Below are 50,694 nucleotides of genomic sequence, written 5' to 3' on the forward strand. Positions count from 1 at the left end.
CTGGCGGCGAATCCCAGCTCGTTGCCCTGCTCCGCAGGAGCTGTGTTTCCTCCCCGAGCTAAAGCACGGGGTATCCACACAGGAGGAAGAGATGAGTGATCTCCACATCCGCTGCGCCACCCTCTCCGACATCGACACCGTGCTGCAGTTCTGGAGCGACGCCGCGGAAGGAACGAGCATCAGCGACGACCACGACGGAGTGGCCCGCCTCATCACACGAGATCCCGAAGCCCTGCTCCTCGCAGAGAGCGACGACCTCCTCACGGGAACCGTCATAGCCGGCTTCGACGGATGGCGATGCTCCGCCTACCGTCTGGCCGTACACCCCGACCGCCGACGGCAAGGCATCGCCACCGCCCTGCTGGAAGCCGCCGAACAACGCTTCGCCGCCCTGGGCGGGCGACGCGTCGACGCCATGGTCCTGGAAGCCAACGAACAGGCCCACCACACATGGGCCGCGGGTGGCTACCATCGCGAGGACCACTGGCGACGCTGGGTCAAGCCACTGTAGATCCCGCACCGATGTTTGTGAGCAGCCAGGATTCGGCGGCTGGCGCTGCCACCTGTACCGCCTCGCGGTGCACCCGGACCACCGCAGGCAGGGCATCGCCTCAGCGCTGCCGGCTGCCGCCGAGGAGCGGTTCGCGGGCCTCGGCGGGCGCCGCGCGGACGCCATGGTGCCGCGGCGCAACGAGACCGTGCACCGCGCGTGGGACGCCGCCGGGTACGCGCCGGAGGAACACTGGCGGCGCCAGGTCAAGCCGCTGCCGGGCCACACTCCGGACGGCAGGCCCTGAGCCTGCGGGCGGACGGCGGACGACCTCGCCGGAGACCTTTGCTGGTCCTTTACTCTGGGAGGGTAACTCGGTCCTTCATGAAAGGTTGTGTGCGTCCGCCCATGGGCGAGCCCCCCAGTAGAACGCGGCATCGAAGTGCCCGACGTCGCCGCACATCACATCGCATACTCGTTCGCTTCCCGTTCGGCCGTGGGGCGGGGGTGGCCCGATGACCGAGGTGCTCCTTCTCCTGGTGGCGATCCTGCTCTCCTTCGCGTGCGGCGCGTTCGTCGCGGCCGAGTTCTCCCTCACCACGGTCGAGCGGTCCGACCTGGAACGGGCGGCGGAGCGCGGCGAGCGCGGCGCCCCCGGTGCGCTCAAGGCCGTACGGAACCTGACCTTCCAGCTCTCCGGTGCACAGCTCGGCATCACGGTCACCAACCTGGTGGTCGGCATGCTCTCCGAGCCGTCGATCGCCGCGCTGATCTCCGGTCCGCTGGAGAGCATCGGTGTCTCCGAGTCGGTGGCGAGTTCCCTGGCACTGGTACTCGGCACCGCACTGTCGACCGTCTTCCTGATGGTGGTCGGCGAACTGGTGCCCAAGAACTGGGCGATCTCGTCGCCGTTGGCCGTCGCCAAGAACGTGGGCAACGCGCAGCGCTGGTTCAGTGCCGCCTTCCGCCCCTTCATCTCGCACCTGAACAACACGGCCAACCGCATAGTGCGCCGCTTCGGTGTGGAGCCCGCGGAGGAGCTGGCCTCCGCGCGCGGCCCTCAGGAGCTGGCGGCGCTGGCCCGGCACTCCGCCAAGAAGGGCGCCCTGGAGGCGGACACGGCGGAGCTGTTCGTCCGTACCCTGAACCTCGCCGATCTCACCGCGGAGAACGTGATGACCCCGCGCGTCCAGGTCGTCGCGCTGGAGGTCCAGGCGACCTGCGAGGACGTGGCGAACGCGACCCGGGCGACGGGCCTGTCCCGGTTCCCGGTGTACCGCGGCACCTTCGACTCGGTGGTCGGCACCGCACACATCAAGGACGTACTGGCGGTACCCGCCGAGCGCCGCACCCGGGTCCCCGTGTCGGAGATGATGCGCGAGCCGCTGCTGGTCCCGGAATCACTCACCGTCGACCGGCTGCTGGACCGGCTCTCCGGCCGGCGCACCATGGCCGTGGTGATCGACGAGTACGGCGGTACGGCGGGCGTGGCCACGCTGGAGGACATCGTCGAGGAGGTCGTCGGAGAGGTCCGCGACGAGCACGACCCGCATGAGACCCCCGACCTGGCCCGGACGGGTTCGGACGAGGAGGGACACGACCTGTTCTCGGCCGACGGCTCCGCGCGCGTGGACCAGCTCGCGCGGGTCGGCCTGCGCGCGCCGGACGGGCCGTACGAGACCCTGGCCGGGCTCGTGGCCACCGAGCTGGGCCGGATCCCCGCCGTCGGCGACACCCTGGAGGTCGTCGGCTGGCGGATGGAGGTGCTGGACGCCACCGGCCGCCGCGCGGCACGCGTACGGCTGCACGCGCCACTCGCCGACGCGCACCCGCAGGACGCTGCTGACGAAAGCGTGGGCGCCAGGTCGAGCGCGGGGCCGGACGGCGGGACGGACGGCAGGAGACACGGCACGACGCGTGAGAAGAGGGCCCGGCGATGATTGCCGTACAACTGCTGATCGGTCTGGCGACGCTGGTCGTCAACGCCTTCTTCGTGGGTGCCGAGTTCGCGCTGATCTCGGTGCGCCGCAGCCAGATCGAGCCGTACGCCGAACAGGGCGACCGGCGCGCCAAGAACGTACTGTGGGGCCTCGAGCACGTGTCCGCCCTGATGGCGGCCGCGCAGCTCGGCATCACGCTGTGCACCCTGGTTCTCGGTGTGGTCGCGGAGCCGGCCATCGCGCATCTGCTGGAACCGGCGTTCCACTCGTTGGGCGTGCCGGCCGGCGCGGGGCACGCGGTGTCCTTCGTGATCGCCCTGTCGCTCGCGACGTATCTGCACATGCTGCTGGGCGAGATGGTGCCGAAGAACATCGCCCTCGCGGAACCCGTGCACAGCGCGCTGCTGCTCGGTCCGCCGCTGGTGGCGCTGTCCCGGGCGCTGCGCCCGGTGATCTTCACCATCAATGCCTTCGCCAACACGCTGCTGCGGCTGCTGCGGGTCGAGGTGCGCGACGAGATCGTGGCCACCTTCTCCGACGCGGAGCTGGCGCAGATGGTGAAGGACTCCGGCGAGGCGGGTCTGATCGACGACCGCGCGCAGGAACGCCTGAACGACGTGCTGGAACTCGGCCGCCGGCCGGTGCGGGACGTGGTGCTGCCGCTGGAGAGCGTGGTCTACGCGCGCGTGGGCGTCACTCCCGAGGGGCTGGAGCAGCTCTCGGCCGAGTCCGGGTACTCCCGCTTCCCGGTGGTGGACGAGGGCCGGCGGATCGTCGGCTACCTGCACGTGAAGGACGCCCTCAACGCCTCACCGCGCGACATGCCGTTCCTGCTGCGGGACATGCGCTCCATCGCACGGGTGCGGGAGAGCACGCCGATGGACGACGTCCTCACCGCGATGCGCGGCAGCCGTACGCACCTGGCGGCCGTGCTCGGGTCGGACGGGCGGCTGTCGGGGCTGGTGACGATGGAGGACGTGCTGCAGAAGCTGTTCGGCCAGCGGGCCTGAGCGGTCCCCGGCCGGGAGGACCGGCTGGCCCGGGCGGGGACGAAGGGACCCGGACGAAGACGGAGCGCGAGGGCCGACGTGCCTGGAGCAGGAAAGGAACCGACCGACCGACCAGCGGGTATGCGCACGGGATATCATCTCTGTCGCCATGCAGACGAACCCCACTCACACCAGCCTGGTCGCGGTCGGCGACTCCTTCACCGAGGGCATGTCGGACCTGCTGCCCGACGGTACGTACCGGGGGTGGGCCGACCTCCTCGCCTCGCGGATGGCGGCCGTCGCTCCCGGGTTCCGGTACGCCAATCTCGCGGTGCGCGGCAAGCTGATCCGCCAGATCGTCGACGAGCAGGTGGAGGTGGCGGCGGCCATGCGGGCCGACGTGGTCACCCTGGTCGGCGGGCTGAACGACACGCTGCGGCCCAAGTGCGACATGGTCATGGTGCGGGACCTGCTGACCGAGGCGGTGGAGCGGCTGGCCCCGCACTGCAAGCAACTGGTGCTGATGCGCAGCCCGGCCCGTCAGGGCCCCGTACAGGAGCGGTTCCGGCCGCGCATGGAGGCGCTGTTCACCTGTGTCGACGAGCTGGCCGAACGGCACGGCGCACTGGTCGTCGACCTGTACGGGGCGCCCTCGCTCGGCGATCAGCGGCTGTGGGACGTGGACCGGCTGCATCTGACGGCCGACGGGCACCGCAGGGTCGCGGAGGCGGTGTGGCAGTCGCTGGGCTACCCGCCCGAGGATCCCGAGTGGCAGCTGCCCCCGCCGGCCTCACTGCCGCCGGGCTGGACGACACGGCGCGCTGCGGACGCCCGGTTCGCCCGGCAGCACCTGCTGCCGTGGATCAGCCGCCGCCTCACCGGCCGCTCCTCGGGCGACGGTCGCCCGCCCAAGCGCCCCGAGCTGCTGCCGTACGACGTGCGGTGACGGCGGCAGACCGCCCCTCTCCTCATAGCTTCCTCCGAATCACCCGTGGCGCCGACCTGTATAAATCGCCAGTAAACTCCGTGCACTGAGGTAATTTCGGGATTCTTGAAGCGTTCTCATCTCGTCCGACCGAGCTGCGGTCCAGCCGAAGGCGAGGAGGCTCGAGTGGGAGCGGCACTTCTTCCTCGATGACGCGGACCGGGACGCCGCACACTCCTGCCCTGCCCCGGCCAGCCCGGCTGCACCAAGGTCCCGGTCACGGACCGTAATCCCCCTGTCAGCTCCTCCAGGCTGCCGCCGGGCGCCGGAGAGGGCAGAGTGGAGCCATGGCGCGGCCCTGGCCGTATCCCTGCGGCCATCGGGTCCTTCCCACCAGCCGACGCAGGTCAGGAGACCGCCCATGGCAGCAGGAGCGAGCAACACCACCGCGAATGCCAACTGGGGCAAAGCGAACTTCAACAACATCTACGACTGTCCCGACCCCCGCCCGTACTTCGCAACCCTGCGATCCCTCGAGTACCAGATACCCCACCATGGCCAGGCCGTCTTCCGGGCACTGGCCTATGCCCTGCGCCGGCTGCACCCCGACCGGACCCCGCTGAACGTGGTGGACCTGTGCTGTTCCTACGGGATAAACACAGCTCTCCTCAACTACCGTGTCACTCTGGCGGACCTGTCCACCCGGTACACCTCCCCCCACTTCTCCGCCCTGCCGGCCCGGCACCTCGCGGCCGAGGACCGGACCTTCTTCGCAGCGCGCCGCCACCCGGAAGCCGCAACGGCGACAGGCATCGACTCGGCAGCCCGGGCCGTCGGATACGCCCGCGCCGCCGGCCTGCTCGACCACGCTTTCGCGGAGAACCTCGAAGTCACCGAACCGAGCCCCGCCCTGCGCCGCACACTGGCGGGCACGGACCTCATCACCGTCACAGGCGGCGTCGGCTACGTCTTCACCCGGACCTTCACCAGGCTTCTCGACTGCATGCCGACCCCGCCGTGGGTCGCGGCGTTCGTGCTGCGCACCGTGCCCTACCGGCCGATCGCCGATCTGCTCGCCCGCTCGGGCCTGGTGACGGAGAAACTGCCCACCCGTACCTTCCGGCAGCGGCGCTTCGCCGACAGCGCCGAACGGTACGCGGCGTTCGACGCCCTGGCTGTGAACGGACTGCACACGGCAGACAAGGAAGCGGACGGCTACTACCACACCGACCTGTATGTCTCCCGGCCCGCTCCCGACATCGCGGCGCTGCCTCTCGCACGCCTGCTGTAACTCGAGGCGCGACGGCGAACCGTCGGTGCCTGGCTGGAACACCGGCACGGCGCTGGCCCGACACCCCCGACCCGCACCTGCTGATCAACAAGCAGACCGCGTTGGAGGCCGGCCCGATCAGCGGTGTCTCCGCCTCGGCGGCGCTTCGCGGCCAGAGCGTCACGCTGGATCGGCTCCACGTGACCGCCGGCTCGAAGAAGCACTCGTCCACGGCCCCGACCCGCTCCACCTCGCCGAGGTGTTCGGACTCGACGAGAAGACCGCGATCCGCTACGCGAACTCCGCACGCCGGCTCCTTGAGCGGTCCGCCGAAGCCGATACCGTGAGCGACGGCGGTGTCCGCCGGTACCGGCGGACACGCTCCTCTCATGCCGCGGCCGGGGGGCTGGGTGATGCGGCGACTCTGCGGTGTTCGGCGTTGATGCGCTGGGCTTCTTCGAGCTGGTCTTCAAGGATGACGATGCGGCAGGCGGCCTCGACGGGGGTCCCGTGGTCGACGAGTTCCCGGGCGCGGGCCGCGATGCGCAGCTGGTAACGGGAGTAGCGGCGGTGGCCGCCCTCGGAGCGGAGCGGGGTGATCAACCCGGCCTCACCGATGGCACGGAGGAAGCCCGGGGTGGTGCCGAGCATCTCGGCGGCCCGGCCCATGGTGTAGGCGGGGTAGTCGTCGTCGTCGAGACGGCCGAAGGAGTCGTCTGCTGTCATTGCACCTCTCTGTGGAACGCGTGGAGGGGCCCTGGTGCCAATGGCACCAGGGCCCCGAAGGAACTGCTACACCATCTGCCGGCCCTAGTGCTGCGCCGGCCTTCTGTGTCCGCAGACCCGACCGAGATGCTGTCGGGGGTGCGGGGATCGCGGTTGCTCGACCGGAGACCACCTCACTATCGATGTCCTGCGGTACCCGGGTCCAAGACGTTCGCCCGGGCGATCCTGATGGCGCTGAAGTCCTCCGTTCTTCCCTCTGAACCAATCACTTACCAAACGGGTACTGCGTACTGCTTGCACTGCTGATACTGCGAACTGCTGGTGGCCTCGCGAAGCGCCACTCTTCGACAGCCAGCCCCGTCGCCCGTCCTGCGCCTGCTCCGGCTTGGAACCCCACTGCCGAACCTCCCGGTGCGCGCGCCCGCAGCCGACGCCTTCACCGAGGTACTGCTCACTGACTTCACTGCGGGATACCGCGAACTGCACTTACCGGTACTGCCACCGCGTTGACCGCGGTCCTGCCGGCGGCGGCCCCTGATCACTGCGGGCCACCCGGTCCGGTCGTCAGCCCCGTCGCCGTCCTGCAACCGCTCTGGCTTCGGACCTCCACCACCGCACCGTCCTGCGCACTACGTACTGCAACTGCGTGTACCGCTGCCCGGCAGTTCATCTCTGCCGGGCCTTGCTCGATCTCGACTACGAGAGAAACCATAACCACACCACCGCCCAATGTCTACTCCGGCGGGCATAGGTTTCTGCGTGCTCGAACACGAGGTAACCCGCCTCGACCGGTCCCTTGATGGTCGGAGCAGCCCCGAAGCCCAGGTCCGGCGCTCGGAGTGACCCACAGCCGCGCAGCCTGCTCAGCCGGACGTTGCGAGCCGCTTCGTCCGGGAAGCCCCGGCGGTCGAAGCCGCCCAGCGCGACGCTTGTGCTCCAGGCAGGCCGCATCACGCCGAGCCCGCTGGTCCCACCGAATCGGGCAGCTCACCGAACAGATCCGGGGCTCGGAAGACCGTCTGGCCCGGCTCGTGGACCGCCACGCCCCGCAGCCGCTCACAGGGGTGGGCATCGGTCCGGACACGGCCGTCACCTTGCTGACCACGATGGGGGACAACCCGGAGCGTCCGGGCAGTGAGGCGTCCTTCGCCGCGCTGTACGGGGTCGGCCCCGTCGAGCGCTCCTCGGCAAACAGGCAGTACCGCCGCCTCAACCGCGGCGGCGGCCGGCAGGCCAACGCCGCCCTGCACCCGATCGTGCAGACCCGCCTGCGCTTCGACCCGCGCACCCAGGCGTACCACCAACGCCGCACCAAGGAGGGCAGGACCCGACGCGAAATCGTCCGATGCCTCGAACGCCACGCCACCCGGGAGGTCTTCCACCTGGTCAGACCCATACAGTCCGGGCCCGGCATAGGGGCTGTGTGTGAGACGACGAAGGCCCGCCGGAGTGCTCCGGCGGGCCTTCGTCGTCTCACACACATCTCACGGAACCGGTGGAGAGCCCAAGCCGGAAGGTGTCCGACCTGGTCTTTCCGGACTGCGTGGACGATTCGGAGTCTCCTTGGACGCCGGGTAAACTCCGTGCACGTGACTGCTGCGCCCGCCAAGCCCCGTATCCCGAACGTCCTCGCCGGACGTTACGCCTCCGCCGAGCTCGCCACGCTCTGGTCGCCCGAACAGAAGGTGAGGCTGGAGCGGCAGCTCTGGCTCGCCGTGCTGCGGGCGCAGAAGGACCTCGGTGTCGAGGTGCCGGACGCGGCGATCGCCGACTACGAGCGGGTCCTCGACCAGGTCGACCTGGCCTCCGTCGCGGAGCGCGAGAAGGTCACCCGGCACGATGTGAAGGCGCGGATCGAGGAGTTCAACGACCTCGCCGGGCACGAGCACGTGCACAAGGGGATGACCTCCCGCGACCTCACCGAGAATGTGGAGCAGTTGCAGGTCCGGCTGTCGCTGGAGCTGATGCGCGACCGTACGGTGGCGGTGCTGGCCCGGCTCGGCAGGCTGGCCGGTGAGTACGGCGAGCTGGTCGTGGCCGGCCGCTCGCACAATGTGGCGGCCCAGGCCACCACGCTCGGCAAGCGCTTCGCCACCACCGCCGACGAGCTTCTTGTCGCGTACGGCCGGCTGGAGGAGCTGCTGGGCCGTTATCCGCTGCGGGGCATCAAGGGCCCGGTCGGTACGGCGCAGGACATGCTGGACCTGCTGGGCGGCGACGCGGACCGGCTCGCGGAGCTGGAGCGGCGGATCGCCGGGCACCTGGGGTTCGCCGAGGCGTTCACCTCGGTCGGCCAGGTCTACCCGCGGTCGCTGGACTACGAGGTGGTGACCGCGCTGGTGCAGCTGGCGGCGGCGCCGTCGTCGCTGGCGAAGACGGTCCGGCTGATGGCCGGGCACGAGCTGGTCACCGAGGGCTTCAAGCCGGGCCAGGTCGGCTCGTCCGCGATGCCGCACAAGATGAACACCCGCTCCTGCGAGCGCGTCAACGGTCTGATGGTGATCCTGCGCGGCTACGCCTCGATGACCGGGGAGCTGGCGGGCGACCAGTGGAACGAGGGCGACGTGTCCTGCTCGGTGGTGCGCCGGGTGGCGCTTCCCGACGCGTTCTTCGCGCTCGACGGTCTACTGGAGACGTTCCTGACGGTACTCGACGAGTTCGGCGCGTTCCCGGCGGTCGTCGCCCGGGAGCTGGACCGCTATCTGCCGTTCCTGGCCACCACCAAGGTGCTGATGGGCGCGGTGCGCGCGGGCGTCGGCCGTGAGGTCGCGCACGAGGCGATCAAGGAGAACGCCGTCGCCGCGGCCCTCGCGATGCGTGAGCAGGGCGCCGAGCGCAACGACCTGCTCGACAAGCTCGCGGCCGACGAGCGGATCCCCCTCGACAGGTCCGCGCTGGACGCGCTGATGGCGGACAAGCTGTCGTTCACGGGTGCCGCGAGCGCCCAGGTCGCCGCCGTCGTGGGCCGTGTCGACGAGATCGTCAAGCAGCACCCGGAGGCCGCCGCTTACACCCCCGGGGCGATTCTCTGACCCGCTCGCCCGGGTCCTGTCGTCAGCTCGTCCCGTCCGTCGCGAGACGGACGGGAGCGTGACGACAGGACCAGGGCGGGGCTGAAGGCCGGATGCGCGCGGCCCGGGTCAGATCATGTCCTCGCCGTTGCGGCGGGCGTCGAGCCACTCGCGGAAGAACCCACGGCTGATCACGAACAGGACGACGGCCACGACGACGGGCCACATCAGGACGTAGATACTCAGGGCAACGGTCACGGTGCCTCCTCTTGTCTCACTTGGTGTGGGTGACGGGCTCGAGCTCGTCCGCGTCCGCGTCCGGGGAGCCGCCGGTGCCCTTCCCCCGGCTCGGGATGCCGGGCGCTTCGCCGGCGGTCGCCTCGGCTGCGTCGCCGTCGTCGAAGTCGCCGGTGCGCTGCGCGATGACGGCGAAGTCGAATCCCTCCCGATTGCGTACGGACATGGCCCAGCAGATGACGGTGCTCACCGAGTAGGCGACGAGCGAACCGCACAGCGTCGCGTACTCGTGCAGGGATCCGATGGCGAACGGCGCGGAGGCCAACACGGCCAGCACACCGACGATCTTGGCCGCCTTGGCGCCCAGGAAGCCGAAGACCATCAGGCCGAGGACGACACCGATGCCGATGACCGCCAGCACGTCCACGACGATGCCGAAGGCACCGTCCACGGGGATCCAGCTGAAGCGCACGGGCAGGAACACCGCGAGCGCCGCGAGCACCGAGGTGGTGAACGCCTTGCTGGTGACCTTCTCCCAGTAGAAGCTGGCCAGCACTGGGAAGACGAGCGCGCCCCACAGCGCGCCGACGAAGACCAGTAGGTCGAGGATGCTCAGCTGGAGGCTGGCGAAGGTGACGGCCAGCGCGGTGGCCACCACCATGGTGATCCGGCCGACCAGCAGCATCGTCTTCGGGTTGGCCTTCTCCTTGCCGACACCCTGGCCGTAGACGTCGGCCATCGTGATCGACGCGAGGGCGGCGAGGTCCGCGTCGGCGGTGGAGGACAGCGCGCCGACGATCATGATGAAGAACAGGGCCAGCAGCGCGGGCGGCAGGTACTCGGCGGCCATCTCGGGGATGAGGTTGTTGAGGTCGCCACCGGACGGCTCGAAGCCCAGGTAGAGGGCCAGCACACCGAGCATGCCGATGCCGATCACCATGGCGCCGTAACCGATGGTCGCGGTGATGAAGGTCGGCTTGATCAGGCTCTCCTTCACCGCGAAAAGACGCTGGGCGATGGTCTGGTTGCCGATCGCGTAGGCCAGCACCGCGGCGATGTAGGGGGCGCCCTGCCCCATGAAAGCCTCGCTGGAGAAGAAGTTCCCCTGCTGCGGGGTCAGGTTGTCCGCGCCGGTCTCGAACGCCGCGGGGAAGCCGGCCGCGAAGAAGATGAACGGGACGATCACGGCCACGGCGCCGAGCATCGCGACGACCTGCACGAAGTCGGTCATGACGGAGGCGCGGAACCCGGACCACAACGTGTAGAGCAGAACACCCGCGGCGACGCAGATGACGCCCTGGATGAAGTTGAACGGCGACAGGAGCGAGATCAGCACGCCGCCGGCGATGAAGTTGGACATCAGGCTGATGAGGCTGCCGACGACGTTGGAGCCCGCGAGCATCAACTGACTGGAGCGGCCGTGGCGGGCGTACATGACTTCCGCCAGGGTGTGCGCCTTGGGGGCGACCTTACGGATGCGTCTGCCGAAGGGATAGATAAAAAGGATCATCAGGGCGCCCCAGAGCCCGTAGTGGATGGGGCCCGAGATGCCGTAGGTGTAACCCGACGTGGCGGACGCGTACATCGAGGCCGCCCAGATCCATGTCGCCGTCATGCTGGCGGCCGAGATGCCGAATCCGATGTTGTTGCCGGCCGTCATGTACCCGTCGGCGTTCTCCTCCTTCTTGCCGATACGGGTCGAGATCAGAAAGGTCCCCCCATAGAAGAGGACCAGCAAGCCAACAACAACCACGGCGCTGAACTGGGCTGTATCCGTTCCGCCCGACACACGCCACCTCCTTCGACTCATCGAGCCCGGCGTCAGCGACCGCACCGAGGACTCGCCCAGGGCATGCCAAACGCACCCACGCGCCGGAGGCGCAGGGATGTACTCCATCCCGCCACCCGGCGCGTCGTCGCTGAAGCCGGGGGCGCTCACAAAACAGCGGGCCCTTTGGGCCCGCAAATCAGTCACAGGACGTCAGCTTCTGCCGACGATGGCGACCTTCGGTCCTACCGGAGATCCACGGAGAGCTGCCCCGCAGTTACGCGAGGCAGCCACCTGATGTTTACACTTCAACACTGATTCTGTCCAGCTTCGTTATCCCCGCATCAGGCTCTTTGCAGCTCTTGCTTTACAAGTCACAACTGCGATGGACCGGACGATTTGACCCGAGACGATCCCCTGGCAACGTGAGGGTGTACGCAGGTGACCGGGTGACGTTGAGCGCCACTGAAGGGCCCTGAGGGACCGACGGCCGGGCCGCCGCTGGGCGGTCCGGGCCGGACGCCGGTACGGCGACACGGTGGCCCGGTCCCACGAAGCCGCCGCCCGACGGGCCGTGCTCCATCGGGAAAAGGCGGAAGCGCAGCCCGTCGATGAGGACGATGCATTGTGCGATGCTCATGGATTCGGTGAACCCGCCCGCACTGACACTTGACGTTTCATCAGGTTCCTGCCCGTCAGGCGTCCTGGCGGCGCAGCCTCCAGACCCCCGCCAGCAGCGCGGCGGCGGTCCACAGCGCGGTCACCCCGAGCCCCGACCAGGGGCCGAGCGGCCCGTCGTACGTCTGCTGGAGGATCACCTGTCCGGCCCGGTCGGGCATGAACTCAATGGCGGTGCCGGCCGCGTCCCCGATCACGAACGACACGATCAGGATGAACGGGATCAGTAGGGACAGCGTCGCCACTCCGCTGCGCAGCAGCATCGTGAGTCCGGCCGAGAACAGGGCGATCAGCGTGAGGTAGACGCCGCAGCCCACGACCGCGCGTGCCTGCTCGCCCGTGGTGAGCCCGTCCGCCGCAGGCCCCAGCGCCGCCCGCGCCGCGAAAAGGGAGGCCAGGGCGGTCAGCAGACCCACAGCGAGCACCGGTACGGCAATGGCGGTCGTCTTGGCCGCGAACCAGTGCCCGCGCTGCGGGACCGCCGACAGCGACAACCGCAGCCCGCCGCCCCGGAACTCGGCCGACACCACCATGGCGCCGAAGGAGATCGCGGCGATCTGCCCCACGTACACCCCGGCCTGGGTGGTGAACAGCAGGTCGAATTCCGATCCCGAGGTGTCCGACGCACCGGCGAGCACGGAGAACGCCGTGGTCGTCACGGACACCGCCACCAGCGTGCCCAGGAGCGAGCGGAGGGTGCGGATCTTCAGCCACTCGGAGTGGAGTACGGGTGTGAACGACATGGTCAGGCCTCCTGGGGAGATGCGGTGAACTCGGTCTCGGCTGCGGTGAGGTCCAGGTAGGCCTGCTCCAGCGTGCCCTCGTCCGCGGCGAGTTCGAGGATCGGTACGCCCGCGGCGGAGGCGAGGCGTCCGATGTCGTCCACGCGCGCGTGCTGCACGGTCCAGTGCCCGTCCCGCTGCTCGACGGCCTCGTGACCGTGCGGGGCGAGCGCGTCCTTGAGCGCGACGGGGTCGGTGGTCCGGATACGGACGGCGGGGCGCACCCGCGCCTCGATGAACGCGCGCACCGGGGTGTCCGCCAGCAGCCGGCCCCGGCCGAGGACGACGAGGTGGTCGGCGAAGGATGCCGTCTCGTTCATCAGATGGCTGGAGACCAGCACGGCGCGCCCCTCGTCCGCGAGCCGACGCAGCAACTGCCGTACCCACACGATCCCTTCCGGATCGAGCCCGTTGGAGGGCTCATCGAGCATGACCACCTCCGGGTCACCGAGCAGCGCGGCGGCGATGCCCAACCGCTGGCGCATGCCCAGGGAGTACGTCCGGACCTTGCGCGTGGCCGCCGAGGCCAGGCCGGTCTCCGCCAGCACCTCGTCGACCCGGCGGTCCGGGATGCGGTTGCTCGCGGCCAGGACACGCAGGTGGTCACGGCCCGTGCGGGAGTCGTGCGCGGCCTGCGCATCCAGCAGGGCACCGACGCGGCGCAGGGGTTCGCGCAGTGTGGCGTAGGCCTGGCCGCCGATGGTGGCGGAGCCGGATGTCGGCCGGTCGAGACCGAGCAGCAGCCGCATGGTGGTGGACTTTCCGGCGCCGTTGGGGCCGAGGAACCCGGTGACACGGCCGGGCGGGACGTGGAAGGTGAGATGGTCGACGGCGCGCCGGCTGCCGTACTCCTTGGTCAGGTCGTGGACGTCGATGCTGGTCATGTGTGCCAGCGTGGCCGCCGGCAGAGGGCACGCGCCTCCCTCGGAAGGGGAGACCGTCTCCCTCCTGCGGGGGAGGCCCGTTGCCGGTGGGGGATGCCACGATGTCCCCCATGGTCCGCATGCTGCGTCCGTTCACCCGGGCGGCGACGTACACACGGTGGCTGCATCTTTTCGTCGCCTGCGTGTGGCCGACCATCTGGGCTCTCATCGACAGCTCGCGCATGTATGTGGCGGTGATGGTCCTCGCACTCGCCGGACTGGTGCCCGCGATGCGGACGATCGAGGGGATGCAGGCCGATGTGCTGCTCCTCGGCCGACGCCCCGGCGTAGACCTCCCTCGCGATCGCAGGAGCGCGGGGAACCCCGAAGACCCCGGCGCCGCGGGAGGCGCGCGCTACACGGAGATCGTCTCGACGCCGGCCGCGAGCTGGGGCGACCGCGGGCGGACCGTCCTGTGGCTCCAGTGCCGTCTGTTCCTCGGCAGTGCGGTCGCCATCCTGACCATTCACCTCCCCATGCTCGCCACTGACTTGGCGGCGACGGCCCGAGGCCGCACACCGGATCCCGCGACGTTCGTGCAGGTTCCCGGGCAGCACTGGTGGCACGCGCTGCTGGTTCCCCTGCCGATAATCGTGCTCGCCGGGGTGGTCGTCGGGGCGGGCAGGCTCATCACCGTGCTCGCCCTGCGGCTGCTGGGCCCCTCCCCCGCCGAGCGCCTCGCCGCGTTGGAGAGCCGTACCGAACAGCTTCTGGAACGGACCCGCATCGCGCGCGAACTGCACGACACCATCGGCCACGCCCTGACCGTCGCCGTGGTCCAGGCGGGCGCCGCGCGGGCGGCACGCGACCCCGCGTTCACCGAACGTGCCCTGGAGGCCATCGAGGAGACCGGCCGGACCGCCCTGGAGGACTTGGACCGGGTCCTGGGCATCCTGCGCGAACCGGAGCGGCCCGTGAGCAGCCGGCCGACGCTGGTGGACGCGGACCGTCTGCTGGAGTCCGCCCGCGCCTCGGGGGTGGAGGTCGACGCCGAGGTGACCGGCCCCCTGGAGACCGTGCCGGGCCCGGTCTCACGCGAGGGGTACCGCATCCTCCAGGAGTCGCTCACCAACGTGCTGCGGCACGCGGGAGCGGTTCCTGTGCGGACGAGGGTGCGGGTCGCCGACGGCACGCTGCTGCTGGAGATCCGTAACCCGCTGCCCGGGGAGACGCCGGGCCCCGGGCGAGGCAGCGGCCTGCGCGGCGTCCGCGAGCGTGCCGCGCTGCTGGGCGGGCGGGCGCGGACCGGCCCGGACGGGGGTGACTGGCTGGTCCGGGCCGAACTGCCTCTGGGCTGAGGCGGGGTGGGCCGCGCCAGGCCGTAGGCTGACCGGATGCCGGTCACCGTTCTGCTCGTCGACGACGAACCCCTCGTACGCGCGGGTCTGTGGGCCGTGTTGGAGGCGCAGCCCGACATCGAGGTCGTCGGGGAGGCGGCCGACGGGGCGGCGGTGATTCCGCTGGTGCGCCGGCTGCGGCCGGACGTGGTCGCCATGGACGTACGCATGCCGCTGATGGACGGCATCGAGGCCACGCGGGCCGTACTGCGGACGGTCGAGGACCCACCGAAGATCATCGTGGTGACGACGTTCGAGCAGGACGAGTACGTGTACGAGGCGTTGCGCGCGGGCGCCGACGGGTTTCTGCTGAAGCGGGCGAGGCCCGCCGAGATCGTGCACGCGGTACGGCTGGTCGCCGAGGGCGAGTCGTTGCTGTTTCCCGCGTCGGTACGGCAGTTGGCGGCCGAGTACGGCGATGAGGGTGGGAACCGTGCTGCGCGGGCCGTGCTGGAGCGGGCACGGCTGACCGAGCGGGAGGCGGAGGTGCTGCGGCTGATGGCGCGGGGCCTGTCGAACGCGGAGATCGCCGGCCGCCTGGTGGTGGGAGTGGAGACGGTGAAGTCGCATGTGAGCGCGGTGCTGGCGAAGTTCGGGGCGCGTGACCGCACCCAGGCGGTGATCACGGCGTACGAGTCGGGGTTCGTGGCGCCCGGGTGAGGCGGCCCCGTCGGGGCCGGGCCACGTGAGGGAACGCGGGGGGCGGATCGCGTGAGCGGTCGGTCGGGGCGGGATGCGGCGGGTTCCGGTCGTGGCTCGGGGTGGTCGTGCCCGGTGGTCGCCGGGGCCCGCCGCGCCGAGTACGATCCGCCCCACACGCGCACGAGCGGGGAGGACGGACGGTGAGTCGGCTGACCGGCGGGGATCCCTCGCTGTTGCGGAGGATCAACTCCGTGGTGGTACTGCACGCGCTGCGGGCCACGGACTGCGCAACGCTGACCGAGGTCACGAGGGTGACGGGGCTGTCCCGGCCCACCGTCGAAGGCGTCGTGGAGGGTCTGATCGAGGCGGGCCTCGTCGTGGAGAAGGCGGCCGAGGAAGGGGCGGCGCGGCGCCAGGGGCGACCGGCCCGGAGGTTCCGCTTCCGGGCGGAGGCCGGGCATCTGCTGGGCCTGGAGATCGGGCCGCACCGGGTGGCGGCGCTGCTGGCCGACCTTGACGGCCGGGTGATCGGCGTCCAGGCCAAGGACATCGGGGAGACGGCCGGTGCCGACGAGCGGCTGGAACGGCTGCGCGCCGCCGTCACCGAGCTGCTGCGCCGGGCCGGGGTGCCGCGCGACTCCCTGCGCGCCGTGGGCGTGGGGACGCCCGGGATCGTCGAGGCGGACGGCACCGTACGGCTGGGCACGGCGCTGCCCGGGTGGACGGGACTGGGTCTGGGCGAGCGGCTGAGCCGGTCCTTCACATGTCCGGTGCTGGTCGAGAACGATGCCAACGCGGCGGTCGTGGCCGAGCATTGGAAGGGCGTCGCCACCGGGACCGACGACGTGGTGTTCGTGCTGGCCGGGCTGAGTCCCGGCGCCGGTTCACTGATCGGGGGCCGGCTGCACCGGGGATACGGCGGGGCGGCCGGTGAGATCGGCGCGCTGCATCTGCTGGGTCGCGAGGCGACCCCGGAGAGGCTGCTGTCCACCACGGACGAGCCGCTGCACCCGCTCGACGAGCAGGCGGTGGCCGAGGTCTTCGCCCGGGCCCGCGAGGGCGACAAACGGGCCCTCGCGGCCATGGACCGCTTCATTCAGCGGCTGGTCCACGACGTGGCGGCGCTGGTGCTGGCCCTCGACCCGGAACTCGTCGTGATCGGCGGCTGGGCGGCCGGACTGGACGGCGTACTGGAGCCGTTGCGGCGCGAACTGGCCCGCTACTGCCTGCGCCCGCCGAAGGTCGCCCTGTCCCGCCTCGGGGAGGCGGCGGTGGCGACGGGCGCGGTGCGGCTCGCCCTGGACCATGTGGAGGAGCAGCTCTTCGCGGTGGAGGGCACCGTGACGGCCCGCCGGTAGGCGGCGTACCGCTCGCGCGGCACCACGCGTCTTTGCGTGCCCGGCCCCGGCGGCGGTCGGCGTGCCCCGCCGCCGGTCTGCTCAGCCCGCCCGCAGCGCACATCCCGCCGGCCACGCACGTCGCGCTCGCGGTGGACGGCGCCCGGAAGTGCCGGTGCTCAGGAGGCGCGGCGCTCGGGACCGTGGTGGATCTCCACGCCTCCGAAGTCGCCGAAGGTCAGCCGGCAGGTGTCCGCACGGTAGGTGGCGACGGACAGCGCGGCGACGCGGCCCCGGGCGATGAAGGAGGTGGTGACGACGAGGACGGGCGCGCCCGGCAGGCGGTCCAGCTCCTTGGCGTCGTCCGCGCGGGCCGAGCCGAGTTCCACCGCGTTCTCGTGCCGCTCCAGTTCCAGGTGCTGCAGCTCGCGCAGTACCGCACGCGCGCGGGCCGCCCCCGACGGGGCGTCGATGGCGGAGAGGTCGGGCACCGAGGAAGCGGGGATGTACAGCAGCTCGGCGGCAACGGGCCGGCCCTGCGAGACCCGGGACCGCCGTACGGTGTGCACGGGCTCGTCCCGGCCGGTCACCAGGGTCTTGGCGACGGTCACGGGCGGCACTTCGAGCGTGCAGTCCACGGCCTGCCAGGCGTCGGCGGGTCCGCCGGGCCAGGCGTGCTGCTCCGTGCCCACGGACACGCCCATGCGCGGCGGGGCCACCGTGGTGCCGACGCCCCGGCGTCGCTGCAGCCTGCCTTCCAGCTCCAGCTGATCCAGTGCCTGACGGAGCGTGGCACGGGCGACGCCGAAGCGGGCAGCCAGATCACGCTCGTTGGGCAGGATCTCGCCCACCGAGAACTCTGAGTCCAGGGCCTCGCTGAGCACGGTCCTGAGATGCCAGTACTTCGGTTCCGGCACCGTTTCCAACTGCGTGGTCCCCACCCTGTCCTCCGCGATCGCCGGGTCCGGTGGCATTTTAGCGCCCTTGTTTATTAAAGGTTGTTTCACTTCTCTGCGACCATAGGGCGGCCCTCACCCTTGGTCAATACCAATCGGACATGCCGACGGGGCCCGCGCCGGACGACGCGGGCCCCGTGTGCGGGTGGCCGGTCCCTACTGGGCCGCCCCCAGCGAGCGCAGCTTGTCGGGGTTGCGGATGATGTAGACCGCCTGGACCCGCCCGTCGACGACGTCCAGTTGGAAGACGGTGTCGGGCCTGCCGCCGATGAGGACCAGTGCCGCAGGGCCGCCGTTGAGCTCCAGAAGACGGACCGAGAAGTCGGGGAAACCCTTACCGGTGATACCGACGAGGAAGCGGCCCACCTTGTCGGCGCTCTCCAGGACACGCAGCGGGGCACGCGACTTGCCACCGCTGTCGCCGATGAGCCGTACGTCGGGGGCGAGCAGCTTCATGAGCCCTTCCAGATCGCCGCCGGCCGCCGCCGCCAGGAACCGCTCGGTCAGATCTCGGCGCTGGGCGGGGTCGACGTCGTAGCGCGGGCGGCGCTCCTCGACGTGCTTACGGGCCCGCGCGGCGAGCTGGCGCACTGCCGGTTCACCGCGGTCGAGCATGGCGGCGATGCCGGAGTAGGGGTAGCCGAACGCCTCCCGCAGGACGAATACCGCGCGCTCCAGCGGAGACAGCGACTCCATGACGACCAGAACGGCGAGCGAGACCGAGTCGGTGAGCACCACCTGCTCAGCGGTGTCCGGGGTGGTGTCGCCGAAGTCGGTGAGGTAGGGCTCGGGCAGCCACGGGCCGACGTATGTCTCGCCCCGTGCCTTGATCTGACGCAGCCGGTCGATGGCGAGACGGGTGGTGACGCGCACCAGGTAGGCACGCGGCTCGCGGACCTCGGACCGGTTGCCGCCCGCCCAGCGCAGCCACGCCTCCTGGACCACATCCTCGGCGTCGGCCACCCGGCCGAGCATGCGGTAGGCCACCCCCAGGAGGACGGGGCGGTGCTCCTCGAAGGCGTCGGTCACGGTGTCGGTGCTCACCCCTCCATCCCAGCCGACCCGTGCGGCCGTGTCCAGGCGGATTCGGCGCGTCCCGGCTCTTGGACGCCGGAGCCGGAGTTCAAGAGCCGAGACCCGAGAGCCGAGACCCGGAGGCAGGACCCGAGCCGGGACCCCGAGCCAGGGCCCGGCCTTCCGGGGCTACCCGTCGGTAGCGGTTACTGACAAGCTGTCTACGGCGTCGGGCGACGTCGACGTCGGTGTCACCAGCCGTCCCGGACGCCCCGTGCCCCCGGCACCGCGAACCCGGACACCCCGAGTCCCAGACGAGGAGCACCTCATGTCCGCGACCGTCTCCTTCGAGGTCACTTCCCCGCACGGCCCGCAGACCGTGACCCTGTCCTACGCACGCGCGGGCCGCGGTGAACCGCTGCTCCTGCTGCACGGCATCGGTCATCACCGTCAGGCCTGGGACCCGGTGGTGGACATCCTCGCCACCGAGCGCGAGGTGATCGCCGTGGACCTGCCCGGTTTCGGTGCCTCCCCGGCGCTTCCGGGCGGCCTCGTCCACGACCTGCCCACCATGAACGCCGCCCTCGCCGCCCTGTGCGGGAAGCTGGAGCTCGGCCGGCCCCACGTCGCGGGCAACTCGCTCGGCGGTCTGCTGGCCCTGGAACTCGGCCGCGAGAACCTCGTACGGTCCGTCACCGCACTGTCCCCGGCCGGGTTCTGGACCCGGGCGGAGCGGCGGTACGCCTTCGGTGTGCTGATCGCAATGCGGCGGATCGCGGAGCACATGCCGCTGCCCCTGGTCGAACGGCTCGCCCGTTCGGCGGCCGGACGCGCGGCACTGACCAGCACCATCTACGCCCGGCCGGGCCGCCGTTCACCCGAGGCGGTGGTCGCCGAGACGCTCGCGCTCGCCGGTGCCGCCGGCTTCGCCGAGACGCTCCGGGCGGGCGCCGCCGTGCGGTTCACCGACGACGTGCCCGGCATCCCGGTCACCGTCGCCTGGGGCGCCCGCGACCGGTTGCTCATCCCCCGTCAGGGGGTCCGCGCCAAGCGGACGATCCCCGGGGCGCGGCTGATCCGGCTGCCCGGCTGCGGTCACGTCCCGATGAACGACGACCCCGCCCTGGTCGCCCGCGTCCTTCTCGACGGCAGCCGCTGAACGGGGCCGCCCGGACCGGCGCGACGCGACCGGACACGGCACGACGGGACCGGACACGGCACGACGGGACGTGAGGCGAAGGGAGGCGACGGAGCACGCCGGGGGGCGGTGAGCGGCACCGGCGGCGCGTCGTTTCCCTTAGGGGAGCGGTGAGTTGTTCACTTGGGGTTTGTGTGCGAGCCGTGCCGCCCGAGTACTTGTGGCAGCGCACACCGGCAGGATCTCCCGCCCTCTGGAGGCTCATTCATGTCACCCCGTTCGTTCCCCGGCCGCCGCTCCGTCCTGCGCGGCTCGTTCGCGGCCTCGACGGCCCTGGTCCTGCCCGCCGCCGGGTCGGCGCCCGCCTTCGCCCGGTCCGGGCGTCCGGAGGCGAAGTGGGGTGTGCAGACGGGCGACGTGACGCACGACTCCGGGCTGGTGTGGGTGCGCTCCGACCGCCCGGCCCGGATGATCGTCGAGACGTCGGCGACCGAGTCGTTCCACCGCCCGCAGCGCCGGCACGGCCCGCTGCTCGGCCCCGGCACGGACTTCACGGGAACCACTCGGCTGCACGGACTGCCGGCGGGCGAGCAGATCCACTACCGGGTACGGCTCGCCGACCCGGACGACCCGCGCCGCTCGGGCGAGCCGGTCACCGGCACGTTCCGGACGGTGCCCGCACGGCGGCGCGAGGGCGTGCGGTTCGTGTGGTCGGGCGACCTGGCGGGGCAGGGCTGGGGCATCAACCCCGACTTCGGCGGCTACCGGATCTTCGAGGCGATGGCCCGGACCGACCCCGACTTCTTCCTGTTCAGCGGCGACACCATCTACGCCGACGGGCCGATCCCGGCGACCGCCGCGCTGCCGGACGGCAGTGTCTGGCGGAACATCACCACGCAGGAGAAGTCCAAGGTCGCCGAGACCCTGGCCGAGTTCCGCGGCAACTTCCGGTACAACCTGCTCGACGAGCACTTCCGCCGGTTCAACGCCCAGGTGCCGTCGATCGTGCAGTGGGACGACCACGAGGTGCGCAACAACTGGTACCCGGGCCAGCGGATCGCGGACACGGACGGCCGGTACACGGAGAAGAGCGTCGATGTGCTGGCGGCGCGGGCGCGGCGTGCGTTCAGCGAGTACTTCCCGATGTCCACGCTGCGGCCGGGTGATCGCGAGGGCCGGGTGCACCGGGTGCTGCGGCAGGGTCCGTTGCTGGACGTGTTCGTGCTGGACATGCGGACGTACCGCAACGCCAACTCCACCGGTGACCAGACCGTGGACCCGCAGGGGATCCTCGGGCGCGAGCAGCTGGAGTGGCTGAAGCGGGAACTGGCACGGTCCCGGGCGGTGTGGAAGGTGATCGCCGCGGACATGCCGCTCGGCCTGATCGTGTCCGACACCGGCGAGGGTGCCCGGCACGTCGAGGCGGTGGCCCAGGGCGACCCGGGCGCACCGCTGGGGCGCGAGCTGCAGATCGCCGAGCTGCTGCGGTTCATCAAGCGCCGGCGGATCACCGGCACGGTGTGGCTGACGGCCGACGTGCACCACACCTCGGCCCAGCACTACCAGCCCGCGCGGGCCGCGTTCGGCGATTTCGAGCCGTTCTGGGAGTTCGTCTCCGGGCCGTTGAACGCGGGTGCCTTCCCGGCGAGCGCACTCGACGGCACCTTCGGCCCTGAGCGGGTGTTCGTGAAGGCGCCGACCGCGGCGAACGTCTCGCCCGCCGGCGGTTACCAGTTCTTCGGCGAGGTCGACATCGACGGCGGCAGCGGAGAGCTGACCGTACGGTTGCGGGAGCAGGACGGCACCGTGCTGTACACGAAGCGGTTGCAGCCGGGCCTGGTCGGCCAGTAGCCGGTCGACGGACACCCGCCGACCGGCGAAGCGACAAAAGGATCATACGCGCCATCGGATCTCTTTCGAGGGAACCACCGGCTTCAGCCGGTGGGGGAATCGAATCCCTGGTGTACGTTTCTGATGTCCCGCAAGGGATCAGTTCGGGCTGGACCGCAACCCTCAGGTTGGAAGCCCCCTTCCTTCGGGAGGGGGAGCGGAGTCACAAGAACTCTTTACTCGTCAGTCATGGCGCGTTGGTGATAACGAAACACACTTCCTTCACAGTGACTGCATGAACCGAGACATGTCGGACGAGGAGCACGACCGCCGGGGCCGTTCCCCGCAAGGGCGGTCGGGGGGCGAACGGACCGCACGGTTCACGGCGGCGTTCCACAGTTGGTGGGCACGCCGCCACGGTCACGCGCCCCCCGCATCCGATACCGACGGCGGCCGGGCCCCGGCCGCCGGGTCGCGGGACGTGTTGACGGCCGCGTCGTCCGCCGACGGGGCCGGGCGCAGCATCCCGGTGGAGAGCGTCCTGTGGCGGATGCGGACGACGGTGCGGGACGAACCGGGCGCGCTGGCCGCGCTGTGCACGGCGCTCGCCGGGGAGAGCGTCGACATCCTGAGCCTGCAGACGCACCCGCTGGGCACGGCCACGGTCGACGAGTTCCTGCTGCGGGCCCCCGCCCTCCTGACCGGCACCGGCCTCACGGCGGCGGTGTCGGGCGCCGGGGGCACCGACACCTGGATCGAGCGGGCCGACGCCCACGACCTGGTGGACGCGCCGACCCGGATGCTGGGCCTCGCCGCGCGTACGGCCCTGGACGCCGCGGAACTCCCCTTGGTGCTACGGCAGTTGCTGGGGCGGTGCACGATCCGTTCGCTGCCCGCCGCGCCGGGTACCGGCCGGCGGGCGCCGGAGGCTGTGCCGGCCGAGGGGGCCCTGGAGGACACCGTGATGCGGATGCGCGCCCCCGAGGGCGGTGTGATCACCGTGGAGCGGCCGTATCTGCCGTTCACACCCACCGAGTTCGCCCGGGTCAGGGCCCTGGTGGAGCTGGACGCCCGGCTCGGCCCCCGGGTCCCCCGCGGCCAGGACGTCCTCACGCTGCCCGAGGGCAGCGACATCACCGTGAGCCGGGCCGACACCGGCGACCTGGAGGCGGCACGGGCGATGCACGAGCGGTGCTCGCCCGAGACCCTGCGCCTGCGCTACCACGGGCCGGTCGGCGACGTGGACCGCTACCTGAACCACCTGCTCAGCCCGCGCTTCGGCCGCACGCTCGCCGTGCGGACGGCCTCGGGGCGCATCGTCGGCCTCGGCCATCTGCTGTGGGACGGCGACGAGACCGAGGTGGCTCTGCTCATTGAGGACGCCTGGCAGCGCCGAGGCATCGGCAGTGAGCTTCTCGCCCGGCTGACGGAGATGGCCGGCGAGGCGGGCTGCGCCCATGTCTACGCCGTGACGCAGGCGTCGAACACCGGCATGGTCGCCGCGATGCGCGGCCTGGAACTCCCCCTCGACTACCAGATCGAGGAGGGCACCCTGGTCATCACCGCCCGCCTGGACCGGGAACCGGCCCGCCGCGCGCAGGAGGAGCGCGGCGAGCCGGAGCACAGCGGCTCCCGCGTCGGCCACCGGTCGTAGGCCATCGCACCACCGAACACGCAGGCGGCGGCCCGGCGGAATCCACCGGGCCGCCCCGCCCGGTCAGCCCAGCGCCCCGTCCAGATCGGCCCACAGGTCGTCGACGTCCTCCAGACCTACGGAGAGCCGCAGCAGCCGGTCGCCGACTCCCGCGGCCCGGCGGTCACCGGCGTCGACGATGCGGTGGCTGATGGACGCCGGGTGCTGGATGAGGGAGTCCACGCTGCCGAGGCTCACCGCCGGGGTGATCAGCCGTACGCCGCCGATCACCTCGTGCGGGTCCCCGTGCACCTCGAAGGAGACCATCGCCCCGCCGATGCGCGGGTAGTGCACCCGGGCCACACGTTCATCGGCGGTCAGTCTGCGGGCGAGTTCGGCGGCGCTCGCCGAGGCTGCCCGGACCCGGACCGGCAGCGTCGACAGTCCTCGCAGCAGCAGGTAGCCGGCCAGCGGATGCAATACGCCACCGGTGGCGAACCGTATCTGCCGCAGCCGCCCCGCGAACTCCTCGTCGCAGGCCACCACCCCGGCCAGGACGTCCCCGTGCCCGCCGAGGTACTTGGTGGCGCTGTGCAGCACCAGCCGCGCCCCGTGCTCGGCCGGACGCTGGAGGACGGGCGTGGCGAAGGTGTTGTCGACGAGCAGCGGCACGGAGCCGCAGTCCCGGGCGAGTGCCCGCAGATCGACCTCGGTCAGGGTCGGGTTGGCCGGTGACTCCACCAGCACCAGACCGGTGTCGGGGCGCAGTGCGTCGGCGACCCCCGCCGGGTCGGTCCACGTCACCTCGGAGCCGAGCAGCCCGGCGGTCAGCAGGTGGTCGCTGCATCCGTACAGGGGGCGTACGGCGACGACATGGCGCAGGCCCATGGAGCCGCGCGCCAGCAGGACGGCGCTGAGCGCGGCCATTCCGCTGGCGAAGGCGACGGCGGACTCCGTGCCCTCCAGGCGGGCCAGGGCGGTCTCGAAGCGGGCGACGGTCGGGTTGCCGAGCCGTCCGTAGACGGGCGGACCGTCCGGCTGCGCGCCGGTGGCGGCGAAGGCGTCGATCCGGGCGGCCTCACCGCGGCTGTCGTAGGCGGGGTAGGTGGTGGACAGGTCGATCGGCGGGGCGTGCAGGCCCTGCCGGGCCAGGTCGTCCCGGCCGGCGTGCACGGCCTCGGTGGCGAGTGCTCTCGTGGTGCTGTGCGTGCCCATGCGTACGTCCATGGACCGAAGGGTGAACACCGGCCGGGCCCTGGGAGCCGATCTCCGTGTTACGTTCGGCCGATGGCCGATTCTGTCGTACTGGATCCGGTGGATCTTCATCTGCTGCGGCTGTTGCAGAACGACGCCCGGACGACGTACCGGGATCTCGCCGCGCAGGTGGGGGTCGCGCCGTCGACCTGTCTGGACCGGGTGACCCGGTTGCGGCGCTCCGGAGTGATCCTCGGCCATCGGCTGAAGCTGGACCCGGCCAAGCTGGGGCGAGGGCTCCAGGCGCTGCTGTCGGTTCAGGTCAGGCCGCACCGGCGGGAGCTGGTGGGGCCGTTCGTGGAGCGGATCCGGGCGCTGCCGGAGTCGCTGACCGTCTTCCATCTGACCGGACCGGACGACTATCTGATCCATGTCGCGGTCGCGGACATGGCGGATCTGCAACGGCTGGTGCTGGACGAGTTCACGTCGCGGCGGGAGGTGGCATGCGTGGAGACGCGGCTGATCTTCCAGCAGTGGGACTGCGGTCCGCTGCTGCCGTCTTCGCCCTCGGCTCAATCCGGGTGACGTCCGGCGGGCCGCGTACCAGGATGGTCGCCATGTCTGAGACCAACAGCCCGCTGCCCCGCGAGGTCGCCGACGCCTACGTCGACGATCTCATCGCCCTCGACCCGGTCACCGGTACGTATCTCGGCGTGCAGGAGAGTTACCGCCGCCTGCCCGATCTCTCCCCCGCGGGCCAGGCCGCGCTCGCTGAGCTCCAGCGGGCAACGCTCGCCCGGCTCGACGAGGCCGAGGCCGGGCCCGGCGCGGACAGCGGCATCGAGCGCCGCTGCGCCCGGCTGCTGCGGGAGCGGCTCACCGCGGAGCTCGCCGTGCACGAGGCCGACGAGGGGCTGCGTTCGGTCGGCAACCTGGGCACCGTCGCCCACTCGGTGCGTGAGGTGTTCACCGTGACGCCGACGCGGACCGAGGAGGACTGGGCCGCGGTCGCCGAGCGGCTGCGCGCGGTACCGGCCGCGCTGGCGGGCTACCGGGAGTCCCTCGCGCTCGGCCTGGAGCGCAAGCTGTACGCGGCGCCGCGGCCGACCGCCACGTTCGTCGAGCAGCTCACCGAGTGGGCGGACACCGGCGAGGGCCGGGGCTGGTTCGAGGACTTCGCCTCGCCGGGTCCGGACGCGCTGCGCGCGGAGCTGGACGAGGCGGCGCGTTCCGCGACCGCGGCCGTGGTGGAGCTGCGGGACTGGATGCGCGACGTGTACGCGCCGGCGGTCGAGGGCGCACCGAACACCGTGGGCCGGGAACGCTACGCCCGCTGGTCCCGCTACTACAACGGCACCGACCTCGACCTGGACGAGGCGTACGCCTACGGCTGGGCCGAGTACCACCGGCTCCTCGGCGAGATGAAGGAGGAGGCCGAGAAGGTCCTGCCGGGTGCCGGCACACCGTGGGTGGCACTGGCGCACCTCGACGAGCACGGCCGGCACATCGAGGGCGTCGACGAGGTCCGTGACTGGCTGCAGGACCTGATGGACAAGGCGATCGACTCGCTCGACGGCACCCACTTCGAACTCGCCGAGCGGGTACGGAAGGTGGAGTCGCGGATCGCCCCGCCGGGCAGCGCGGCGGCGCCGTACTACACGCCCCCGTCGGAGGACTTCTCCCGGCCCGGCCGTACCTGGCTGCCGACCATGGGGCTGACCCGCTTCCCCGTCTACGACCTGGTGTCGACCTGGTACCACGAGGGCGTCCCCGGCCATCACCTCCAGCTGGCGCAGTGGGCGCACGTCGCCGAGGACCTGTCCCGCTACCAGGCCTCCGTCGGCATGGTCAGCGCCAACGCGGAGGGCTGGGCGCTGTACGCGGAGCGGCTGATGGACGAACTCGGCTTCCTCGCGGACGCGGAGGAGCGGCTCGGCTACCTGGACGCGCAGATGATGCGGGCCGCCCGGGTCGTCGTGGACATCGGTATGCACCTGGAGCTCGAGATTCCGGCGGACTCGCCGTTCCACCCGGGCGAGCGCTGGACGCCGGAACTGGCGGAGGAGTTCTTCGGGGCGCACAGCAGCCGTCCCGCGGACTTCGTGGAGAGCGAGCTGACCCGCTACCTGACGATCCCCGGGCAGGCCATCGGCTACAAGCTCGGCGAGCGGGCCTGGCTGCTGGGCCGGGAGAACGCCCGTAAGCGGCACGGCGACGCCTTCGACCCCAAGGCGTGGCACATGGCGGCCCTGTCCCAGGGTTCGCTGGGCTTGGACGACCTGGTGGACGAACTGTCGGCGCTGTGAGCCGGGCCGTCGGCGGCCGGTGCCGGGAGGGCTCCCCCGGCGTTACCGCCGGAAGCCTCCCTCCGAGCCGATGACCTGGCCCGTGACCCAGTCCGCCTCGTCCGTGGCCAGCCACGCGATGAGGCGGGCGGGGTCGTCGGGCATCCCCCACCGCCCGCCGGGGAAGCACTCGGCGACGGCGTCGTAGGCGTCGCCGGTGAGGTAGCCGGTGTCCACCGGACCGGGGTTGACGGTGTTCACCGTGACGGCGTGCTGGGCCAGCGTGGTCGCCAGGGAGCGGGTGATCGAGGCGAGCGCGCCCTTCTGGAGGGCGTAGGCGATCTCGTCCGGCATCCCGCCCGCGATGTCCTGACCGGACGTCATCGTCATCACGCGCCCGCCGGGGGTGCCCGGGGGCAGGGCGGCCCGGTGCCGGGCGTGCGCCTGGGCGAGCAGGATCACCGAGCGGGTGTCGACGGCCCAGTGGGCGTCGAGCATCGCGGCGTCGACCGTGTCGAGGGTGCCGTCGGAGCCGTTGAGGGCGTGGTTGGCGACGAGGATGTCGAGCCGTCCGCCGAGTGCGGCGGTGGCCCGGTCGTGGAGCGCGGCGGGCATGGCCGGGTCGGAGAGGTCACCAGGTCCCTCCACCACCCGGGCCGAGGGATCGCCGAGCGCTTCCCGCACGGAGGCGGCCACGTCCTCGGGGCCGTCGGCGCCCCAGGGCATCGCGGCATCGTGCGGCACGTGGTGGTGAAGGTAGACGCTGGCCCCATGGGCGGCGAGGCGTCGGGCGACCGCGTGTCCGATGCCGGCGCGTCGGCTGGCGCCGGTGACCAGTGCGGTCCGGCCGCGCAGGGGCAGGGGGTCACGGCGGAGCGCTTCGGGTGCGGGGTGCGGAAGACGGGGCATGGTCGCCCATGATGGGCGACCGGGGGACGCGGCGCACACGAATAACGCCGGCGGTCCCTCGCGTGTCGGTGGTCTCAGCCCAGGTGACGCAGCTGGACGAGGTCGAGCCAGGTCTCCGGGCCCGGCCGGACCCGGGCCGCGCGGACCGCGTAGCGGCCCGGGGTCAGCGTAAGTCGTATGTGCTCGGTGTCCGCGGAGTGCGGGCCGGGCCAGGGCGCGTCGAACAGCAGGACCGTGCCCGGGACCTGCCAGTGCACCTCCGGCTGCCACGGCGCGGTCCGCAGCGCCTCGGGGACGCTTGCCAGGAGTTCCGCCTCGGAGTCGGCGGCGACCCACCGGACGAGGGTGGCGTGCTCGGGGAGGAAGGCGGTCGCCGCGGGTTCGTCGCCCAGGACCAGGGCCGTGGAGTCGCCCACCGGGAGGAGCCCTACGGGGCCGTCCACCTCGCAGGCCCGGTCGTAGTCGGAGGCCGTCTCCTCGCCGTCGGCGCCCGTCCAGAGCGGCAGCACCGTCTCCGGCACCGCGATGAGGGGGCCGCCGCCCGATTCCACCCACTCCACCGTGCCCGGCTCCGCATGTCGCACCATGCGCGAAACCTCACAAGGCCAACTTCTTTGACGTACCCACGGGTTCGGCTCAGGTGGCCCCGTGCTGCCGCAGCGTCGAACCGGACCGGCCCTTCACGACGGCGAGCTGGGCGTGGATCCGCCGGCGCAGATCGGCGACATGGCTGACGATGCCCACGCTGCGGTCGCGTTCCCTCAGGGAGTCCAGGACGTCCAGCACCTCGTCGAGGGTCTGGTCGTCGAGGCTGCCGAAGCCCTCGTCGATGAAGAGGGTGTCCAGCCGGACCCCGCCGGCCTCGTCGGTGACGACGTCGGCGAGACCGAGGGCGAGGGCGAGCGAGGCGAAGAAGGTCTCGCCGCCCGAGAGGGTCGCGGTGTCCCGCTCCCGGCCGGTCCACGCGTCCACGACGTGCAGCCCGAGACCGCTGCGGCCGCGCCCGGTGCGGTCGTCGGAGTGCACCAGGGTGTAGCGGCCGGACGACATGCGGTGCAGTCGCGCGGTCGCCGCGGCGGCGACCTGTTCCAGGCGGGCGGCCAGGACGTAGGACTCCAGGCGCATCCTGCGCTCGTTGGCGGCCGAGGTGCCGGCGGTGAGGCCCGCCATGCGGGCCACCCGGTCGTACTCGTCGCGCAGCGGTGCCAGTCGGCGTACGGAGGCGGTGGCCCGTACGGAGAGGCGGTCGAGTTCGGCGCAGCGGCGGGCGGCGGCGTCGCGCGCGGAGGCCGCCTCGCGCACCCTGCGGTCCGCGTCCTCGGCGGTGCGCTGCGCTGCGGCCAGGCCTGCGGGAGGCTGCTGGGCGGCGGCCGCGGTGTCGGACTCGGCGAGCACCGCGCTTACGGCGGCCTCCTCCTGCTGCCAGGCGTCCAGCCGGTGCTGCAGTGCGCGGCGGGTGGTCGTGTCGAGCAGTGCCTCGGCCGCCGCCCGCGGGGTGTCGAAGCCGGCCCGGAAGGCGGCGTCCGCGAGCCTGGCGTCGGCCTGCTTGAGCCGCTGCGCGGTGCCCTCGGCGAGCCGGACGGTGTCGGCGGCGTCGGCGAACCGCGCGGCGTAGCACTCCAGTTGGGCGGCGCGTGCGGCCACACTGTCCGCGGCGCCCCGCGCCTCGGTCAACTCCTCCTCCAGCACGGCCTGTTCCTGGTCGAGGCGATCGCGGACGCCCGCCCGCGCAGCGGTCCGGACCGCCGCCTCGCGCTGTGCGGTCAGCCGCCGCTCGTGCTCGTGCTCCGCCTGCCTCAGCTGCTCCTGCGCGGAGTGCAGCACGGAGGCCGCGTCCCGGGCCCGCACGTACTGCCTCTCCAACTCCTCGACCTCGTCGGCGAGTCGGCCGGTCGGCGTGTCCCCCGCTTCCGCTCCGGCGGCGGCCAGCGCCTCACGGACGACGCCGAGGCGCCGTTCGTGACCGGCACGGCGTTCCTCGGCGCTCTGGTGGGCGGCGAGGGCGCGCTCCTCCGCCTCGCGGTCGACGTGGCCGGCGTCCTTGCGGGCGGGTGCGGGGTGTTCGACGGCACCGCAGACCGTGCAGGGTTCGCCGTCGGTGAGGTTCGCGGCGAGTTCGGCGGCGATGCCCGCCAACCGCTGTTCCTTGAGGTCGAGCCAGTGCTGCTTGGCCGCGAGTGCCTGCTCCTGGGCCCGGTGGGCCTGCTCGGCGGCGCGGTCGGTGTCCCCGGCCAGCCGGTCCCGCAGCCGTGCGGCGTTCAGCCGCTTGTGCGCGGGGTCACGCTGCACCGCGAGTTCACCGGCCCGGGTCGCGGCCTCCTGCGCGGACTCGATGCGGGCCTGGAGTCCGCTCCGGGTCTCCTCCCAGCCGGTGAGCCAGGCGTCCGACTCGTCCAGTACGTCGTCGTCGGCGCGCTCCTGGCGGTCCAGCCCGGCCCGTTCGTCGAGGAGTTCGGCGAGCCGGCGCTCGGCGCGGCGGGCCGACTCGAGGCCGCCCAGTTCCTCGGCGGCCCGGCGTGCGGCGGCCGTGAGCCCGGCCGCGCCCGCCTCCTGGTGCGCCTCGGGGAGCACGGCACGCGTGCGCGCCTCCGCGTCGGCCGCCTCCCGGTGTTCGGCGTCGGCGGACTCCCGCAGTTCCAGCGCGGGGGCGACCGCCTCGGCCCTGCGGGAGCGGTCCAGGAGCGTCTGTGCCTCCTGCCGGGCGCCGTCCCCCTCCGCCAGCCGCGCCGCGCGCTCCCGCGCCTCGGCGAACCGCCGTTGCAGCCGGTCCCGTTCGCGGGCCTCGTCCAGTGACCGGTCGGCGGCGGCCTGCGCGGATTCGGCCGCGGAGAGACGGCAGCGGGCAACGGCGAGCTGTTCGCGGGCGGCGCTGCGGGCGACGGCGGCCGCGGTCAGCACGCTCTCGGCCAGTCCCGGCTCGCCCGGCGCCAGGTCGTCCAGCCGCATCGCCTCGCCCGCGGCCTGCTGCATCCGGTGCGCGTCGGCGAGCAGCTCCGCGTCGCCGTCCCGTACCCGGGCCTCGGTGGCGCGGCGGCGCTCCGCGAGGTGCTTCTCCACGTCGGCGAAGCGGCGGGTGTCGAAGAGCCGGCCGAGCAGCTTGCCGCGCGCCTCCGCGTCGGCGCGCAGGAACCGCGCGAAGTCGCCCTGAGGCAGGAGGACTACCTGGCAGAACTGCTCCCGGCTCATTCCGAGGAGCTGGGTGACCTCCTCGCCGACCTCCTGGTGGGAGCGGCTGAGGTCCTTCCAGGACCGGGCAGCCGGGTCGTACTCGCGCAGCCAGGTCTGCGCCTTGTCGAGAGTGGTGCCGGTGCCGCGCTTCTTCGGGCGCTGCCAGGGCGGTTGCCGGGTGACCTCGAGCCGGCGTCCGGCGACGGTGAGGTCGAGGGTGACCTCGGTACGGACGGCGGCGGCGGCGTGGTCGCTGCGCAGCGTCATGCCCTGCCCGCTCTGCCGGGCGCCGGGGACGGATCCGTACAGGGCGTAGCAGACCGCGTCGAGTATCGAGGTCTTGCCGGCGCCGGTGGGGCCGTGCAGCAGGAAGAGGCCCGCGGCGGACAGTTCGTCGAAGTCGACGGTGAGCGAGCCGCCGAAGGGTCCGAAGGCGGTGAGGTCGAGCCGGTGCAGTCTCACCGCGCCACCTCCTGTACGGCCTCGTCGGCGCGGACCGCGTCGATGGCTTCCCACAGGACGGCCCGCTCCCGCTCGTCGGGGCCGGCACCGCGCACATGGGCCACGAAGTCCTCCGCGATCTGCTGGTCGTCGCGGCCGGCGAGGCGGTGTGCGTAGGACACCGCGGGGTCGCCGGGCACGCGTTCGGGTTCGAAGACGAGACTGAGGGTGTGCGGGAAGCGTCCGGTGAGCCGGGCCATGGGGTCGTCCGGGCGGACCGGGTCGGTGAGGGTGGCCTCGACCCACGCCTCGCGGTGCGGCTCGAGCCCGGGGTCGGCGAGCAGCTCCTCCAGGGGGCCGCGGATCCGGGCGAGGGCGCGCGGCACCGGGCAGTCGATCCGCTCGGCGGTGACGCCGCCGTCGGCGGCCAGGTCGACGAGCCACATGCTCTTGCGGTGGTCCGCCTCGGAGAAGGAGTACGGGAGGGGGGAGCCGGAGTAGCGCACGCGCTCGGTGAGGGTCTGGCAGCCGTGCAGATGCCCGAGCGCCACGTAGTCGACGCCGTCGAACACTGTGGCGGGTACGGCGGCGACCCCGCCGACGGTGATGTCCCGCTCGCTGTCGCTCGGTGTGCCGCCGGTGACGAAGGCGTGCGCGAGGACGACCGAGCGGGTGCCGCGCGGGCGGGCGGCGAGGTCGGCGCGGACCCGGTCCATGGCGGCGGCGAGCACTGCCTCGTGGCCCGCCTTCTCCACCCCGAACTCGTCCTTGACCAGGGCCGGTTCCAGATAGGGCAGTCCGTAGAAGGCGACGTCCCCGTGGCGGTCGGACAGCATCACGGGGGTGCCGCTCGCCGAGGGGGCGGTCCGCAGATGGATGCCCGCGCGCCCGATGAGTCCGGCACCGACGCCGAGGCGGCGGGCCGAGTCGTGGTTGCCGGAGATCATCACCGTCGGCACGCCCAGATCGGCGAGGCGGTGCAGGGCGTCGTCGAACAGCTCCACCGCGGCGAGCGGCGGCACGGCACGGTCGTACACGTCTCCCGACACGGCCACCGCGTCGACGGCGTGCTCCCGCACGGTCGCCACGAGGTGGCCGATGAACTCGGCCTGGGCACCGAGCATGCCGACCCGGTGGAACGCCCGGCCGAGGTGCCAGTCGGAAGTGTGCAGCAGTCTCATGACCCCCGAGAGTATCGGCCGGGCCTGACATCACGGCCGGTAACTCCAGTATCGCCCCGTCATGACCCGCACCACATATGCCGGTTATGGCAACAAAACGCCCATTGTGGCGTCACTGAGCGACGGGCACATGGTTCCGGTCGTCACACGTCTCCGTACGTCTCGCCGCCCGGCTCGAAGCGGGCGGTCCCGGCGGTCGCGTCCGCGAGCCAGCTTCGGAAGGCTTCCACGTCGGTGTCCGGGAGAGCGATCTCGATGGTGACCTCCTCGCCGTAGCGCACGTCCCGCACCTCGCGCCCCGTGGAGCGCATGTCGTTCTGGATTTTGCCGGCCCGCTGATGGTCGACGGTCACCGTGGCCAGCCGGAACCGGCGCCGGGTGAGCGTGCCGACGCTGTCCAGCGCCTCGCCGACGGTCCCGCCGTACGCGCGGATGAGCCCGCCCGCGCCAAGCTTGACCCCGCCGTAGTAGCGGGTGACGACGGCGACGACGTACCGCATGTCGCGGCGCAGCAGCATCTGGAGCATGGGGACGCCCGCGGTGCCGCCGGGTTCGCCGTCGTCGCTGGCCTTCTGGACGGAGGCATCCGCGCCGATGACGTACGCCCAGCAGTTGTGGGTGGCGTCGGCGTGCTCCTTGCGGACGGCGGCGACGAACTCCCGCGCCTCCTGCTCGGTGGCCGCCGGGGCGAGCGCGCACCGGAAGCGGGAGCGGTTGATCTCGGTCTCGTGCACGCCCGCGCGGGCGACGGTGCGGTACTGGTCCTGCATCCGGCCAGCCTATGCGCAGCCGTCCGGACGGCCCGCCCCCGGCCGGGGGCGAGCGGAAAGCACCTACCGCGCGGGGCCCCGGGGCACGGTCATCGCGGTCAGCAGGGCGGTGCCGGGGGCGAGGTCCGACCAGGTGGCGCCGTGCCAGGACAGCACGGCGATCGCCGAGGTCGGGAACTTGGTGCCGACCCGGTCGAGCGTGTCGTCCACGCCGTCGCCCGCCAGGGCCAGGACGAGGTCGGCCAGGCCCGGGTTGTGGCCGATCAGCAGCAGCGTGCCCACCTCGGCGGGCACCTCGCGCACCACGCCCAGCAGTTCGGGGACACCGACGGCGTACAGCCGGGGCTCGTACCGGACCGGCGGGGGCGTGTCCCACTCCCCCGCCGCCAGCTCCCAGGTCCGGCGGGCACGTACGGCGGTGGAGCACAGGGCGAGGTCGGGCGGGCCGATGGTCTGGGCGATCGCACGTCCGGCGGCGGGCGCGTCGCGCTCGCCACGCGCGGCGAGCGGGCGGTCCCGGTCGGGCACGCCATCGGGCCAGGCGGACTTGGCATGCCGCAGCACGACCAACCGATGCGACCGGCCCGCCCCGGTGGAGCCGGTCGGCACGGTGGAGCCGGTTTCGCCGGGGAGCCCGGTCATGCCAGGGACCCCAGGTCCCGGGTGAGGTCGAGGCCGAGCAGCCGGTCGGCGTAGGCGTACGTCTCGAAGCGGGCGCCGTCCGGCACCTCCGGATCCTGCTCCACCGCGCGGAGCACACGGAGCACCCCGGCCGTGTCCAGGTCCTCCTCCCAGGCGGTGCGCAGGTCCACGCGCACCGGGTCGGGGATGGGCCGCGAGGGCCGGTGCGCCCAGGCGGCGACCGCGCCGCGCCAGCGCCCGAGGGTGCCTGCGGCCTCGTCCAGGGCAGCCGGGTCGAGCCTCAGCGGGCTGCTCCTGGGGTGCGTGAGCAGGGCGAGCCGCAGGACGGTCGGCTCGGTGGGGCGGCTCGGGGCGACGGGGCCGGTGGGATCGGTGGCACCGGTGCCGTCCGGTGCGTCGCCCAGCCCTTCCTGATGGACGGGTGCGACGGCGACACGGACTCCGTCGGGTGTCGCGCCGCCCTCGCTCACCACGTGCAGGACCTGGGCCTCCCCCAGTCCGGTGCCGGCATCCCGGCCGTCCTCGAAGGGCCGTACGCCGAGGGCGGCGCCCGCCGCGCGCAGTTCGGGCAGATCCCGTTCTCCGTCGAGCAGCGCCCACACCGGGGTGCCGCCGATTTCCAGGGCGCGCACGAGCAGGTCGGCGACGAGCAGCACGCGCAGGTTCGTCGGGTCGAACCCGCGCGTATGGGCCTCGACGCGGGTGAGGCCCCGCCGGGCGGGGGTCGCGTCCACGAGTTCGCCGGTCCGGGCGTCGGTGATGCGCAGCACGAGGCGAGCGTAAGCGCACAAGCGGGCCCGCGCAGTCATCTCGCACGCTTTCGGGAACACCGTGGTTCCGGGACGTACCCGTGGCCCGGGAATCACCGCCCGCTCCGGTCCGTTGTCCAGAGGACAGCTCCCTTACGACCACGACGCTCCAGGAGGCCCACGGTGTACGGCGACGAGGCAACGGTCCACAAGATCCTCACCGGGCTCGGCGACACCTGGGCCATGGTGGGCCTGTCGTCGAACCCGCAACGCGCGGCGTACGGCGTCGCCCAGGTGCTGCAGCGCTTCGGCAAGCGTGTGGTGCCGGTGCATCCGAAGGCCGAGACGGTACACGGCGAGCAGGGGTACGCCTCGCTCGCGGACATCCCCTTCGAGGTGGACGTCGTGGACGTGTTCGTGAACAGCGAACTGGCCGGGGCGGTCGCGGACGAGGCGGTGGCCAAGGGGGCCAAGGCCGTCTGGTTCCAGCTCGACGTGATCGACGAGGCCGCCTACGAGCGGACCCGCGCTGCGGGCCTGGAGATGGTGATGGATCGCTGCCCGGCGATCGAGATACCGCGCCTGGGTTAGGGTCAATACCACTGACTTAACGGCGCGTGCGAGCCTTTGACCTGCGGCGATGTCCTCACTGGCGAGCTCTGGAAGGCTACAAAGTCACCGGCATTGGGGTTAGGTCCAGCCAGGGGCCGTGTCGGCGACAGGCTTCAGGACCGGGGTCCCGCGAGACTTGGGGCGCCCCACACCGGGAACCAGCGGGCCAGGACGACCTCGATGCGCAGGTCGTCCTCGAGGAGCGCCCTGATGTCAACTACCCGGGACTGAAGTTCCCGGGCTTGCTACTCGGTTCCGTCGATGGCTTCGACGGAACCGGCCGCGTCCAGCTCTCCCCCCATTGCGTGTCGCGGTGCGTCAGGCGATGAGGGTGAGAGCAGGGGCCTGTGACTCGGCCCCGCGGACCCACACGTACCAGCCGCGGTGGCTGATGTTGTGGGACGCGTTGTGGTCTGCGTGCTCGGCGAAGCCGCACGACCCGCAGGTGAACACGGCCTGGGAGGGCCGGTTGGCTCTGGCGATGTGATGACAGCGGGAGCATTCCCGGCCGGTGTACGCCGGGTCGACGTAGACCACCGGCACCCCGGCGCGCCTCGCCTTGTAGGCGTGGTGTACGCGTCACAGGTCTTCTTGATCGCATGCTGGGCGGCCTGCGCGCCCAAGCCCCACCGTGTCTTGACCTGTTGGTAGGTGTGCTTGCGCAGGGTCAGGGGTTTCATCGCCTTCTCGGCGAAGGCGACCTCGGCCGCCCAGGTGGCGGCCTCGTTGCAGGCGCGCAGGGTCGACTCCAGCGCCGCCGCCTGCTCGGGCGTCGGCAGGAGTCTGACCCGCACCATCAGCTTCACGATCACCGATCGTAGACACCCGTACGACGCCGCACCACGCGTTCCCCGCCGGCCACCCCATCGAGTGAAACCCGGTATCACCGGGTCCGACTCGCCCTGCCGCGCGAGTGAGATCCGGAAGCAGCGCGGCCGGGCGGACGCAGCGCGCTGCACGAGGATGCGATTCCTCCCGGGACTGAAGCCCCGGGGTTCCTCGCAAGAATCCGCTGAAGTTCCAACGCGTTGTCGCGCCGCTCCGTCGGGGAGCGGCGCGAAGAGGTAGAAAGTGCCGCGTTTGCGGAGAACCATCAGCCCTCCATGCCCGGCGCACCCCACACGGGGAACCAGCGCGACAGATCTTCCTCGATCCGAAGATCGTTCTTAAGCAGGGCAGCGACCTGTAGTTCAAGGGCGTTGTCTCGTTTCTCCTGACCGGGGCGTATACACACTGGATAGAAGGTGCCGCGCTTGTAGAGATAGACCAGTGCCAGGGCCCGGTGGTCCGATGTGGCTCGGAACCCGACCAGGGAGCAGAGGAGTTGCGGGCCGAAGCCCGCGTCCTGGAGGAGCGTGTTGACGGCGTGCAGATCGTTGACCAGTGAGGCGGTGTCGTCGGCCGTGTGATGGACGAGGAGCCACGTGTACCCGTACGCGTCCTTGGTGTACTCGACGGGTGTGCCGCCCCGGCCGGTGTCGGCGTCGAGCAGTTCCCGTACCTCCTGCTGTAGCCGGTCGAATGCGCCGCCCTCCACGCTCGCGAAGCAGACCGATCCGGTCCCGGTCGGAGTGAACCCCGCCCCCGCCTGCACGGTGATCGCGGCCGAGGGCAGGCTGAAGAGCTGGTCGAGGTCCGGGCGAACCGGCTTGCTGCGGCCGAGGATGGTGTCCAGGAGTCCCACGGCACGGCACCTCCATGGATCGTCAGGCTTGGCCGAGCTGGGCCGAGATCCGGCCGAGCTGGTCGAGGCGCTGTTCGAGGGTGGGGTGGGAGGAGAGCAGCCGGCTCAGACTCTCCCCGGAGGAGAAGGCCGGTGCGAACCAGAAGGCGTTGAACGGCTCTGCCCGGCGAAGATCCTTCGTCGGAATCCTCGCCATCTCGCCGGTCACCTTGGTGAGCGCGGACGCGAGTGCGGACGGACGGCCGGTGAGCAACGCGGCGGAGCGGTCGGCGGACAGTTCGCGGTAGCGGGACAGCAGCCGGGTCAGCAGGAAGCTGATCACATACACGACGGCACTGACCAGGGGAATCAGGAGTGCCACGATGGCTGTGGTGCTGTCGCGGCTGGTACGGCCGAGCCCGGTGTAGAGCGCGACGCGGGTCATGACACCTGCCAGCACACCCAGGAACGACGCGATGGTCATCACGGCGACGTCCCGATGGGCGACGTGCGACAGCTCATGGGCGAGGACGCCCTCCAGCTCCTCCGGTTCCAGGCGCCGGAGCAGACCCGTGGTGACACATACAAGGGCCGTTCTCTCGTTGCGGCCGGTGGCGAAGGCGTTCGGCAGGTCACTGTCGGCGATCGCCACCCGCGGCTTGGGAATGTCGGCGAGGGCACAGACGCGGTCCACGGTGCCGTGCAGCCCGGGAGCCTGCTCGGGGGTGACCTCGCGCGCCCCCATGCTGAAGGCCGCGATCCGGTCACTGAACCAGAACTGCGCGATGAACAGGACGCTCGCGATCAGCAGGATGACGGGCCACGCGTTCTTCAGGAGGGCCAGCAGAACGCCGACGAAGACCACATAGAGCAGCCCGATCAAGAACATCGTCGTCACCATGCGGGTGGTGAGTCCTCGGTCCGGGGCGTACCGCGACTGCGACCGGGTCTTGGGCATCCGGATCACCTCCAGCGGACATGCACTGCCTCACTGCACATCCCTCTCCTGCAAGTGTGCTCCTTCCGAGCACGACTGGGACGGGCCCGGCCCAGGTCCGGCCGCCGGACGACCGCCGAACGACCGCCTGCCGGGCGACGACAGGTACCGGGAGCGATGAGCGGCCCCCGAGGCGCTCATCGCTCCCGGGAGGCCAAGTGCCGCAGCCGGCTGCTGCCGGTCCGAGGCATGCGTTGTGCCGGTCCCGCGGGGCGTGCCGGCCCTGCCGAGGAGGCGGTGTGGCGCTGCGGTGCCAGAAGGGCCGCCGTGCCGCCATAATGACCGGATGAAGCCGCCCTCTCCGCACTCCGACTCCGTTGTTCCGCAACGGTTTCCGGTCGTCGTCGTGGGTGCGGGTCCCGCCGGGCTCACGGTCGGCAGCATCCTGCGGGCGGCCGGTGTGGAGTGCCTGGTCCTGGAGACCGAGTCGCGGGAGTTCGTCGAGAGGCGGCCCCGGGCCGGGGTGATCGAGGAGTGGGCGGTGCGCGGCCTGGAGCGGCGCGGCCTGGCCCGGAATCTGCTGGACCGGGCCGAGTTGCACACCGCGTGCGAGTTCCGCTTCGCCGGGGAGCGGCACCGCTTCCCCTACCAAGAGCTGACGGGTAGCCATCATTGGGTCTACCCGCAACCGTTGCTGGTCACGGACCTGCTGCGCGAGTACGTGGACGTACGGGGCGGGCAGATCCGGTTCGGGGTGCGGGACGTGCGACTGCACGACTTGGACGGCGAGCGGCCGTCGGTGTCGCACACCTGCCCGGAGACCGGCGGACGGCAGGTCGTGGAGTGCTCCTTCGTGGCGGGCTGCGACGGGGCCCGCGGGGTGACGCGAGCCGCGCTGCCGCCGGAGCGGGCACGCGTGGCACGGCACGACTACGGCATCGGCTGGCTGGCGCTGCTCGCCGAGGCGCCGCCCGCCGGCGACAGCGTGTTGTTCGGCTGCCACCCGGACGGTTTCGCCGGTCAGATGCCGCGCAGCCCCGAGGTGACCCGCTACTACCTCCAGTGCTTACCCGGCGAAGACCCCGCCGACTGGCCGCACGAACGCGTCTGGACGGAACTCCGGCGACGGCTCGGCGCGGCCGGGGCGCCCCCGCCGGTCGAGGGTCCACTGATCGAGAAGCGTGTACTGGACATGCACGACTACGTCACCGAGCCGATGGTGTTCGGGCGCCTCTTCCTGGCCGGGGACGCGGCGCACCTGGTCGCGCCGATCGCCGCCAAGGGCATGAATCTCGCCCTGCACGACGCCTTCCTGCTGGGCGACGCGCTGACCGCGCATCTCATCAGCGGCGATGACAGCGGGCTGGCCGGCTACTCGCAGGCCTGCCTGCGGCGTGTGTGGGACTACCAGGAGTTCTCGCAGTGGCTCTCCGAGCTCTACCACGGCACCGCGGCGGGCGAACCGTTCCGCGCGGGCACCACGCTCGCCCGGCTACGGCGTCTGTTCACGTCCCGCGCCGCGGCTGTCGCCTTCGCCGAGCAGTACCTGGGCACGGCCGAGGAGTACTGAGACGTGCGGACGCGGCACCGCCCGGGTCACGGCACGTTCGATCCCCGTTCCCGGTGGTGCGCGGCCCCCGTTCCCGGTGGCGTGCGGCCCCCGTACCCGGTGGTGCGCGGCTCAGGCCACTCCCAGCCCCTCCAGCACGACCGCGCCGGGCAGTTCGGCGAAGGCCTTGCCCGGCACCAGGAGTTTGCCCTGCCGGCGCCCGCTGCCGACGAGCACATACGGCAGGTCGACGACGGCCGCGTCCACGAGCACCGGCCAGTTGGCGGGCAGTCCGATCGGGGTGATGCCGCCGTACTCCATGCCGGTCTCCCCGGTCGCCATGTCCATCGGGGCGAACGACGCCTTGCGGGCACCGAGCCGGCGGCGCACGAGGCCGTTGACGTCGGCCCGGGTGGTGGACAGGACGACACAGGCCGCGAGGGTGCTCTCGCCGCCGCGCTTGCCCGCCACGACCACACAGTTCGCCGAGCGCTCGAGGAGGTCCTGGCCGTAGTGTTCGACGAAGACGGCGGTGTCGGCCCAGCGCGGGTCCGTGTCGACGTAGAGGATCTGCTCGGCGGGGACGCTGCCGCTCCAGGCGCGGACGGCCGCGGCGACCGGCGCGGTGAGTTCGTCGAGGCAGTCGGGGGCGGGGGTGGCGTGGTCGAAGGTGCCGATGGGTGCGCGCATGGCGGCACGGTAACAGCCGTGCGGCGGCTGTCGGCGGGGTGTCTCAGCGCACGGGCGGGACCGGGACCGTCATGATCATCTCCTTCGGTTCGCCACTCTTGCCGGCACGGGCAGCCGGTGCCGGCTGTCGGCCCGCGGCGCGCCGAAGACGGGCGTACGGCCTGGTCGGCGAGGGCGATACGGGCCTTCGGTCCCCACTCGTGGTCGAGCAGGTTTTCGACCGCGGTGGGTGCACCCGATCGTCCACCGAACCGTACTGCGGGGCCGGGTCTCAGCTCCCGGGCTCCAGCTCGACCAGCCGGTTCGCGCCCTCCCCGGCCGGCTGGTGCGGGCCTTCCCCGTCCAGCTCGGCAAGCCGGGCCACGGCCTCCTCGTCCAGCGCCGACAGCGCCCGCAGCTGCTCCGGTGTGACGCCCTTGGGGATCGGCACCGGCGCCGGCGTGCGCAGCGGCGGCTGCCACCCCTCGTCGGGGGTCCAGCGGCGTACGACCCGGGCCGGGGCGCCCGCGACCACGGCATGGTCGGGCACCGTGCCCCGTACCACCGCGCCAGCGGCCACCACCACGTTCCGCCCGATCCTCGCGCCGGGGAGGATCACCGCCCCGGTGCCGATCCAGCAGCCGGGACCGATCTCCACCGGGTCCATTCGCGGCCACTGCTTGCCGATGGGCTCGTGCGGATCGTCGTAGGAGTGATTGGTGGACGTGATGTAGACGTACGGCCCGAAATAGCAGTCGCTGCCGATCGTGACGGTGGTGTCGGCGATGACATGGCTGCCCCGGCCCAGGACGACGCCGTCGCCCAGGCGGAGGATCGGGTCGGGGCCCAGTTCGAGGCCGGGCATCAGACCGGCGGTCAGGGTGACCTGTTCGCCGATGATGCAGTGGGCGCCGAGGTGGATCCAGGGTTCGCCGAAGACGGTGCCGAGCGGGAAGGCGAGCCTGGTACCGGTGCCCATCGCGCCGAAGCGGAGGCGGCCGGGGTGCTCGGCGGTCACCGAGCCCGTGCGCTGCGCCCAGGCCCAGCCCGCGTGGACCGCGCGCTGCGCGAGGCGGCGCGGCCAGGACGAGAACGTGTTCCTGCTTTTCGGCACCCGCTCACCGTAGTCGCCGGGCGTGGCACCCACGCCTCGTGCGCCCTGTGATCTTCACCCCACCCCTCTCTGGCGTACGGTGCCTGTCATTACCCGACCAGGAGGCGACGATGACGCACAAGGCCCTGATCACCGGCATCGGCGGCAGGCAACCGCAGGTGGACCCGACCTCCTTCGTGGCACCCACGGCCGCGGTGATCGGGGACGTGACGCTGGGGGCGGGCGCGAGCGTCTGGTACGGCGCGGTCCTTCGCGGTGACGTGGAGGCGATCTCGGTCGGCGCGAGCAGCAACGTCCAGGACAACTGCACCCTGCACGCCGACCCCGGCTTCCCCGTCACGGTCGGCGAACGGGTCTCCGTCGGGCACAACGCCGTGGTGCACGGGGCGACGGTCGGGGACGACTGTCTGATCGGCATGGGGGCCACGGTGCTCAACGGCGCGGTGATCGGGGCCGGTTCCCTGGTGGCCGCGCAGGCACTGGTGCCGCAGGGCATGGAGGTACCGCCGGGCTCGCTGGTCGCGGGGGTCCCGGCGAAGGTCCGGCGGGAGCTGACCGAGGAGGAGCGCGCGGGGCTGACGCTCAACGCGACGATGTACGCGGAGCTGGCGAAGGCGCACCGCGATGTGCACGGTGCGCCTTAGGACCTGCCCGGAACAGCGGTGGGTGGGCCGGAGCGCTCAGTCGTTCCAGTTCCACTCGGCGACCTCGGGCAGGTCGGTGCCGTGGGCGCGGATCCAGTCGTGGTGCCGGGTGCGGGCGTCGGCCATCCGCTGGCGTACGGCGGCGGCTCGGACCGCGAGGCCCGGGACGCGGTCGATGACGTCCATGACCAGCCGGTAGCGGTCGAGGTCGTTGCGGACCACCATGTCGAACGGCGTGGTGGTCGTCCCGGACTCCTTGTACCCGCGGACGTGCAGGTTCTCGTGCCCGGTGCGCCGGTAGGCGAGGCGGTGGATCAGCCACGGGTATCCGTGGTAGGCGAAGATGACCGGCTTGTCGGTGGTGAACAGACCGTCGTACTCGAAGTCGGTCATGCCGTGGGGGTGCTCCCCACGGGGCAGCAGCCGGGTGAGATCGACGACGTTGACGACGCGAACCGCCAGGTCCGGAAGGTGGCGGCGCAGCAGTTGGGCCGCGGCCAGCACCTCCTGGGTGGGCACGTCCCCCGCGCAGCCCAGCACCACGTCGGGTGTGCCGCCGTTCTCGGTGCCGGCCCACTCCCAGACCCCGGCGCCGCGCGCGCAGTGGACGCGGGCCGCGTCCATGGACAGCCAGTCGAAGCAGGGCTGCTTGCCGGCCACGACGACGTTGACGTAGTCCCGGCTGCGCAGCACGTGGTCCGCGACCGCCAGCAGGGTGTTGGCGTCCGGCGGCAGATAGACCCGGACGACCTCGGGGCTCTTGTTGAGCACGTGGTCGACGAAGCCGGGGTCCTGGTGGGAGAAGCCGTTGTGGTCCTGGCGCCACACGTGCGAGGTGAGTAGGTAGTTGAGGGAGGCGATGGGTGCGCGCCAGGGCAGTTCGCGGGAGGTCTTCAGCCACTTGATGTGCTGGTTGACCATCGAGTCGACGATGTGCACGAACGCCTCGTAGCAGGAGAACAGGCCGTGCCGTCCGGTGAGCAGGTAGCCCTCGAGCCAGCCCTGGCAGAGGTGTTCGGAGAGGATCTCCATCACCCGGCCGTGCGGGTCGAGGTGCTCGTCGACGTCGAGGGTGCCGGCCTGCCAGGCCTTGCCGCTGACGTCGTAGACGGCCTGCAGCCGGTTGGACGCCGTCTCGTCGGGGCCGACGAGCCTGAAGTCCCGCCGGCCGGCGGTGTCCTTCATGACCTGCCTCAGGAGGTCGCCCAGGACGCGGGTGGGTTCGTGGAGGGTGGTGCCGGGTTTGTCGACGGGGACGGCGAAGTCGTCGAGGTCCGGCATCGGCAGTTCGCGGACGAGCAGCCCGCCGTTGGCGTACGGGGTGGCGCCGAGCCTGCGGGCGCCTTCGGGGACACGGGCGAGGACGTCCGCGACGGGCCGGCCCTCGGCGTCGAAGAGCTCCTCGGGCCGGTACGACCGCAGCCAGGCCTCCAACTGGTGCAGGTGTTCCGGATTCTCGCGGACGCCCGGTAGCGGCACCTGGTGGGAGCGCCAGGTGTTCTCCACGGGTACACCGTCCACCTCGGCCGGGCCGGTCCAGCCCTTCGGGGTACGCAGCACGATCACCGGCCAGTACACCCGTTCGGTCGCGCCGTCCTCGCGGGCGGCGCGCTGCGCCGTCGCGATGCGGTCCAGGGCGGTGTCCATGGCACGGGCCATCGCCCGGTGGACGAGGGCGGGGTCGTCGCCCGCCACGTGGATCGGCTCGTGCCCGTAGCCGTTCAGCAGCGCGTCGAGTTCGGCCTCGGGGATGCGGGACAGGACGGTCGGGTTGGCGATCTTGTAGCCGTTGAGGTGCAGGATCGGCAGGACGGCACCGTCGTGCACCGGGTCGAGGAACTTGTTGGAGTGCCAGGACGCGGCCAGCGGCCCGGTCTCGGCCTCGCCGTCGCCGATCACGCAGGCGACCAGCAGGCCGGGGTTGTCGAGGGCGGCGCCGTAGGCGTGGGCGAGGGAGTAGCCGAGTTCGCCGCCCTCGTGGATCGAGCCCGGGACCTCGGGGGCGACGTGGCTGGGGACGCCGCCGGGGAAGGAGAACTGCCGGAAGAGCCGCGCCATGCCCGGGGCGTCCCGGCCGACGTCCGGGTACTTCTCGCTGTAGCTGCCTTCCAGCCAGGAGTTGGCCAGCACGGAGGGGCCGCCGTGGCCGGGCCCCCAGATGCACAGCGCGTCCAGCCCGCGTGCGCCGATCACCCGGTTCAGGTGGGTGTACACCAGGTTCAGCCCGGGCGAGGTGCCCCAGTGCCCGAGCAGCCTCGGCTTGATGTGCTCGGGCCTGAGGGGCTCGGTGAGCAGCGGGTTCGCCAGCAGGTAGATCTGGCCCGCCGCCAGGTAGTTGGCGGCCCGCCAGTGGGCGTCCAGCGTGCGCAGCTCGTCGTCGGTCAGTGCGGTCCGGGTGTCCTGGTCCTCGGGCATGGCTGGCTCCGTGGGTGATCGACGGGGTGATCGGGGCGATCCGGCGCGGGACGAGTGGCGGTGGGAAGCAGGGGGACGGGAGAGGGAAGGAGCACGGGATCGGGGGCGGTGGCAGGGATGGGGGAGTACCAGTTTCCGCCCGCCTCATTCCCCCGGGAGGCCGGACGACGGCAGATGGCGTAATCGGAGCACGGGGCACCCCCGTCCTTCTCCCCCGTCCCGTGCTTCTTCCTGCGGATGACCGGATCAGTCGTGGGCGACGACCGCGACCGGGGCCGCGGAGTGGTGCAGCACGGCGTGGGTGATCGGCCCGATGCGGATGCCGAACGGGTTGCGGCGGACGCGCCGCCCGACCACGACGAGCGAGGCCTCCCGTGACGCGTCGATGAGCCGGATGGAGGGGCTGCCGCCGAAGGACTCCTCCACGACGTCGACGTCCTCGAACTCCGCTCGCCAGGGGCTGAGCGTCTTCGCGAGCGTCGCGGCCTGCTGGTCGGCGACCGCCCGGTACACCTCAGGGTCGGCCGGCAGCCCGTGGACGTAGTAGGGCGGCAGGTTCCAGCCGTGCAGGACACGCAGTCCGGTGCCCCGCCGAGCGGCCTCGGCGAACGCGAAACGGATCACCGCGTCGTCGGGCCGGTCGGCGTCCACGCCGAGCAGGACCGGCCGGTAGCGGGTCGCGGCGGACGGGATACCCGTGGGGTCCGGCTCGTGTTCGTCGGCGGCCTGTTCCCCGACGCGGACCAGGACGACGGGCCGCTCGGTACGGGCCACGACGGCGAGGCCGACGGAGCCGACCAGGAATCCGGCGAAGCCGCTCATCCCGCGGGAGCCCAGCACGAGCAGTTCGGCGTCCTCCGCGGCCTTGACCAGCACCTCGTGGGGCCGGCCGGTGACCTGTTCCGCGGTGACCTCGACCCCGGGGTGGCGCAGCCGCAGCCCGGCCGCAGCGTTCTCCGGCGTCGCCCCCCGGCCGTCGGCCGAAGACGCCTCCGCCTCATCGCCCCCGTTTCCCCGCCGGTCGGCCTCCGCGCCGGGGAACGGGGCCATGGCAATCGGCACCGGGAGGGGCTCCCGGACCTCGATCAGCCGGAGCGGCAGGCCACGCAACTTCGCCTCGCGGGCTGCCCACTCGGCCGCGGCCCGGCTCTCGGCGGAACCGTCGAGGCCGATGGTGATGGTGCGGGGCATGGTGTGTACCTCCTGCTGCCAGAACTGCTGTCGCTGCGAACACCTCCAGTATCGGTGGCCCGGGCGTCCGGCCGGCAGGGGCCCCAGGTCCCCACGGTGGCCGAAGGTCCCGCCCGGGGCGGGGAGTCATGTCCGGGTGCCGGCGGGCCCGTCCCGGGCCGGGTGCACCGGGGCAGTGCGGGAAACGTCCTCGATCAGGGCCGTACGGCCCATGGCTTCGGCCGGGGTTCCGCAGGAGGCTGGAAAACACCGGAATCACACCGGCAGTCCACCCGTCCCGTAAGGGAGGCCGCAATGTTCGCTCCCCCGTCCCCCAGCATGCCGCGCGCCCTGCCCGCCGAGCATCGGGCAAAACTCCTGGAGACCGCACGGGAGGTGTCCTTCCCGCAAGAGACCCGACTGTTCGAGGAGGGAGGCCACGCGGACCGGTTCTGGGTCATCCGTACCGGCACCGTCGAACTCGACATGCACGTCCCCGGCCGCCGGGCCGCCGTCATCGAGCGTCTCGGGCACAACGAACTCGTCGGCTGGTCCTGGCTGTACAGCCCGCATGTCTGGCACCTGGGCGCCGAGGCGTCCACCCCGGTACGGGCCTACGAGTTCGACGCCTCGGCAGTCCGCGCTCTGAGCGAGGACGTGCCGGCCCTCGGGCGGGACCTCGCCCAGTGGGTGGGCAACGTGGTCGCCCACCGGCTGCACTCCGCCCGGGTCCGGCTGCTCGACCTGTACGGCCCCTACGGGGCGGGCAGCAGCGTCTGAAGCGGGCCGCCGGGGCCCCGGCTGGCCCGCGCCCCGGCGTGGCAGGTCACCGCGGGCAGGTGTCAGCCGCCCGGACGCAGGGTCCAGACGACCGTCATCTCGCCGGTCACGGCGCCGTCCTCGCGCCGGATCTCGATCGACACCGGGAACTCGGGACGCCGGCCCTCGTCCAGTTCGGCCACGATCTCGGCGGCCGGACGGCCCAGAGTCGCGGTGGCGGTGACGGGGCCCACCGCCAGTTTCCGGTAGGCGATCTCGGCGCGGACCGCGAGCGGCACGGCCCGTGCGAGCTGCTCTCCGAACGCGGCGAGTACGACGGCGCCGCTCGCCGACTCCCCCAGGGTGAACATCGCGCCGGCGTGCGGGCCGCCCACATGGTTGTGATAGTCGCTCTGGTCCGGCAGGGACACCACGGCCCGTTCCGCAGTGGTTTCCAGGAACTCGAGGTTGAGGGTGCGGGCCATGGGCACCGTGGCGGCGAGCATCTCGCCGATGGTCATCCGATCGTGGCTCATGACCGCATGTTACTCACGAGTAGGCGCCTCTGGCCAGGCCTTGAAGCCGGTGGCCTGCCATGCGCCGCCACACCCTCCTGCCGCGCTCCGGTCCGTGCGCCGAAACCGGACCGGCGAAAACCGGCGAGGGGGGCACGGCCGTACGGGGGCCCGACGCGATGCGGTCGCTCAGGGTTGCCCCCGGAGCGCTTCCGGCTCCGGGTTGCTACGTACCTGTCAACGGCCAGTGACCGAATCGTGTCACTGGCCCGGCTAGGGTGGCTCACCATGTGGCCAGGAAACCAGCCGCCCGGGGGCGAGCAGAACCCGCAGTCGAACAATCCGCACCAGCAGCCGAATCCGTATCAGCAGCCCGGTGCCCAGCAGCCCACCCCCTACGCACAGCCGCAACAGCAGTGGGGGACGCCGGCCACGGGGGGGATGCCTCAGCCGCCGCAGGGCGGGGGCGGCTGGAACCGGACGAAACTGGTGGCCGTCGGGACGGCGACGGCCATCGTCGTGGCCTCCGGTGTCACCGGTTTCCTGGTGCTGGGCGGTGACAAGGACGACACGGCCGACAAGAAGCCCCGGAAGCCCTCCGCGAGCGCGTCCGAGGACCCGTCCGCGGAGCCGAGCACCTCCGAATCCGGCTCCGGCACCGAGAGGAACCCGCGAGGCGGTGAGGCGGAGAAGGCGACCATTCCGGGCTGGCAGGTCGTCACGAACACCCGTTTCGGCACCCAGTTCGACGTCCCGGCCGACTGGGAGATCGAGAACCCCGGCACCAGCGTGGGCTTCGAATGGGAGGAGAAGGACGGTGAGCTGGACCGCACCACCGTCACCGCCCCCGCCTATCTGAAGTCCAAGTGGTGCACGAGCGACGACGACAAGGACGGCCGCGAGGACAACACCTCCCTCGTCACCGCCGGCACCCGGGGTGAGAACGGCGCCAAGACCACGGACCAGACCGCGGAGACCCGTGTGCCGTGGTGGATCTACGGCGGCTACACGCAGCCCGACAAGAAGAGCGTGAAGACCGAGAAGCCGAAGGCGTACACGACCGCCTCGGGCATCAAGGGCAGCGTCGCCACGGCGCACTCGGAGAACACGCCCCAGAACGGCAAGTGCGACAGCGAGGGCAAGGCGATCACCTTCGGGTTCAAGAACGGTGCCGGGGACTTCGTCACCTGGAACCTGTACGGCGCCAAGGGCGTCAAGGACGAGATCCCGGAGGAGACCGTGCAAAAGATCCTCAGCACGGTACGCCTCACCGAGGAAGCACCGAGCGAGTCGTAGCAGGCGGGAGAGAACCGAGGACCACTCCGGCCGCTTCCGCCCCTGGACGAAGGGAATCGGCCGGAGGAGCCCTCGGCCCATGCGGCGGCATATTTGGCAAGTCGGTCCCGTCCCGGCGATAGTCACGAGGTGCCGACCACCATCTCCTCCTCACGCCGTCCCGCCTGGGCGGGCCGCAACTACACACTGCTGACCGCCTCCGCCGTGGCGACGAGCCTGGGCAGTCACGGCGCGCTGATCGCCTCCGCGTTCGCGGTGCTGGGCGCGGGCGGTGACGGCGGCGACGTGGGTCTGGTGGCCGCCGCCCGCACCCTGCCGCTGGTGCTGTTCCTGCTGATCGGCGGCGCCGTCGCGGACCGGCTGCCGCGCCACCATGTGATGGTCGCGGCCAATGTCCTCAACTGTGTCTCGCAGGCCGCGTTCGCGGCACTGGTCCTGGCGGGCGAGGCCCGGCTGTGGCAGATGATGCTGCTCAGCGCGCTCGGCGGAGTCGGCCAGGCGTTCTTCGGTCCCGCCGCCGAGGGCATGCTGCTCTCCTCGGTCGAGGGCGAGCAGGCCGGCCGGGCGTTCGCGGTGTTCCGGATGGCGATGCAGGGCGCGACGCTCGGCGGCGTCGCCCTGGGCGGCCTCATGATCGCCGCGATGGGACCGGGCTGGGTACTCGCGGCGGACGCGGCCGCCTTCGCTGTCGCGGCGGCGCTGCGGGCCTTCCTCGATGTGAAGCACATCCCGCCGCGCGCGCCGGGCGGCGGTCTGCTCGCCGACCTCCGGGACGGGTGGCGGGAGTTCTCCGGCCGGCCCTGGCTGTGGGGCATCGTCATCCAGTTCTCCATAGCCAACGCCGTGGTCGGCGCCGCCGACGCGGTCTACGGTCCGCTCGTCGCCCGGGACCATCTGGGCGGCGCGGCGCCCTGGGGCCTGGCCCTGGCCTTCTTCGGCGGGGGCACGGTGGTGGGCGCGCTGGTGATGACCCGCTGGAAACCGCGCCGTCTGCTGTTCGTGGGCACCCTCTGCGTGTTCCCGCTGGCCCTGCCGTCCGCCGCGCTCGCCGTGCCGGTACCGGTGACGGTGCTGTGCGCGGTGATGTTCGTGACCGGCGTGAGTGTGGAGGTGTTCGGCGTCTCCTGGATGACGGCCCTGCACCAGGAGATACCGGAGGAGAAACTCTCTCGGGTGTCGGCCTACGACTGGTTCGGCTCGGTGGCACTGGTGCCGGCCGCGATGGCGCTGGCGGGCCCCGTCGAGTCGGTGTTCGGCCGCACGGAGGCACTGTGGGGCTGCGCCGCACTGGTCGTCGTGGTCACGGCGGCGGTGCTGTGCGTGCCGGACGTACGCAATCTGCGGCGCCGGACGGTGCCCGTCACCGGGGCGGCCCCGGACGCCGGTGGCAAGGGGTCAGCCGATGCCGAACGCCCCGTCGGGGGGCTCGGGTGACGGTACGGCGTCCACGTCCCGCACCGGCCGCGCCCCGCCGGTGAAGTCCCGCAGGGCCGCGCCGTGCTCGACGCGGGCGGGGAATGCGTCGGCGGCGGTGCGCCGGGTCAGGGCCGCGATGTCGAGGGGACGGTGCGCGGCGGCGAGGACGGCGTTGCCGAAACGGCGCCCGCGCAGCACTCCCGGCTCGGCGATCAGCACCAGTTCCTCGAACACCGTGCCCAGCGTGGCCAGCTGGGAGCGCAGGAAGGCGAAGGGGGCCGCGTCGGCGAGGTTGCCGAGGTAGACGCCGTCGGCCCGCAGGACCCGGGCGGCCTCACGGGCGTAGGCGACGGAGGTCAGGTGCGCCGGGACGCGTGAGCCGCCGAAGACGTCGGCGACCAGGACGTCCGCCGAGGCGTCGGGGGTGGCCTCCAGCCAGGCGCGGGCGTCCGCCGCGTGCAGCGTGACGTCCGCCCCCTCCGGCAGCGGCAGCTGCTCGGCGACCAGGTCCAGCAGCTCCCGGTCGAACTCGACGACGTCCTGCCGGGAGCCGGGGCGGGTCGCGGCCAGGTAGCGGGGCAGGGTGAGCGCCCCGCCGCCGAGGTGCAGTGCGTCCAGCGGGTGCCCCGGCTCGGCCAGGGTGTCCAGCACGTGCCCGAGCCGCCGGATGTACTCGAACTCCAGATGGGCCGGCTCGTCCAGGTCGACGTACGACTGCGGTGCCCCGTCGACCGTCAGCAGCCATGCCCGCTCCCGGTCGACGTCGGGCATCAGCTTCGCGGTGCCGTGACCGACGGCGCGGGTCACGGGTATCGGCTCGTTCACCGTCCTATTGTGCCGTCGCACGCCGGGGGGCCCCCCCCGGGGGGGGGGGGGGCCCCCGCGGGGCGGCCCGGCCAGCCCCGGGGGCCGGGCCCCCCGCCCCCCCGGGCCGGACCCCCGGCTCAGCCGCACCGCGTCACCCGGCCGG

45 protein-coding genes and 1 pseudogene are annotated in these 50,694 nt (G+C 72.0%); 22 read left to right on the top strand and 24 right to left on the bottom strand.

Going from position 1 to position 50,694, the window contains the following annotated elements:
- Positions 1 to 91: 91 nt before the first annotated feature.
- From ACFYQA_RS32235 to ACFYQA_RS32260, 6 genes are all read left to right on the top strand, one after another.
- Positions 92 to 511 (top strand): GNAT family N-acetyltransferase, encoded by a 420-nt coding sequence (locus tag ACFYQA_RS32235; protein ID WP_388925532.1) that lies wholly within the window; start codon positions 92 to 94, stop codon positions 509 to 511.
- The gene (locus ACFYQA_RS32240) at positions 462 to 797 is read left to right on the top strand and encodes a GNAT family N-acetyltransferase (protein ID WP_388925535.1); all 336 of its coding nucleotides are present in this window, start codon (positions 462 to 464) and stop codon (positions 795 to 797) included. Before ACFYQA_RS32235 ends, ACFYQA_RS32240 begins: the two co-directional genes overlap by 50 nt.
- Positions 798 to 1,005: 208 nt before the next feature.
- On the top strand, positions 1,006 to 2,430 hold the full coding sequence (locus ACFYQA_RS32245; protein WP_388925538.1) for a hemolysin family protein: 1,425 nt from the start codon (positions 1,006 to 1,008) through the stop codon (positions 2,428 to 2,430).
- On the top strand, positions 2,427 to 3,440 hold the full coding sequence (locus ACFYQA_RS32250) for a hemolysin family protein (RefSeq protein ID WP_388925541.1): 1,014 nt from the start codon (positions 2,427 to 2,429) through the stop codon (positions 3,438 to 3,440). Before ACFYQA_RS32245 ends, ACFYQA_RS32250 begins: the two co-directional genes overlap by 4 nt.
- A gap of 148 nt (positions 3,441 to 3,588) precedes the next feature.
- Positions 3,589 to 4,365 carry an SGNH/GDSL hydrolase family protein gene (locus ACFYQA_RS32255; RefSeq protein ID WP_388925543.1) on the top strand — a complete coding sequence of 259 codons (777 nt, stop codon included), beginning with the start codon at positions 3,589 to 3,591 and terminating at the stop codon, positions 4,363 to 4,365.
- A gap of 400 nt (positions 4,366 to 4,765) precedes the next feature.
- A complete protein-coding gene (locus tag ACFYQA_RS32260; protein ID WP_388925546.1) occupies positions 4,766 to 5,635 on the top strand; it encodes a hypothetical protein in 870 nt (289 codons plus the stop codon).
- Positions 5,636 to 6,001: 366 nt separating this feature from the next.
- Here ACFYQA_RS32260 and ACFYQA_RS32265 read toward each other — a convergent pair whose 3' ends face one another.
- Entirely contained in the window at positions 6,002 to 6,340 is a 339-nt protein-coding gene (locus ACFYQA_RS32265) for a MerR family transcriptional regulator (RefSeq protein ID WP_388925549.1), read from the bottom strand.
- A 1,064-nt stretch (positions 6,341 to 7,404) separates the two neighbouring features.
- On the opposite strand from ACFYQA_RS32265, the pseudogene ACFYQA_RS32270 reads away from it, so the two are divergent.
- Both ACFYQA_RS32270 and purB read left to right on the top strand, forming a co-directional pair.
- Positions 7,405 to 7,632 (top strand): annotated as a pseudogene (locus ACFYQA_RS32270) (transposase); the annotation flags it as partial.
- Between the two features lie 297 nt (positions 7,633 to 7,929).
- On the top strand, positions 7,930 to 9,372 hold the full coding sequence (purB, locus tag ACFYQA_RS32275; RefSeq protein ID WP_388925651.1) for an adenylosuccinate lyase: 1,443 nt from the start codon (positions 7,930 to 7,932) through the stop codon (positions 9,370 to 9,372).
- A 108-nt stretch (positions 9,373 to 9,480) separates the two neighbouring features.
- Here the strand turns inward: purB and ACFYQA_RS32280 are convergent, their stop codons facing one another.
- From ACFYQA_RS32280 to ACFYQA_RS32295, 4 genes are all read right to left on the bottom strand, one after another.
- On the bottom strand, positions 9,481 to 9,609 hold the full coding sequence (locus tag ACFYQA_RS32280; protein ID WP_388925552.1) for a putative transporter small subunit: 129 nt from the start codon (positions 9,607 to 9,609) through the stop codon (positions 9,481 to 9,483).
- Between the two features lie 16 nt (positions 9,610 to 9,625).
- Positions 9,626 to 11,377, bottom strand: coding sequence for a sodium:solute symporter family protein (locus ACFYQA_RS32285; RefSeq protein WP_388925555.1), 1,752 nt, complete (start codon positions 11,375 to 11,377; stop codon positions 9,626 to 9,628).
- A gap of 674 nt (positions 11,378 to 12,051) precedes the next feature.
- Positions 12,052 to 12,777, bottom strand: a complete 726-nt coding sequence (locus tag ACFYQA_RS32290) for an ABC transporter permease (protein ID WP_388925558.1) — start codon at positions 12,775 to 12,777, stop codon at positions 12,052 to 12,054.
- Positions 12,778 to 12,779: 2 nt separating this feature from the next.
- Entirely contained in the window at positions 12,780 to 13,700 is a 921-nt protein-coding gene (locus tag ACFYQA_RS32295; protein ID WP_388925561.1) for an ABC transporter ATP-binding protein, read from the bottom strand.
- A gap of 110 nt (positions 13,701 to 13,810) precedes the next feature.
- Between ACFYQA_RS32295 and ACFYQA_RS32300 the strand changes: the two genes are divergently transcribed.
- The 3 genes from ACFYQA_RS32300 (at position 13,811) to ACFYQA_RS32310 (ending at position 17,076) form a co-directional block, all read left to right on the top strand.
- A complete protein-coding gene (locus ACFYQA_RS32300; RefSeq protein WP_388925564.1) occupies positions 13,811 to 15,037 on the top strand; it encodes a sensor histidine kinase in 1,227 nt (408 codons plus the stop codon).
- 36 nt (positions 15,038 to 15,073) lie between these two features.
- Positions 15,074 to 15,736, top strand: coding sequence for a response regulator (locus tag ACFYQA_RS32305; RefSeq protein WP_388925566.1), 663 nt, complete (start codon positions 15,074 to 15,076; stop codon positions 15,734 to 15,736).
- A 182-nt stretch (positions 15,737 to 15,918) separates the two neighbouring features.
- The gene (locus ACFYQA_RS32310; RefSeq protein WP_388925569.1) at positions 15,919 to 17,076 is read left to right on the top strand and encodes an ROK family transcriptional regulator; all 1,158 of its coding nucleotides are present in this window, start codon (positions 15,919 to 15,921) and stop codon (positions 17,074 to 17,076) included.
- Between the two features lie 158 nt (positions 17,077 to 17,234).
- On the opposite strand, the gene ACFYQA_RS32315 is transcribed toward ACFYQA_RS32310, so the two are convergent.
- The gene (locus ACFYQA_RS32315) at positions 17,235 to 17,996 is read right to left on the bottom strand and encodes a GntR family transcriptional regulator (protein ID WP_388925653.1); all 762 of its coding nucleotides are present in this window, start codon (positions 17,994 to 17,996) and stop codon (positions 17,235 to 17,237) included.
- A 171-nt stretch (positions 17,997 to 18,167) separates the two neighbouring features.
- Positions 18,168 to 19,055, bottom strand: coding sequence for an RNA polymerase sigma-70 factor (locus ACFYQA_RS32320; protein ID WP_388925572.1), 888 nt, complete (start codon positions 19,053 to 19,055; stop codon positions 18,168 to 18,170).
- Between the two features lie 298 nt (positions 19,056 to 19,353).
- Between ACFYQA_RS32320 and ACFYQA_RS32325 the strand changes: the two genes are divergently transcribed.
- The 3 genes from ACFYQA_RS32325 to ACFYQA_RS32335 all read left to right on the top strand — a co-directional run bounded on the left by ACFYQA_RS32325 (position 19,354) and on the right by ACFYQA_RS32335 (position 23,647).
- On the top strand, positions 19,354 to 20,184 hold the full coding sequence (locus ACFYQA_RS32325) for an alpha/beta fold hydrolase (protein WP_388925575.1): 831 nt from the start codon (positions 19,354 to 19,356) through the stop codon (positions 20,182 to 20,184).
- A gap of 246 nt (positions 20,185 to 20,430) precedes the next feature.
- A complete protein-coding gene (locus ACFYQA_RS32330) occupies positions 20,431 to 22,014 on the top strand; it encodes an alkaline phosphatase D family protein (protein WP_388925578.1) in 1,584 nt (527 codons plus the stop codon).
- Positions 22,015 to 22,288: 274 nt separating this feature from the next.
- Complete coding sequence (locus ACFYQA_RS32335) at positions 22,289 to 23,647, top strand: GNAT family N-acetyltransferase (protein ID WP_388925581.1); 1,359 nt, start codon at positions 22,289 to 22,291, stop codon at positions 23,645 to 23,647.
- Positions 23,648 to 23,710: 63 nt separating this feature from the next.
- Here the strand turns inward: ACFYQA_RS32335 and ACFYQA_RS32340 are convergent, their stop codons facing one another.
- The gene (locus tag ACFYQA_RS32340) at positions 23,711 to 24,853 is read right to left on the bottom strand and encodes a trans-sulfuration enzyme family protein (protein WP_388925584.1); all 1,143 of its coding nucleotides are present in this window, start codon (positions 24,851 to 24,853) and stop codon (positions 23,711 to 23,713) included.
- Between the two features lie 60 nt (positions 24,854 to 24,913).
- Between ACFYQA_RS32340 and ACFYQA_RS32345 the strand changes: the two genes are divergently transcribed.
- Together ACFYQA_RS32345 and ACFYQA_RS32350 are read left to right on the top strand one after the other, a co-directional pair.
- A complete protein-coding gene (locus tag ACFYQA_RS32345) occupies positions 24,914 to 25,405 on the top strand; it encodes an Lrp/AsnC family transcriptional regulator (RefSeq protein WP_388925587.1) in 492 nt (163 codons plus the stop codon).
- A 32-nt stretch (positions 25,406 to 25,437) separates the two neighbouring features.
- Entirely contained in the window at positions 25,438 to 27,126 is a 1,689-nt protein-coding gene (locus ACFYQA_RS32350) for a DUF885 domain-containing protein (protein WP_388925590.1), read from the top strand.
- Between the two features lie 42 nt (positions 27,127 to 27,168).
- Here the strand turns inward: ACFYQA_RS32350 and ACFYQA_RS32355 are convergent, their stop codons facing one another.
- The 7 genes from ACFYQA_RS32355 to ACFYQA_RS32385 form a co-directional block, all read right to left on the bottom strand.
- On the bottom strand, positions 27,169 to 28,014 hold the full coding sequence (locus ACFYQA_RS32355) for an SDR family oxidoreductase (protein WP_388925593.1): 846 nt from the start codon (positions 28,012 to 28,014) through the stop codon (positions 27,169 to 27,171).
- A 74-nt stretch (positions 28,015 to 28,088) separates the two neighbouring features.
- The gene (locus ACFYQA_RS32360; protein WP_388925596.1) at positions 28,089 to 28,601 is read right to left on the bottom strand and encodes an immunity 21 family protein; all 513 of its coding nucleotides are present in this window, start codon (positions 28,599 to 28,601) and stop codon (positions 28,089 to 28,091) included.
- 49 nt (positions 28,602 to 28,650) lie between these two features.
- The gene (locus ACFYQA_RS32365) at positions 28,651 to 31,644 is read right to left on the bottom strand and encodes an AAA family ATPase (RefSeq protein WP_388925599.1); all 2,994 of its coding nucleotides are present in this window, start codon (positions 31,642 to 31,644) and stop codon (positions 28,651 to 28,653) included.
- The gene (locus ACFYQA_RS32370; RefSeq protein WP_388925602.1) at positions 31,641 to 32,804 is read right to left on the bottom strand and encodes an exonuclease SbcCD subunit D; all 1,164 of its coding nucleotides are present in this window, start codon (positions 32,802 to 32,804) and stop codon (positions 31,641 to 31,643) included. Before ACFYQA_RS32370 ends, ACFYQA_RS32365 begins: the two co-directional genes overlap by 4 nt.
- 143 nt (positions 32,805 to 32,947) lie before the next feature.
- Positions 32,948 to 33,574 carry a YigZ family protein gene (locus tag ACFYQA_RS32375; protein ID WP_388925605.1) on the bottom strand — a complete coding sequence of 209 codons (627 nt, stop codon included), beginning with the start codon at positions 33,572 to 33,574 and terminating at the stop codon, positions 32,948 to 32,950.
- A gap of 63 nt (positions 33,575 to 33,637) precedes the next feature.
- Positions 33,638 to 34,216, bottom strand: a complete 579-nt coding sequence (locus ACFYQA_RS32380) for a SixA phosphatase family protein (protein WP_388925608.1) — start codon at positions 34,214 to 34,216, stop codon at positions 33,638 to 33,640.
- A complete protein-coding gene (locus ACFYQA_RS32385; RefSeq protein WP_388925610.1) occupies positions 34,213 to 35,025 on the bottom strand; it encodes a hypothetical protein in 813 nt (270 codons plus the stop codon). Before ACFYQA_RS32385 ends, ACFYQA_RS32380 begins: the two co-directional genes overlap by 4 nt.
- A 123-nt stretch (positions 35,026 to 35,148) precedes the next feature.
- Between ACFYQA_RS32385 and ACFYQA_RS32390 the strand changes: the two genes are divergently transcribed.
- Positions 35,149 to 35,556 carry a CoA-binding protein gene (locus ACFYQA_RS32390; protein ID WP_388925613.1) on the top strand — a complete coding sequence of 136 codons (408 nt, stop codon included), beginning with the start codon at positions 35,149 to 35,151 and terminating at the stop codon, positions 35,554 to 35,556.
- 339 nt (positions 35,557 to 35,895) lie between these two features.
- Here the strand turns inward: ACFYQA_RS32390 and ACFYQA_RS32395 are convergent, their stop codons facing one another.
- From ACFYQA_RS32395 to htpX, 3 genes are all read right to left on the bottom strand, one after another.
- Positions 35,896 to 36,120, bottom strand: coding sequence for a zinc ribbon domain-containing protein (locus tag ACFYQA_RS32395; RefSeq protein WP_388925616.1), 225 nt, complete (start codon positions 36,118 to 36,120; stop codon positions 35,896 to 35,898).
- Between the two features lie 550 nt (positions 36,121 to 36,670).
- A complete protein-coding gene (locus tag ACFYQA_RS32400) occupies positions 36,671 to 37,261 on the bottom strand; it encodes a hypothetical protein (protein WP_388925619.1) in 591 nt (196 codons plus the stop codon).
- A 22-nt stretch (positions 37,262 to 37,283) separates the two neighbouring features.
- The gene (gene htpX / locus ACFYQA_RS32405) at positions 37,284 to 38,198 is read right to left on the bottom strand and encodes a zinc metalloprotease HtpX (protein WP_386407359.1); all 915 of its coding nucleotides are present in this window, start codon (positions 38,196 to 38,198) and stop codon (positions 37,284 to 37,286) included.
- A 325-nt stretch (positions 38,199 to 38,523) separates the two neighbouring features.
- On the opposite strand from htpX, the gene ACFYQA_RS32410 reads away from it, so the two are divergent.
- The gene (locus tag ACFYQA_RS32410; RefSeq protein ID WP_388925622.1) at positions 38,524 to 39,747 is read left to right on the top strand and encodes a 4-hydroxybenzoate 3-monooxygenase; all 1,224 of its coding nucleotides are present in this window, start codon (positions 38,524 to 38,526) and stop codon (positions 39,745 to 39,747) included.
- A gap of 111 nt (positions 39,748 to 39,858) precedes the next feature.
- Here the strand turns inward: ACFYQA_RS32410 and ACFYQA_RS32415 are convergent, their stop codons facing one another.
- Both ACFYQA_RS32415 and ACFYQA_RS32420 read right to left on the bottom strand, forming a co-directional pair.
- Positions 39,859 to 40,416, bottom strand: coding sequence for a YbaK/EbsC family protein (locus ACFYQA_RS32415; protein ID WP_388925625.1), 558 nt, complete (start codon positions 40,414 to 40,416; stop codon positions 39,859 to 39,861).
- A gap of 271 nt (positions 40,417 to 40,687) precedes the next feature.
- Positions 40,688 to 41,509, bottom strand: coding sequence for a DapH/DapD/GlmU-related protein (locus ACFYQA_RS32420; protein WP_388925628.1), 822 nt, complete (start codon positions 41,507 to 41,509; stop codon positions 40,688 to 40,690).
- Between the two features lie 110 nt (positions 41,510 to 41,619).
- Between ACFYQA_RS32420 and ACFYQA_RS32425 the strand changes: the two genes are divergently transcribed.
- Positions 41,620 to 42,153 (top strand): gamma carbonic anhydrase family protein, encoded by a 534-nt coding sequence (locus tag ACFYQA_RS32425; RefSeq protein WP_388925631.1) that lies wholly within the window; start codon positions 41,620 to 41,622, stop codon positions 42,151 to 42,153.
- Positions 42,154 to 42,189: 36 nt separating this feature from the next.
- On the opposite strand, the gene ACFYQA_RS32430 is transcribed toward ACFYQA_RS32425, so the two are convergent.
- A complete protein-coding gene (locus tag ACFYQA_RS32430) occupies positions 42,190 to 44,568 on the bottom strand; it encodes a phosphoketolase (protein ID WP_388925634.1) in 2,379 nt (792 codons plus the stop codon).
- Between the two features lie 246 nt (positions 44,569 to 44,814).
- A complete protein-coding gene (locus tag ACFYQA_RS32435) occupies positions 44,815 to 45,759 on the bottom strand; it encodes a universal stress protein (protein WP_388925637.1) in 945 nt (314 codons plus the stop codon).
- 294 nt (positions 45,760 to 46,053) lie between these two features.
- On the opposite strand from ACFYQA_RS32435, the gene ACFYQA_RS32440 reads away from it, so the two are divergent.
- Entirely contained in the window at positions 46,054 to 46,518 is a 465-nt protein-coding gene (locus tag ACFYQA_RS32440) for a cyclic nucleotide-binding domain-containing protein (RefSeq protein ID WP_388925640.1), read from the top strand.
- 62 nt (positions 46,519 to 46,580) lie between these two features.
- Here ACFYQA_RS32440 and ACFYQA_RS32445 read toward each other — a convergent pair whose 3' ends face one another.
- Positions 46,581 to 47,018 (bottom strand): DUF4442 domain-containing protein, encoded by a 438-nt coding sequence (locus ACFYQA_RS32445; protein WP_388925655.1) that lies wholly within the window; start codon positions 47,016 to 47,018, stop codon positions 46,581 to 46,583.
- Between the two features lie 282 nt (positions 47,019 to 47,300).
- Between ACFYQA_RS32445 and ACFYQA_RS32450 the strand changes: the two genes are divergently transcribed.
- Entirely contained in the window at positions 47,301 to 48,308 is a 1,008-nt protein-coding gene (locus tag ACFYQA_RS32450) for a hypothetical protein (protein ID WP_388925643.1), read from the top strand.
- A 129-nt stretch (positions 48,309 to 48,437) separates the two neighbouring features.
- Entirely contained in the window at positions 48,438 to 49,742 is a 1,305-nt protein-coding gene (locus ACFYQA_RS32455; protein ID WP_388925645.1) for an MFS transporter, read from the top strand.
- Here ACFYQA_RS32455 and ACFYQA_RS32460 read toward each other — a convergent pair.
- Entirely contained in the window at positions 49,704 to 50,549 is an 846-nt protein-coding gene (locus tag ACFYQA_RS32460; protein ID WP_388925648.1) for a spermidine synthase, read from the bottom strand. The two genes, ACFYQA_RS32455 and ACFYQA_RS32460, sit on opposite strands and share 39 nt — an antisense overlap.
- Positions 50,550 to 50,694 lie beyond the last annotated feature (145 nt).

The organism is Streptomyces sp. NPDC005774, assembly GCF_042871645.1.
Taxonomy (GTDB): Bacteria; Actinomycetota; Actinomycetes; order Streptomycetales; family Streptomycetaceae; genus Streptomyces; species Streptomyces pratens.

Bases quoted from the DNA above. Each gene is read 5' to 3' on its own strand.
- ACFYQA_RS32330 (WP_388925578.1), top strand. From the start codon at position 20,431: ATGTCACCCCGTTCGTTCCCCGGCCGCCGCTCCGTCCTGCGCGGCTCG.
- ACFYQA_RS32245 (WP_388925538.1), top strand. From the start codon at position 1,006: ATGACCGAGGTGCTCCTTCTCCTGGTGGCGATCCTGCTCTCCTTCGCG.
- ACFYQA_RS32295 (WP_388925561.1), bottom strand. From the start codon at position 13,700: ATGACCAGCATCGACGTCCACGACCTGACCAAGGAGTACGGCAGCCGG.
- ACFYQA_RS32235 (WP_388925532.1), top strand. From the start codon at position 92: ATGAGTGATCTCCACATCCGCTGCGCCACCCTCTCCGACATCGACACC.
- ACFYQA_RS32325 (WP_388925575.1), top strand. From the start codon at position 19,354: ATGTCCGCGACCGTCTCCTTCGAGGTCACTTCCCCGCACGGCCCGCAG.
- ACFYQA_RS32385 (WP_388925610.1), bottom strand. From the start codon at position 35,025: ATGACTGCGCGGGCCCGCTTGTGCGCTTACGCTCGCCTCGTGCTGCGC.
- ACFYQA_RS32435 (WP_388925637.1), bottom strand. From the start codon at position 45,759: ATGCCCCGCACCATCACCATCGGCCTCGACGGTTCCGCCGAGAGCCGG.
- ACFYQA_RS32265 (WP_388925549.1), bottom strand. From the start codon at position 6,340: ATGACAGCAGACGACTCCTTCGGCCGTCTCGACGACGACGACTACCCC.
- ACFYQA_RS32250 (WP_388925541.1), top strand. From the start codon at position 2,427: ATGATTGCCGTACAACTGCTGATCGGTCTGGCGACGCTGGTCGTCAAC.
- ACFYQA_RS32290 (WP_388925558.1), bottom strand. From the start codon at position 12,777: ATGTCGTTCACACCCGTACTCCACTCCGAGTGGCTGAAGATCCGCACC.
- ACFYQA_RS32410 (WP_388925622.1), top strand. From the start codon at position 38,524: ATGAAGCCGCCCTCTCCGCACTCCGACTCCGTTGTTCCGCAACGGTTT.
- htpX (WP_386407359.1), bottom strand. From the start codon at position 38,198: ATGCCCAAGACCCGGTCGCAGTCGCGGTACGCCCCGGACCGAGGACTC.
- ACFYQA_RS32430 (WP_388925634.1), bottom strand. From the start codon at position 44,568: ATGCCCGAGGACCAGGACACCCGGACCGCACTGACCGACGACGAGCTG.
- ACFYQA_RS32370 (WP_388925602.1), bottom strand. From the start codon at position 32,804: ATGAGACTGCTGCACACTTCCGACTGGCACCTCGGCCGGGCGTTCCAC.
- ACFYQA_RS32375 (WP_388925605.1), bottom strand. From the start codon at position 33,574: ATGCAGGACCAGTACCGCACCGTCGCCCGCGCGGGCGTGCACGAGACC.
- ACFYQA_RS32340 (WP_388925584.1), bottom strand. From the start codon at position 24,853: ATGGACGTACGCATGGGCACGCACAGCACCACGAGAGCACTCGCCACC.
- ACFYQA_RS32260 (WP_388925546.1), top strand. From the start codon at position 4,766: ATGGCAGCAGGAGCGAGCAACACCACCGCGAATGCCAACTGGGGCAAA.
- ACFYQA_RS32425 (WP_388925631.1), top strand. From the start codon at position 41,620: ATGACGCACAAGGCCCTGATCACCGGCATCGGCGGCAGGCAACCGCAG.
- ACFYQA_RS32350 (WP_388925590.1), top strand. From the start codon at position 25,438: ATGTCTGAGACCAACAGCCCGCTGCCCCGCGAGGTCGCCGACGCCTAC.
- ACFYQA_RS32305 (WP_388925566.1), top strand. From the start codon at position 15,074: ATGCCGGTCACCGTTCTGCTCGTCGACGACGAACCCCTCGTACGCGCG.
- ACFYQA_RS32255 (WP_388925543.1), top strand. From the start codon at position 3,589: ATGCAGACGAACCCCACTCACACCAGCCTGGTCGCGGTCGGCGACTCC.
- ACFYQA_RS32360 (WP_388925596.1), bottom strand. From the start codon at position 28,601: ATGGTGCGACATGCGGAGCCGGGCACGGTGGAGTGGGTGGAATCGGGC.
- ACFYQA_RS32380 (WP_388925608.1), bottom strand. From the start codon at position 34,216: ATGACCGGGCTCCCCGGCGAAACCGGCTCCACCGTGCCGACCGGCTCC.
- ACFYQA_RS32345 (WP_388925587.1), top strand. From the start codon at position 24,914: ATGGCCGATTCTGTCGTACTGGATCCGGTGGATCTTCATCTGCTGCGG.
- ACFYQA_RS32445 (WP_388925655.1), bottom strand. From the start codon at position 47,018: ATGACCATCGGCGAGATGCTCGCCGCCACGGTGCCCATGGCCCGCACC.
- ACFYQA_RS32355 (WP_388925593.1), bottom strand. From the start codon at position 28,014: ATGCCCCGTCTTCCGCACCCCGCACCCGAAGCGCTCCGCCGTGACCCC.
- ACFYQA_RS32415 (WP_388925625.1), bottom strand. From the start codon at position 40,416: ATGCGCGCACCCATCGGCACCTTCGACCACGCCACCCCCGCCCCCGAC.
- ACFYQA_RS32335 (WP_388925581.1), top strand. From the start codon at position 22,289: ATGAACCGAGACATGTCGGACGAGGAGCACGACCGCCGGGGCCGTTCC.
- ACFYQA_RS32440 (WP_388925640.1), top strand. From the start codon at position 46,054: ATGTTCGCTCCCCCGTCCCCCAGCATGCCGCGCGCCCTGCCCGCCGAG.
- ACFYQA_RS32450 (WP_388925643.1), top strand. From the start codon at position 47,301: ATGTGGCCAGGAAACCAGCCGCCCGGGGGCGAGCAGAACCCGCAGTCG.
- ACFYQA_RS32300 (WP_388925564.1), top strand. From the start codon at position 13,811: ATGGTCCGCATGCTGCGTCCGTTCACCCGGGCGGCGACGTACACACGG.